Genomic DNA, 56,633 nt, shown 5'->3' on the forward strand with positions numbered 1-56,633 from the left:
GATTTTCGAGGTGTCGAGCAAATCTTCGAGCAACACGTTCATGCGGCTGGCAGCTTGCTGCATGGTGTCGATTGCCGTGGAAATACGACGCGAGGTGTGCGGGCCGTCGGAGCTGAACGACTTCTGCATCATGCCGCACAGCATCGAGATGACCGTCATCGGGTTGCGCAGGTCATGAGACACCACCGCCACCAGTTCGTCGCGAGCACGCACCGCCTGCTGCTCCTTGCTGACCTGCCGGGACAGGTCATTTTCCAGCGCGGAGCGGCGCAGGTCATTGGCAGCGAACACATCGCCGTGGCTCCACTTGGCGGCGATCCCGGTCATTTCGACCTTCCAGATCTCGAACGACGTGCGCGGTCGCAGGCGCACAATGCTGTCCGAGGCGTCCAGGTTCAGCGGTTTGTTCGGGTCGCCGCTCCACTGAACGCTTTGCTTGACCTCCGGACGAAACCAGATCACGCCGTTATCCACAGGCTTGGGCAGGGTCATGGCCAGTACACCGCTGGCCACAGCCTGATAAGCCTCGGCGGGCGGGTAGACACTGGAAAGATGATGACTGGCATACACCGGCTCACCGCCTGCCGTCATCCAGGTGTGCAGCGCGCGGATATCCGACGGCTCCGGGCAGTTGCCGTAGCAGTGTGTTTGCCGGTCTTCGATGATGGCGACGCCGGTGGCGCCGACCAGGTCCATCAACAACTGCGGCTGCTGCGCCAGGCCATCGAACACGTCCGTGTCGGAGGTTGCCATCATCTGATGCAACTGCTGCAGGGTCTGAATCTTGGTCTCGCGCTGGCGGCTGACTTCCAGCGCTTCCATAGCGCTGATCTGCAACGACAGCACTTGGCCAATTGCCTGGCACGCGCTGCGCAGCTCATGGGACACGTACAGCGGCGTGCGATGCCCGCAACTGATCAGGCCCCACAGCTTGCCGCCCTGAATCAGCGAAACACTCATGGATGACAGCACGCCCATGTTTTTCATGTATTGGCAGTGAATCGGCGACACACTGCGCAGTGTCGAAAAACTCAGGTCAAGCTGCTGCTGGGTGTCCGGGCGCAATTGCGGCACCAGGGGCACCGGCGTGTAGTTGGCATCGGGAATGATGCGCAGCCAGTTGCGGCGATACAGTTCGCGCGCCTGCTCGGGAATGTCCGACGCCGGGAAGAACAAGCCGTTGAACAGTTCCATGGCCGGTGCCGACGCTTCAGCGATAACCTGACCGTGACCCTCTTCTTCGAACCGGTAGATCAATACCCGGTCGTAACCGGTCATTTTCTGGATTTCGCGAACACTGACTTCGTAGAGTGTCTGCAGATCAGCGGCGGCATGCAGTTGGCGCAACATACGCCCCATGTTGCCGGTGCGTTCGGAATAACTGACCGCCTGCGCGGCCTTGTCCTGAATTTCAAGTTCCAGAACCAGCGCGTCCTGGCTGCGATGCAACATGGCCTCGAACTCGACGCCCTCGACCGACATCAATAAACGTGGCACATCAACGAGGGAATCGTTGGCACTGGTACTTCTGATCACTTCAGCCCAGCCTGCACCCAACACGCAATCCAGCGTCTGCCCGGCAAGTTGATCGGGCACCTTGCCCAGCACGCTCTGCACATTGGCGCTGACTTGCAGGATCGTCAGTTCAGGCTCTTTGAGCGTGAACAACAGACCATGAGGCTGAATGGCCCCGGGAAACTGAATGGGCTCATCCGCACAATTGGCCAGGAGGACTTCAAAAGCGTCCTTGTCGAGTTGGCTCATAGCAGTACCTCTTGACCGTCGAGCCAGTGCTCGAAACATGCAAATGTGGAATGGGCCGCATGGGCTGCAGCCTCGGTAAATTCAACGCCTTGGGGCACAGCGTCAAGGTGGTTCAGAAAAACCTTCCAGCGCGGTCCGGTTTCAGCACCGTACACGTCGAGAAAGGCCGCGCCACTGTGTTCATCCAGCCCCAGACGCTTGAGCACCTCGCGGCGCAACACTTGCCCGCCCAATGTCGCGCCTTCAAGCACATACATTACGCCCAGACAGGCGCCGGGAGAATCGGTTATCGGTAATTGCGTGCAGTGCGGAAGTTGCCTGATGTCATGTTCGGACATACCCAGCGCGCACAAGTCTTTCACCAGCACACACGTCTTGATCCGGTCATCTGGAGTGAGCGCACAGGGCATGAACGTGCTGTCACGCAATGCCGCCTCAAGCGGTGCATAGAAGCCGTAATAGGCCTGCAACAAGCGAAGGTACAGCGCGTGGTCCAGAACAGACGAGAAAAAAGGCATGCGTTTTTCAAGTTGAACGTGCAACTGATTCGTTTCAGCGCGAAGTGCACCAATCAACTTCGGCGGGGTGACAGGTGAAAAACTTGCCGGCATCCAGAAAGGCTCTTGAGAGTGCGATAGACGGAAAACGTATCCGTGCGAAAACAGGCCGCCAAAATACAGATTCAACGCAGAACCTGACAGGCTTTTCCGGAATTGGCGACGAAACACCGTAGTGCATAACGAAAAACCGCCAGCGCTGCACAGTGGCGGTTTTTCATCGCCGGATAAATCTGCTATCGACTCAATGACAATAGTCGAAAACCGGCCGATGTACGTGTTTCGTAAAGATGCGGATCACAGTGGAAAGCACTTTAACATCATCGCGTGCCGAGTCCAGCGCTGCGCAAGCACCCGGCCCCAACGGATAGCTTGCGCACTGCGCTTTGCCTAAAAACATGTCCGATTGGTCAGCGCACGTTCTGGTACAACATCATTCGCGACGTTTCATGCAGGCCACGGGTAAGGTCTCGCAGGCGCTCGAACTCTTGCGGGTTCTGTTCGGCAACGTTGTCCAGCGGCGTTGGCGAGGCCAGGTCGTGAAGCGTCGGCGAGCTACCATCGTGCTCCATCTGCAGCAGGTAATGACGCGTGACCCCGCCGATCAACGGGAACGTACCCTCACGCAACACCAATGGCACAACACGCTCGCCCTCCGGAGCAGGCTGCTGAATGTCGCGCCCCATCGTACCGCTGGTGAATTCCATTCCGACCATGCCTGCCAGCGTCGGCAGCAGATCGGTGAGGCCGACCGCTTCATCAATGACCCGTGTGCCCAATAAACCGGGCGCGTGAATCAGCATGGGCACATTGTTGCTTTCCAGCCCCAGTTGCTCGAACGCCGGTGCCATGTGCGGAATCTGGCTGATGCGTGTGTTGTGGTCGCCGAACAGCACAAAGATGGTGTTCTCGTAATAGCCGCCAGCCTTGGCCAGGTCCATCAACCGTCCGATATTGAAGTCCAGCAGGCGCACGGCGTTGTACTGCTCCACGCTACGTGAACCGGCAGCCTGAACTTGCTCCAGCGTCTTGTCGCTGACCTGAAAACCGTCGTTGTCCCTGGGAATGGTGAAAGGCCGGTGATTGCCTGCGGTCTGCACGTAGGCAAAGAACGGTTTGTCGGCGGGCAGCGCACGCAGAATCCGGTCGCTTTCCTTGAACAGGTCAAGGTCGGAAATCCCCCAGACATCGACCTGCGGTGACTTCCAGTCGCGCTCGTCGTACAGGCGCACGTCGTCAATGCTGCGGCGGATCAGCGCGTTCATGTTGGCCCAGCCGGAATTGCCGCCAATCATGTAGAGCTTCTCGTAGCCCTTGAAGTCATTGATGATGGTGTTCTGGCGGGTCAGCAAGGGGTGGCGCGTCGCGGTCTCCTGCCGGGTGACGTCGGGCACCCCGGTAATGCTCGCCCAGACGGTTTTCGCGGTGCCGGTCACCGGCACATAGAAGTGCTTGAAGAACCAGCTTTGCGTGGCCAGATGATCGATATTCGGGGTCGGATTGAGCGGGTTGCCGTAGGCACCCACCGCGCTGGTGCCCAGTGATTCGAGCATCACGAACATCACGTTCGGCGGCCGCTCACCGGGCAGTCGATAAGGCTGCTCAGGTTGCTGACGCTTGAAATTCAGCGCCTGTGCATCGGGCTGCTGAACGCCCAGATAACGCGCCACCACCTCGTAATGCTCGCGCACTTTCGCTTCGTCGAAGTGCGACTGGGAAACCTTGAGCGTGTCGTACAAAAACAGCGCTGGGTTGAGCCCCAGCGCAGCCACCTGACTGTTACCGGAGAAAAACGCATCGCTCCAGCGCAACGGCACGGGGTTCTCCAGGTTGAGATTCTCGACCCGGCCCAGCAAGCCGAGAAAGGTCGCGCAGACCATCAATGCCGAGCCCCAGACCACCGACCAGCGTTTGATCGGCCGCGCCTGGCGGTTCAGCGTCACGCGTTCAAGCCTGAGCAACGCCCAGCCCAGCGCGACGACCGTCAGCAGCCAGCCGGCCGTGATCCACACCACCGGGTAAGTTTGCCAGAGCATGTCGCGGGAGATCTGCGCGTCTTCCAGATAGCGCATCACGCTGGCGTTGAGCCGCACACCGAGGTAGGCGTAGTGGCCGAAGTCGACGACATGAATCATCGTCAGAATCGCCAGCGCAATAATCAGATAACCCCGTGCCACCCAGCGCAGGGCAGGCACATTGATCAGGTTCCAGCGTGGCAGCCAGAGCAGCAGCGCAACCGGCAGCACGATCAACAGTGCCAGACGCAGGTCGAAGCGCAAGCCGATGCCCAAGGTCTGCACAACTTCACTGTGGGTAAACAGCGTGCCCGGCTCGACGCCGGAAAACCCGTAGAAAAACACGCCTCTGAGTAACGCCGACAGCAGGAACACCAGCGTGACCGCGCCCAGCCAGTAGCGCAGGCGTCGCGATTGCAACCAACTCATTGTTCTTCCTCTACACGTTGCCGGCAGACAGCGCAGCCGAACGGCGCTGCCCCATTGCCCGGCGATAAACAAAACGGATGGCCAGGCCCAGCAGAGCCCCGCAGCAATACAGCGCAAGCAATGGGTCGATCAGGTAATCCCAATAGTTTTCCGACGGCTTGATTCTGAACGTGAACGCCAGCGTAGCAACGGTCAGCATCGCCACAGCCAGCACATTGCGCAGGCAGATCAGCCCCAGCGCGATGACCGCAACAATGATGATCATCGGCCTCGGGTTGTAACCCCAGCGGTAGGGGTCGAAATAGGTCAGGCCGAGCGTGGCCGGGTACAGCGTCAGCGCCAGCGCGGCAAACACCAGCAGCATCACCCATCGCAGGGATGGCGCTATGGGCTTGAGCACGCCGAGCCGCTGCAGGGTCAGCCAGCCCAGCACCACCAGGCTGCTGATCGCCAGGTCATCGGTCAGGCTGCGGGCGTAGGACGCCATCGACAGGCCGTCAACCGAGACCACACTCAACAGCGACGCCGCCGCCAGCACGCCGCAGCGCCACCATAACGATGCGGTCAGCGGGGCGAACACGATAAATAACGTCCAGGCAAATGCCAGATGAGCCAATCCCAAAGCGATCATAAAAGCTGCTCCGCCAGCCAGGCCTCGTTGAAGCTGACATGTTTGATAAAGGTGTTATTCCACGAATAGACCAGGTGATACAGACCGTCAGGGCTACGTATGAAGTACGGATACTCGTACTCGAAATCGCAGCCCTGGGGCGCACAGACACGTTGATCCAGGTTACTCAGAAACTCTGCTTCCATCGGCTGGCGAAGTGCGCCACTGGAAGCTCGAAAGCCCTGACCGATGACCTCTTTATAAGCTTCCAGAGAAAACGGGGTTCCCAGCGGATCAGGCGACTTGTCCAGATCAGGCAGCGGTCGCCAGACTTTCATCTGCTCGTCGGTGCTGTACAGGCTGAGTTTGAAGCGCCCTTCGCGCAGGTCATTGAGCGCCACCAGCAGGCCCTTGCCCGGCACACCCACCGCCGCCAGCGACGAGTTAGGGTTGCTCGGCGCCAAGGGATACGGCTCGCTCCAGGTCTGCCCGCCGTCCTCGGTGCGGCTCGCCAGCACGCGGTGGAAAGTTTCGCCTGCATAACGCAGCAAGGCGACCGCGCGCTGCCCGTCGAGTGGCACGACAGTCGGTTGCAGGGAGTTCTTGCCTCGGCTGATGCGAAACTTGTCGATCACCTCGCCGTCAGCACTCAGGTACAGGTATTCAGCAAACTTTCCGAGAAACTCGTGATACACAGGCAGGCCGATCGAGCCGTCGGCATGAAACACCGGCGCACCCCGAACCAGCGTGCTGATGTTCAGAAACGGTGAGGTCACCAGTTGGCGCGGCGCCGACCAACTGGCCCCCATGTCGCTGGAGACCATCGCATTGACCGAACTGCCGGCCCAGCCACCGACCGAAACCGACACATAGAACAGCCACAGGCGGTTGTCCGGGGCCAGCGCAATCACCGGGTTACCCAGCTTGCGGATGTACTTGCCGGTACCGGTCTGGGTGGATTCGCGGGTCGCCAGCACCTGCTCGCCGCCCCACTCCTCGGCCTGCGCGTCGAAGCGCGAGGTGCGGATTTCCACGTCTCCTGCGCCCTCGCGGGAACCGGCAAACCACACCGACATCAGATCGCCGCCGGGCAACGCCGTCACCGCTGAGGAGTGCACGAAATCGTTCAGGTCAGAGGATGCAAAGCGCGAACTATAGGAAGCCTTGGGTGGCAGGCTCTCGGTGCCAACCGGGGCCGGGGTGACCGCAAAGCCGGAAATACGGTGCAGCGGATGGCTGAGCCATGCGCCGAGAAAAATCGCTACAACAATCAGGCCTGCGCTCCATGCAGTCAGGTTTCGGGAAATAACACGCATCAGGAGGCATCACTGTAGTGAAGGACAAGGATGGGGGTTCAGCGATAGTCATCTTCAGGCAACGGACGTCGTTTTCCTGTCAGCATCGACAACGGCAGGTTGTCACGCACTTGAAAACTTTCGAAGATGGCTGCGGCCATGTGCAGCACCACCAGGGCACACAACGTATTGGCGAGGATTTCATGGGTCTGCAAAGGCCAGTCGGCCCCCCACAGGGCATCGACCTCCTCCATCAGGAAACCGGTCAGGCCCATGCCGAAAATCAGCGCCATCATGAGTACCATGACCAGCGCGCCGAGCGGAGAATGACCGAGCCGGTGGACCGGCTTGCGATCTATCAGCGAGCGAACATGCGCGCGCAAACGCGCAGGGCTCGGCCAGAAATCGCTCCAACGGGCGCTGGTCGGCCCGAGGAAACCCCACACCACTCGCACCGCCAGCCAGGCAACCGCGTAATAGCCCAGCCAGACGTGCCAGTCGTCGCCCGCTTCATTGAAGAAATAATTGGCAACGAAAACACCCGCGATCGAGACGTGAAACAGCCTGACCAGCGGGTCCCACAGGCGCAGGGAGACCCGGCTCATTACTTGATCTCGGTCTTGACCGCTTTACCGGTGACCGGATCGTGATAGATCTCGACCTTGCGCTTGTCCTTGTCGAAGCCGTAGATCTCGTAGCAGTTGCCGTCAGTCACCTTGAACTTGCTGATCTCGTAACCCTGGGCCTTGAGCTGCTCCTGGAACTTGGCCTGATCCTGCCATTGGGACTTTTCAGCGGTGGTGCATTGCGGGCCGGCGAGCGCCAACGGGCTGGCCAACAACAGGGAAATCAGCAGAATTTTACGCATGGCAAATGCTCTCGGGCAGTGAAGGAGCGCCTACTGTGCGAAACCAATCTTAGGAAAAGCTTAATACGTAACAGCTGGTAACATCTTCCCGGACACACGGCGCTTCGCGGCACTGCGCGCGGGCGGCATCATGGCGCCCTTCTCACCCTACTCATTGGTCAACCCCTATGCGCCTGCTTCTTGTCGAGGATGATCGTGCGATTGGCCAAGGTATCCGCGTGGCCCTCAATACCGAAGGCTATACGCTGGACTGGCTGGAAGACGGGCTGAGCGCGCTGCATGCCCTGCGCAGCGAACCCTTCGACCTGTTGCTGCTCGACCTCGGCCTGCCACGCATGGACGGCTTCGACCTGCTGCGCCAGTTGCGTGCCGAAGAACTTGCCCTGCCGGTGCTGATCCTGACTGCCCGCGACGGCACCGCCGACCGCATCGCCGGGCTGGACGCGGGGGCCGACGATTACCTGATCAAGCCGTTCGACGTCGATGAACTGAAGGCCCGCGTGCGTGCCCTGCTCAGGCGCAGCCAGGGGCGCGCGCAGCCGTTGCTGGAACACGCCGGCATCAGCCTCGACCCGGCGTCGCAGCAGGTCAGTTTTCAGGGCAGCGAAGTACTGATGACACCGATGGAATATCAACTGCTGCACCAACTGATGATCCGCCCCGGCAAGGTGGTGACCCGCGAGCGCCTGTCCAACACCCTGTACGGCTGGCAGGACAAGGTCGAAAGCAACACCCTAGAAGTGCTGATTCACAACCTGCGCAAAAAACTGTCCACCGAGCTGATCCGCACCGTGCGCGGCGTCGGTTACCTGCTGGAGCTCAAGGCATGACCTCGGTACGTGCGCGCATTCTGGTCCCGGTGCTGCTGCTGTTACTGCTCGGCAACCTGGCCATCAGCCTGCTCGCCCTGCGGGACAGCCATCACGAAATCGAAGAAGTCTACGACGCGCAGCTGGCCCAGAGCGCCCGCTTGCTGCAAGGCGTATTGAGCCAGCGGGCAGCCGGCGAACAGGACCTGGACAAGCTTTATCAGGCGTTCGATCAAGCCATGAGCCGGGTGGGCACCAGCGGCGTGGCCCACCCCTATGAAACCCGCCTGACGTTCCAGGTCTGGCGCACCTCGGGCGAGCTGTTGGTGCGCTCGGCCGAAGCGCCCCTGCTCAGTGCGCCACCCGCCGCAGAAGGCTCACATGACCTGATTGAAAACGGCCACGAGTGGTGCGGCTTTTTGCTGGCCGATCCACAGCAGGGTTTCCTGATCTGGGTCGGTGAGCGTGACGATGTCCGTCAGGACCTGATCCAGCGCATTGTCAGCCACACCGTGTGGCCGACGCTGATCGGCGTGCCGTTGCTGGTGGTGGCAATCTGGCTGGCCATCGGCTGGGGCCTGCGCCCGTTACAGTCGATGGCCGAGGTCATCCGCAAACGCGATGCTGAAAGCCTCGAGCCTCTTGATGTAGCCCCGCTGCCCAAGGAACTGGAGCCCATGCAGCACGCGCTCAATCGCCTGCTGACCCAGATCGAAAGCGTGCTGGAGCGCGAGCGACGGTTCATCGCCGACGCCGCCCATGAACTGCGCACACCGCTGACCATCCTGCGTATCCACGCCCAGAACGCCCGCCAGGCGGAGAGCCCGGAGCAACGTCTGGAAGCACTGGATTTTCTCGTGCATGGCGTCGACCGCGCTGCCCGTCTGGCCAGTCAGTTGCTGACCATGGCCCGGCTTGAACCGCGCCTTGAAATCAGTCAGTTGCAAACCTTCGAGCTGAACACGCTGGTACGCGAGGAAATGGCCGAGCTGACACCACTGGCGCTGGAAAAGCGTGTCGATCTGGTCTTTGAAGCAGGCGATGACTGCGTGATTCACAGCGACCCCTCAGCCATCACCATCGCGCTGCAGAACCTGCTGACCAACGCGCTCAACTTCGCTCCGCCTGCCAGCGAGATTCGCGTGATGCTCCACCGCCAGGAAGACGGCAGCGCGCACTTGTCCGTCGAAGACGCAGGGCCGGGTATCGATGAGAAACAGAAGGCACGTCTGTTTGAGCGCTTCTACAGCCAGGGCCACAGCAATGGGGCAGGACTGGGCCTGGCGATTGTCGACATGATCGTGCGCAAACTGGAAAGCAGCCTGCACCTGCGCAATTCGGCGCAGGGCGGGCTGTGTGCGGAGTTGAGGCTCAAGAGCCGAACAGCCTAACGCTTGATCGCCTCAGAGCACGACGCGCAGGCATTGCCCGGCGTGGTACAGAGTGAAACCGGCGTCGTAGGCCAGCGCACGCAGGCCATTGGCCGAGACCTTTTTGTTGTTGCTGGAAAAACTCACCGGCAGCGCCGCCGCGTCGCCACTTAGCAGGTAATCGGCAAAGCATTTGCCCACCAGCGTTCCGGTGGTCACGCCACGGCCATTGAAGCCGGTCGCGGCCAGCAAACCGGGCGCAGGTTCGAACAGACGCAGCAAGTGGTCTGGTGTAAAGCCGATACGGCCGGTCCAGGTGCTTTGCCACTCGACCCGGCCCAGTTGCGGAAAATAATGCTGCTGGACGCGGTCTGCCCACTGACGAATGAACCACAGCGGATAATTGCCAGCATTGCCGAGGCTACCCAACAGCAGCCGCCCATGGGCATCGCGGCGAATGTTGCTGAGCACCGTGCGCGTATCCCATGAACCTTGCCCGCCACGCAGAATGTCCGCCTGCGCCGCACCGCTGAGGGGCTGCGAGGCGACCTGATAGTAATAGCCTGCAAAGATATGATTCTTGATATCGGTCCACTCACCTTCGGTGTAAGCATTGGAAGCGATGATCACTTTCTCGGCGCGGACGCTGCCGGTTGCGGTGGAAACCTTCCAGCCGTCGGCGGTGCGTTGCAGCCCGTTGACGGGCGACTCGCCAAACAGCTGACCACCCCGCGCCACCACGTTGAGCGCCATGCCCGACACATACGCCATCGGGTTCACCGTACCGGCGCGATGATCCAGCAACGCGCCGCTGACCTTGTCGGTGCCGCAGGCGTCTTCGCAGGCTTTGCCGGTCAGTAATTCAACGTTGGCACCGCGCCGCTGCCACTGCTCGGCGCGGCTTTTCAAATCCGCAAACCCCTTGGCGTTGTGCGCCATGTGCAGGTTGCCGGTGCGAGTGTCCTGACAATCGATGCGGTACTTGTCGATGGTCGCAAACACCAGCGCCGGCGCTGCGCCCAACGCAGTATTGAGGCGGCTGGCCTCGACGCTGCCCAGGGTTTTCTCCAGTTCGTCGGGCGCGACCCAGGTCCCGGCGTTGACCAGACCGACGTTGCGCCCGGAGCCGCCGTGGCCGACCTGATGCGCCTCGACCACGCACACCGACTTGCCGCCCTCAAGCAACTGCAACGCAGCCGACAGGCCGGTGAACCCTGCGCCGATGATGCACACATCGGCGTTTCGCTCACCGGTCAGCTGCGGGCTCAGCGGACGTTGCGGAGTCAATTGTTCCCACAGACAGCCTTGAGCAAACTGCACCATCGAAAAACTCCAGCAATGTCAGTGAAAAACGCCCGGTTCGGATCAGTCGAAAACGATGCCCTGAGCCAGTGGCAGCTCGCGGGAATAGTTGACGGTGTTGGTTTGCCGACGCATGTAGGCGCGCCACGAATCGGAGCCTGATTCGCGACCGCCACCGGTTTCTTTCTCGCCACCGAACGCGCCGCCGATTTCTGCGCCGCTGGTGCCGATGTTGACGTTGGCGATGCCACAGTCGCTGCCCGCCGCACTCTGGAAAGCCTCGGCTTCGCGCAGGTCAGTGGTGAAAATGCACGACGACAGGCCTTGTGGCACTTCGTTGTTCAGGCGCAAGGCTTCTTCAAAGTCGTCATAAGCCAGTACGTAAAGAATCGGCGCGAAGGTTTCGTGACGGACGACCTCGGTCTGACCCGGCATTTCGGCGATGGCCGGCGTGACGTAATAGCCGTTCGGGTATTTATCCTGCAATTGACGCTCGCCGCCGAACACCTGACCGCCCTCGTCACGGGCCTTGGTCAGGGCGTTCTGCATGGCCGAGAACGCCTGTTGATCAATCAGCGGGCCGATCAGATTGCCTTCGCGCGGGTCACCGACACGCACCTTGGCGTAGGCCGCTTTGACGCGGGCGACCACTTCATCCTTGATCGAACGGTGCACAATCAGACGGCGCAGCGTGGTGCAGCGTTGACCGGCGGTGCCCACGGCGCTGAACAGAATGCCGCGCACGGCCAGGTCCAGATCGGCGCTGGGGGCCAGAATCATCGCGTTGTTGCCGCCCAGTTCCAGAATAGTGCGGCCGAAACGTGCGGCAACCCGCGGACCGACTTCGCGGCCCATGCGGGTGCTGCCGGTGGCGCTGATCAGGGGCACGCGCGGGTCATCGACCAGCGCTTCACCGGCGTCACGATCACCAATGACCAACTGCGCCAACGCGGCCGGTGCGTCACCGAAAATCGTCAGCGCCTTGTCGAACAGCGCCTGGCACGCCAGCGCGGTCAACGGCGTTTTTTCCGACGGTTTCCAGATCACCGGGTTGCCGCAGACCAGCGCCAGCGTGGTGTTCCATGCCCAGACCGCGACCGGAAAGTTGAAAGCGCTGATCACGCCGACCACGCCCAGCGGGTGCCAGGTTTCACGCATATGATGGCCAGGACGTTCGGAAGCGATGGTCAAGCCGTACAACTGACGCGACAGGCCGACGGCGAAGTCGCAGATGTCGATCATTTCCTGCACTTCACCCAGACCTTCCTGAGTGATCTTGCCCGCCTCGACCGACACCAGTTCGCCAAGGTCAGCCTTGTGCTCGCGCAGCACTTCACCAAAGATCCGTACCAGCTCGCCACGGCGCGGGGCCGGTACGGTGCGCCACTTCAGGAATGCGCTGTGGGCGCTGTCGATGCGCGCCACCACCTGCGCCTCGTTTTCCAGGGTGACCGAGGCAATCTGGCTGCCATCAATCGGGGTGTAAACCGGATAGTCCCCTTGTGTGTGGGCACTGTTCGCCACGCCCAGACGTGCTAATAACTCGGCAACCATGTTGATGCTCCTGTCATGGACTAAAAATCATTGATGACAGCAGTATCGACCCGGACGCGGCCCGCCCACAAACGACGTTTTTGAAAAACATGATTCCTTTTAGGAATGAACTATTGGCTTCCGAAGCCATTAACTGCCGCAACATCGGGAATTATTGGAATGATCCAGTGATTTTATTTCGTTTGCGGCCGAGGTCCGATGTTTGTTTGGATACGGCCAGCATGATCACCCCCAGTACGATCACCTGTAGCCAAGGCCAGACCGATGAGCGAACACATCAGCGAATCCATTTCCTTTGTCCACAGCATGACCTTGTCCCACGGCCGCAATGCTGAAGTCTGGGACACCACGGGCAAGCGCTACATCGACTTCGTCGGCGGCATCGGCGTGCTCAATCTGGGGCATTGCAACCCGCAGGTGGTCAAAGCCATTCAGGATCAGGCGGCCAGGCTTACCCATTACTGCTTCAATGCCACGCCTCACGATCCGTACATCCAGTTCATGCGGCAACTGACGCAATTTGTGCCGGTGAGCTATCCGCTGAGCGGCATGCTTACCAACAGCGGTGCGGAAGCGGCGGAAAATGCCCTGAAGATCGTGCGCGGCGCGACGGGTCGCAGCGCGGTGATTGCTTTCGACGGCGGCTTTCATGGCCGCACGCTGGCGACGCTGAACCTCAACGGCAAGGTGGCGCCCTATAAACAGAAAGTCGGCGTGCTGCCCGGCCCGGTGTTCCACATTCCGTTCCCCAGCAAGGACAACGGCGTGAGCACCGAACAGGCGCTCAAGGCGCTGGAGCGGCTGTTCAGTGTCGAAATCGATGTCAACGATGTGGCTTGCATCATCTTCGAGCCGGTGCAGGGCGAAGGTGGTTTTCTGGCCATGGAGGCAGATTTTGCTCAGGCGCTGCGAGCGTTCTGTGATGAACATGGCATCGTGTTGATCGCCGATGAAATCCAGTCCGGCTTCGGGCGTACCGGGCAGCGCTTTGCGTTCACCCGGCTGGGCATAGAACCGGACCTGATTCTGCTCGGCAAAAGCATTGCCGGGGGTATTCCGCTGGGTGCGGTGGTCGGTCGCAAGGCGCTGATCGACAGCCTGCCCAAGGGCGGACTGGGTGGCACCTATTCCGGCAACCCGATTGGCTGTGCGGCGGGCCTCGCCTCGCTGGCGCAGATGACCGATGAAAACCTGTCCACGTGGGGTGAACAGCAGGAGAGTGCCATTGTTTCGCGCTATAACGCCTGGCAGGCGAGCAACCTGTCACCCTACCTGGGCAGGCTGACCGGTGTGGGCTGTATGCGCGGCATCGAACTGATCACGCCGGATGGCAATCCCGGCACCCGACAGCTCGCCGAACTGCTGGGCGCGGCCCGTGACGCCGGGCTGTTGTTGATGCCCAGTGGCAAGTCGCGGCACATTATCCGGCTGCTGATTCCGCTGACCATAGAGCCCGACGTGCTGCACGAAGGGCTGGATATTTTCGAGCGTTGCCTGGCGGCGCTGGCTTGACCCGTACGGAGAAAACACCCTGATGAGCACTGCACGCTTTGCCGACCCGGACCAGATTCGCGCCGGGTTCTCACGCGCCATGTCGCAGATGTACCAGCACGAAGTGCCGCTGTACGGCACGCTGATGGAACTGGTGAGCGAGGTCAACGCGCAGGTCATGAGCCGCGACGGCGAGGTGCTGGACAGTTTGCGCCAGACGGGCGAAATCCAGCGTCTGGACATGGAGCGTCACGGCGCGATTCGCGTGGGTACGGCGCAGGAACTGGCCACCCTCGCCCGCCTGTTTGCGGTGATGGGCATGCAGCCGGTCGGTTACTACGACCTGACGGCAGCTGGCGTGCCGGTCCACTCGACTGCCTTTCGTGCTGTGCACGAGCAGGCATTGCAGGTCAGTCCGTTTCGGGTGTTCACCTCGTTGCTGCGTCTGGAGCTGATCGAAAGCGACAGCCTGCGCGAGTTCGCCAGTCGTGTGCTGGCCAAGCGCACGATCTTCACGCCTTGCGCCTTGGCGCTGATCGAAAAGCATGAAGCAGACGGCGGCTTGAGCGAGCCCGACGCCGTCGAGTTTATCCAGCAGGCGCTGGAAACCTTTCGCTGGCATAACACGGCGACGGTCTCGCTCGACGAGTACCGGCAATTGAATGCCCAGCATCGCCTGATCGCCGATGTGGTGGCGTTTCGTGGCCCGCACATCAACCACCTGACGCCGCGAACCCTGGATATCGACGCCGTGCAAAGCGGCATGCCCGGCAAGGGCATTACGCCCAAGGCCGTGGTTGAAGGACCGCCACCTCGTCAGTGTCCAATCCTGTTGCGCCAGACCAGCTTCAAGGCGCTGGAAGAACCGATCAGCTTCATCGGTCAGGGTGGCAGTGAGTCGGGCAGTCACTCGGCACGCTTCGGCGAGATCGAACAGCGCGGCGCCGCGCTGACGCCCAAAGGCCGCGAGCTGTATGACCGGCTGCTGAACGAGGCCCGCGATGCACTGGGCGAGTTCCCCAATGAGGCCAATGCCGTGCGCTATGCCGGGCTACTGGAAAAGGCCTTTCAGGCATTCCCGGACAGCCATGATGAAATGCGTGCGCAGGGTCTGGCGTATTTTCGCTATTTCCCGACTGACACGGGCGTTGCGGCCCGCGCATCCGGCAGTCTGGAGCAGCTTGTCGAGGCAGGCCATGTGTGCTTTGAGCCGCTGGTATACGAAGACTTTCTGCCGGTCAGCGCGGCAGGTATCTTCCAGTCCAACCTGGGTGACAACGCCCAGGCGCACTACGCAGCGAATTCGAACCGGCAGGATTTTGAGCGGGCGCTGGGGCGTGGGACGCTTGATGAACTGGCGCTGTACGCCGACACCCAGCGGCGGTCACTGGAAGACTGCGCCGAGGTGCTGGGGTTGAATGAGTCATAACGGGTGAGAGTGCGTGGGAATACAATTCGCGACGCTCTGCGTCGTAAAAAGAGGACGCGGAGCGTCCGGAACGGCATGCGACGCGGAGCGTCGCACGATAGTTGAGGTAGTTGAGGTTATCGTTCCCTACGCTCTGCGTGGGAATGCAGTTCGCGACGCTCTGCGTCGCAAAAAGAGGACGCAGAGCGTCCAGAACGGCATGCGACGCGGAGCGTCGCACGATAGTCACTTTCAAGGGCCGTGCGGCCCTTCCTGTGTTCTGTTTAAAGCAACGGTAAATAAAATTCGCAATATTGGTGTGCACCCCTGCGCTATGCATACTGCGATGGCGAGTGGACAGCAAGGTGCTGTATTCACAGGCTCATCCCTTCGAATAACGCACATGATGATCCGCTGGCATTGGCTCGAAGCAGCCTGGGTCTGAGTCACGTTCCAGACCTCATAAAAATACTCGGCCGGATAACGGTCTCCATGGCTCCATGGACTTCAAAGCTGCCCTGGCGTGTCACTGCGCCGACCTGAAAAACAGAATAACGATTGATAAGGCCTGTAAAAGGCCATTCAGCAGGCAAGGGGATCATCATGCAAAACTCACACGCTGCAGCGTCGGGCGACAATCAGGCCGTCTCATCGATGGTGAAACTGTATGTCTGGGCCGCCGTTATCCTCATCATTGCCGAAATGATCGGCGCTATCAGCATTCCGCTGGGCCCCGGCAAAGTGGTGTTGCTGCCCATGGTCTGGGCGCTGCTGATCGGTGCGATGGTCGGCATCGCCAGCCGCCGCCTGCCGGGCAGTATCGGTATCGATCACGGCATCCAGCTGCGTGCAGCCTCGATCCTGCAACCCGCCCTGCTGATTTTCATCGCCAAACTCGGCCTGGTGGTCGGTGGTTCGCTGCCCGTGGTGTTTGCTTCTGGATGGGCGCTGGTGTTTCAGGAATTTGGGCACTTTGTCGGCACCGTGGTCCTGGGCCTGCCGGTGGCACTGATGCTCGGTATCAAGCGCGAAGCGATTGGTGCGACATTCTCGGTCGGCCGCGAGCCAAGCCTGGCAATCATCGGCGAACGTTACGGCATGGACTCCCCGGAAGGTCGCGGGGTGCTCGCCGAGTACCTGACCGGCACGCTGTTTGGTGCGCTGTTTATTGCCATCGTCGCCGGTTACATAGCCAGCCTGGGGATTTTCCACCCCAACTCGCTGGCGATGGGTTCGGGCATCGGTTCGGGCAGCATGATGGCGGCCGCAGCAGGTGCAATCGCCGCGCAACAAACGCCGGAAGTCGCCAAGGAAGTCATGACCCTGGCCGCTGCGTCCAACCTGATCACCACCACCATCGGCACCTACTTCACCCTGTTTATCTCCCTGCCGCTGGCGGTGTGGGGCTATCGCGTGCTCGAGCCGCTGATCGGCCGCACTACCAAAGCGTCCATGAGCGAGGAAGGCATACGCCACAGCGACGTGTCGCTGGACGTGCCGGAGCTGGGCTGGTCGGGCAAGATCAGTGCGTGGCTGGCAGCCGGCGCGCTGGCGTTGATTGCCAACTATGTCGGCTACAAGACCTTGTCGGCGGATGCGTTTACCGGCATGGGCATCATGATTTTCTGTGCCTTTGTCGGCGAGGCGCTGTGCAGCCTGATCGGCCGCAAGATCCCGGCAGTGTGCACGGTTTCGCTGGTGGCGATGTTCCTCACCTCCCCCGCTTGCCCGTGGGCCGCCGAGATTGCGCGGCTGACCAGTTCGATCAATATGCTGGCGGTCATCACGCCGATGCTGACCTTCGCCGGCCTGTCGATTGCCAAGGACCTGCCAGCCTTCCGCCGCCTGGGCTGGCGCATCGTGCTGGTGTCGTTCCTGGCCAACTTCGGCACCTTCATCGGCGCGGTGTTGATTGCCGAGATGTTTCACTGATTCTGTGCGCGGCTAATGTGCTGCCTCGCCCACCAGCCAGTCATGCACCGCGCGGCGTGCCGGGGTGTTGAGCGCACCTTCGCGATAGGCCAGGACGTATTTTTTTCTGGCCTTGATCGGATGCCCGAACGGCACGATCAGCAAGCCTTGTTCCAGCTCGTCGGTAATCAGTGCCTTGCGGGCAATGGCCACGCCCATGCCCATGCGCGCGGCGTCGATGGTCAGGTGATTGCGGTTGAAGGTGTGGCCGCGACGCACGTCGATGCCATCTGCACCGATGGCGGTCAGGTAAAACTCCCATTCTGCGTATTCGTAGCTGCCGCGCCAGGCGGTAATGTCGTGCAACAACGGAAAATGCACCAACTGGCTGGGCGTATCCAGCGGCGGCTTGCCCACCAGCAGGCTTGGCGAACAGACCGGGAACAGCTCTTCTTCCAGCAACGGCGTGGTCGATAACCCCGGATAGCTGCCGTCATTAAGGTCAATGGCCAGATCGAAATCGTCATCGCGCAACGACCCGCTGCTGTCTTCGGCGATGATCCGCAACTGGATGTCCGGAAACGCGTCCTGCAAGCGCGGCAGGCGTGGCATCAGCCATTTGCTGAGGAATGACGGAATGCAACGCAGCTTGAATACCCCGCCGATGCGCCCCGAATACAGCAGGCGCAGCTCTTCGCTGATGCGGCTCTGCACCTCGTTGGCGACCACCGCCAGGCGCTGACCTTCGGCGGTCAGCTCCAGCCCGCGCCCGACCCGATGAAACAGTGCAAAACCCAGACGCTCCTCAAGCTGGCGCATCTGCTGGCTGATCGCGCCGGGGGTGACGTGCAGTTCCTCCGCGCAACGGGTGAAAGAGAGGTGTCGGGCCGCACAAGCAAAGACCTGTAACCAGGCGTGCATCTGCGCGTTGAAGATTCTGCTCATTGAAGAGTTCCGCTAAAGCGTTGCATAGCAACAATCGTTTGTCGTTTTGCCAGTCCAAGCCAAAGATGAAGACCAGAAAGAAGGAGTCTGCAACTCCTCTGCATCATCTCATTTGAAGGACCTCCGTGATGGCCATCAGCGTCTTCGACATGTTCAAAATCGGCATCGGGCCGTCCAGTTCCCATACTGTCGGGCCGATGCGCGCCGGGGCACTGTTCGTGACCGAGCTGCGCAACCAGAACCGGTTGCATAGCGTAGAACGTATCGAGGTGCGATTGTACGGTTCTCTGTCGGCCACGGGCATCGGTCATGGCAGCGACCGGGCGACCGTCATGGGTTTGATGGGCGAATGGCCAGACCAGATCGACCCCAGCCAGGTCAACCAACGCATCGACGCCTTGCGCGCCGACAACCAGCTGATGCTGGCGGGTGAACAGGCCATCACCTTTGTCTGGGAGCGGGACATGTGCCTGCTCGACGAAAGCCTGCCCTACCACCCCAACGGCATGACCCTGTGCGCCTACGGCAAGACCGGTGAAGTGCACGAGCAGACCTACTATTCGGTAGGCGGCGGCTTTGTGATCGACGCCGAACAGGCCGCCAGCGGCGTGCTGGACAATGACACCACCGTGCTGCCCTACGATTTTTTCAGCGGCGCGCAGTTGCTGAAACTGTGCAAGACCCACGGCATGAGCATTTCCGAACTGATGATGGCCAACGAGAAGGTCTGGCGCAGCGAGGCAGAAATTCGCGAGAAGATCATGGTCATCTGGACGGCAATGCGCGCCTGTGTGGACAAGGGCCTGCTGGAAACCGGCATTCTGCCGGGCGGTTTGAACGTGCGTCGTCGCGCTTATCGCCTGCACCAGAGCCTGCAAAACCTCGACAACCCGAACGTGATCGGCTCGACCCTGAGTGCCATGGAATGGGTCAACCTGTTCGCCCTGGCGGTCAACGAAGAAAACGCCGCAGGCGGGCGCATGGTCACCGCGCCCACCAACGGCGCGGCCGGTATCGTGCCTGCGGTGCTGCATTACTTCATGAAGTTCAAGCCCACGGCCAATGACGACGATGTGGTGCGCTTCTTCCTGAGCGCCGCAGCGGTCGGCATTCTGTGCAAGAAAAATGCGTCGATCTCGGGTGCCGAAGTGGGTTGTCAGGGTGAAGTCGGCTCGGCCTGCGCCATGGCCGCCGCCGGGCTGGCGGAAATTCTCGGTGCGACCCCCGAGCAAGTCGAAAACGCCGCCGAAATTGGCCTGGAACATAACCTGGGGCTGACCTGCGACCCGGTCGGCGGGCTGGTGCAAATCCCCTGCATCGAACGTAACGCGATTGCTGCCGTGAAGGCCATCAATGCCGCACAAATGGCCCTGCGCGGCGACGGCGAGCACCACATCTCGCTGGACCACGCCATCCGCACCATGCGCGACACCGGTGCGGATATGCACGACAAATACAAGGAAACCTCACGCGGCGGGCTGGCGGTGAACCTGATCGAGTGCTGATCGGCCCAGGCGTTTACTGATTCAACAGCGTCGAACCCGAATAGAAAATCCCGCCCAGCGCGATCAGCAGCAAGGTCACGCTGGAAACGATTTCGATCTTGCGCTTGTACTTCAAGGCCAGTTTCTGACGCATGAGGAAGATGTAGGCGAACAGGATCGACAGGTCAATGATGATCCACAGAACCGACAACAAGGCGATGCTGCCCTTGAACGACTCGGTGACGTGGATGAACTGCGGGAAAAACGAGACGAAGAAGATAATGTCCTTAGGGTTGGAAATCCCTACCAGAAAGCCGGTCACCAGCCCGCTGTGCCGGCTGCGCGCAGGCAACGGCGCTGGCGCGGCTTCGGGCTGCGACGGGGCGTAACGCAACGCCTGCTCCAGCGCCTGCACCGACAGGTAAGCGATAAAGAAACAGCCGACCAGACTGATCCAGTTGAGCATGCTGACGCTCACCGACAACGTGCCCGTCAGGATCAATGCCGCGACCATCACCAGCACCAGCGACGCCCAGTTGGTGCCCAGCGCCGTCAACATCGCGCGTTTGGGCCCGCACGCCAGGCTGGTGTTGACGATCAGCGCCACCACCGGGCCCGGGGTGATGATCAGCATGAACACGCTGAACATGTAAATCAGCAGCAACGATATATCCATGGGTACTCAACGCTCGTTCAAATGGTCAGTCTTGTCGACTTTGATGTGCAGAGGGCAACGGGACAACGCCAGCCCGCCCTCTTCATATAACTGATACTGCTTCCATTCCAGGCTGCTGCGATCACCAAAAAAGCCCAGTGTGTCGGGCACTACCCCGTTGTTGTAATCGGCGATGCGCTGACGAATCTTTTCCCTGACCTTGCGACCGCTTTCCGTCTCGGCGCTCGCTACTTCGTCAAAGTTCTCCCGAGGGTTGACCACAAACACGATGTGCCCACCCAGCGAGCGGCTTTTCATGGCGCTGTGACGGGGAAAGCTCATGTTGATGAACATCGGCAGCCCGGCGAAGTGATAAGTCCATTCGAACACCTCAGGGTCTGTGCAGGCCTTGGCGGGCCAGGGCGATCGGTCGCCGTCATGCAAATGTTGCAACGTGGCCCACGCATAGGCCTGTTCTTCGGCCAGGCTGTTGAAATCGTTTTTCTCGAAAATGACAATTAGCGGGTTGAACAGTCGGTCTTCAAGGGGCGTGTCGTTGACGAACTTCACGTACTCTTCCATGCCGTCACGAAGCGCTTGTTGCTCATGTTCACAGGGGATGAACAGCAGCAGACAACTTCCGGACTTGTTGGCACGGCGTCCAAACAGGCAAGGGAACCCCTTGTCACTCAGCACCTGTTCAAATTGCCTGTAAGCCTGAACTCTCCAGCCCATTTCCAGGGCGGTGTCACTTTCCAGCAAGTGCCTTACAACGGATTGACGCAACAGCATTTCGGACTTGGGCAGCATATTCCCTCACGCACGCAGCAGATAAGAACACCGCCTTATTGTTTATTTTTTACGACAGTGACGAGCCGGCGATTCTGACCGCAGGCGCGTGCGCGGAAAAATGGAAAAAGGTGTAACCTACTATGATAAATAATCATGGTTAGTTATCACATGACTGAACGTATCCCGCCGCTTTACGCGCTGAGAGCCTTTGAAGTAGCGGCTCGATCATGTTCATTTACACGTGCTGCGCAGGAATTGTCGCTGACCCAGAGCGCCATCAGCCGCCATATCCGTACGCTGGAAGAAACCCTCGGCTGCCGATTGTTCGAGCGCAATGGCCCACGGCTTTCGTTGAGTGACGAGGGGCGGCGGTTGTCGAGTCAGCTCAAGATCGGCTTCCGGATCATCGAAGACGCTTGCCAGCCGTTCCGGGGTCAGGGCGCGAATTTGCGCCTCAAGTCACCGTCTACCCTGACCATGAGATGGTTGCTGCACGCACTGGAATCCTTTAAACGACCCGCGCCCGCCCTGCCGGTCCAGCTTTCCAGTGTGTGGATGGACTTTGACAGCGTGGACTTTTACTCGGAGCCGTTCGACTGCGCGATTCTGCTGGGCAATGGCAGCTTTGGTGCCGAGGTGGAAACCTGCAAGCTGTTCGATGAATGGCTGATTCCGATCTGCTCGGCAGACACTTTGGGCGATCAGCCGTGGGGGACGGAGCGTTTGCAGGCGGCTGAACTCATTCATCCGTCCAGTGACCGTCGCGACTGGCGGCGCTGGTTGAACCGGATGGATCTGGCCGGTCAGGTGACATTGAGCAAAGGCAAGGTGTTCGACACGCTCGATCAGGGCATTACGGCTGCGGTCAGGGGGCATGGGGTGTCGATTGGCGATCTGTTTCTGGTCGCTGATGATCTGAACGAGGGGCAGGTGTTTTTGCCGTTCAATGCGGCGGTTGGCACCGGGGACGCCTATTACCTGGTCTGGCTGCAGGACAGTTTCAAACGCCAGCGGGTACTGGAACTGCGTGACCACCTGCTGACCTGCCTGCCGGACATCTCCAGTATTGAAGTGCAATTGCTCACTGCGCCTTGATTTGCCGCCTACCGCCAGCGTTATAGATAAGTCTGAAGACCCCGACAATGCGAGCTTCTGCGGGAGGGTGTGCGACCGGGGCGGCGGTCCGCATTGTTCGCAAATACGGTAGTTCAAACGATACACTTTCGCTGAATGCACTGGCGCTTTCGTGAACAAGTTCACTCCCACGGCCTTCGGCCAGAAGCAGAAGCAGATTTTGCTCACCTGGCATTGATTCGCCGCGGCTCGCTAGCGTCATGCACACATCTAACTGACTATCGTGCCGATGCTCCGCGTCGGCATGCAGTTCTGGACGCTCTGCGTCCTCTTTGTGGCGCTCCGCGTCACATAGCGGTTTTGCGAGGTCAGTTGCAGGCATGACGTTGTGCTGCAACATAGATTTGACGCGCTACGCGCTCAAGATCAAGCGCGCAGGCAAGCCATTTAACTCAACTCACCGGCAAACACTGCTCCACCAGCGAAGTCCAGACCGCGACACCCGGCTCAATCACCTGGTCGTTGAAGTCGTAGTAGGGGTTGTGCAGCGCCGCTGACGGTTTTTCGCCATCGACGCCCATCCAGATGTAGGCACCCGGACAGGCGTGCAGCATGAAAGCGAAGTCTTCGGAGGCCATGGAGGGGTTGCAGCCCCACTGCACGTTGGCTTCGCCCACGGCCGCAATCGCTGCACGGCGAATCGTGGCGGCGGCTTCGACGTGGTTTTCGGTCACCGGGTAACCGACGTTGTAGACCAGTTCGCCACGTACGCCAAAAGCCGTCGGCAGACGCTCGACGAATTCGCCGATCAGTTGCTGGACTTTTTCGCGCACCGGCGTTTGCAGACAGCGCACGGTGCCGCGCAACACCGCGGTTTCCGGTATTACGTTGATGGCCTCGCCGGCATTGAACTGGGTGATGCTGACCACCGCAGAATCCAGTGGCGACAGGCGCCGGGAGACAATGGTTTGCAGCCCCAGTACCAGCTCGGCGGCGGCCACGATCGGGTCATTGCCCTTGTCCGGCATGGCCGCATGGCTACCTTTGCCGGTCAGGGTGATTTCAAAGGTGTCCAGCGACGCCATCATCGGCCCGGGATTGATCACCACCTTGCCCGCTGGCACGCCTGGCCAGTTGTGCAAGCCGTAGATGGCTTCCATCGGGAAGCGCTCAAACAGACCGTCTTCGATCATGCGTTGCGCGCCGCCAAGGTTTTCCTCGGCAGGCTGAAAGACGAAGTGCACGGTGCCGGCGAACCGGCGGGTTTCCGACAGGTGCCGGGCGGTGGCGAGCAGAATCGCCGTGTGGCCGTCATGCCCGCAGGCATGCATGCAGCCCTTGTGGGCAGACTTGTGCAGGCTGTCGCCCAGCTCCTGAATCGGCAAGGCGTCCATGTCGGCACGAATACCGATAGTCGGGCCTTCGCCGTTGCGCAGGGTGCCGACCACGCCAGTGCCGCCCAGCCCACGATGCACCTCAAGGCCAAAACCGGTCAGCAGCTCAGCCACTTTGTCGGAGGTTTTCAGCTCTTGAAAACCAAGCTCCGGCGCAGCGTGGATCGTGCGGCGCCAGACGGTTGCTTCGTCAATCAGTGTCTTTGAAATAGGCATTTACTTACTCCAGGCTCGCGCCGTAGCCAAAACTGGCGGCCGGCTTGGCGGCGGTTTCGACCCAGACGCTTTTCACTTCGCTGTACTCGCGCAAGGCATCCAGACCGGAAGAGCGGCCATAACCGCTTTCACCATAGCCGCCGAAAGGCGAACTGACGTGAATAGTCTTGTAACCATTGACCCAGAACGTCCCGGCCCGCACCTGTTTGGCGACTCGGTGAGCTCGGCCGACGTCGCGGGTCCAGACGCCACCGGCCAGGCCGAAGCGGCTGTCGTTGGCAATGCGGATCGCGTCTTCTTCGTCCTTGAACGCAATAGCCACCACCACCGGGCCGAAGATTTCTTCCTGCGCGCAATGCAGCTCGTTGGTGCCTGCCAGCACGGTCGGGTTGATGTAGTAACCAGGTCTGTCCGGAATCGGATCAGCCTGCTCGCCAACCAGTTTTGCACCGTCTTTCAGCGCGCGTTCGACCATGCTTTTCACATGGTTGTACTGCTTGGCGTTGTTGATCGGGCCGATCTGGGTTTCCGGGTCGCCGGGGTCGCCGACCTTGAATTGCGTGGCGGCTACGGCCAGTGCGTTGGTGAATTTCTCGAAGATCGATTCCTGCACCAGCAAACGCGACCCCGAGACACAGCTTTGCCCGGCACCGGAGAAAATCGCCGCCTGAGCGCCGCGCAAGGCGACCTCCAGATCAGCGTCGTCGAACACGATATTGGCTGATTTGCCGCCCAGTTCCAGCACCGCCGGAATACAGCGCTGCGCCGCTGCCACGGCAATGTGCCGACCGGTCGCTGGCGAACCGACGAACACCACTTTGCGGATATCGGCCCTGGCAATGAACGCCTGACCGATGGAATGGCCGAAACCGGCAATCACGTTGACCAGCCCTTTGGGCACGCCCGCGCGCTCGATCAGCACGCCGACTACCAGCGAGCTGAGCGGCGTCAGTTCCGACGGTTTGAGGATGACTGCGTTACCCGCCGCAATGGCTGGGGCAATCTGCCACCCGCAGGTGAAAATCGGCGCGTTCCACGGAGTGATCTGCAACACCGTGCCCAGCGGTTCGTAGGTGACGTAATTGAGGTGCGTGGTCGGCACCGGGATGATTTCGCCGTGCAGTTTGTCCGCCCAGCCGGCGTAGTACTCGAACATCTCGGCAACTTTGAGCACTTCGACGCGAGCATCACGGATCGGTTTGTTGGCGGTCAGGGATTCGAGCTGCGCGAGGTTTTCCTGCTCTTCACGAATCAGATTGCCCACTTGATACATGGCACGGCCCCGCGCCTGGGCAGTCAGTGCCCACCACTGTTGCTGCGCCGCTTTAGCAGCCTTGTCGGCCACTTCGACCAGCGACTCATCGGCATCCGGAAAGCTCAACAGCAGGCTGTCATTGTGGGCATTGCGCACTTCAACCGGCGCGCCGTGGCCTTCGATGAAAGCACCGCCGACGTAGCTGGCGATGACACTGCGATCGCCCCAGTAAGGGCGCATCAGTTCGAGGATAGTTGCAGTGCTCATCGGTTATTCTCCATGACCGTAAAGGGTGGCATCGGTGCGTTGCACGATGGCGCAGAAGTCTTCGTTGTCCGCCAGGGTCTCGCTGCTGGCTTGCCACAACTGCGCGACCACGCGCGACAGCGGCAGGTCCATGTCGAGGCTGTCCGCCAGGTCGCTGGCAAGGCCCACGTCCTTGCGCATCAGGCCCATGGTGAAGCCCGAGTCATAGGCTTTGTTGAGCACCCAGGTGGGGAACATCACTTGCGTGGCACCGCTACGGCCGGAGCCGGCGTTGAGGCCTTGCAGGAGTTTTTCCGGGTCGACGCCCGCGCGCGCTGCCATCGCTACGGCCTCGGCGGTGCTGATCAGGTGGCAGGCGGCAAGCATGTTGTTGGCGATCTTGGCCACGTTGCCCGCGCCGCATTGCCCGACATGCACCCGCGTGCCGCTCATGCCTTCCAGCACCGGCATGGCGCGGGCAAGGTCGGCATCTTCAGCACCGATGACCATCGACATGGTGCCGGTGGCAGCACCTTTCGGGCCGCCCGAGACCGGCGCGTCAATAAACGCGATGCCGGTTTTCGCCAGTTCGGCAGCCACCTTGCGGCTCATTTCCGGCGTCGAGGTGGTGGTATCGACCACGATCAGCCCCTCGTGACCCCATTCGCTGATGCCGCCTGCACCCAGACACACCGACTCCACATGCTCGGCCTTGGGCAGCGACAGGATCAGGATGTCCACGCTCTGAATCAGTTGCTTGCGCTCGACAACCGGCTTGACGCCTTTGCTCTCGGCCTGGGCCAGCGCAGCCGACGACAGGTCGAAGCCGCTGACATCAAAGCCCTTGCTCGCAAGCGTCGCGGCCATGCCACCGCCCATGTTGCCCAACCCGATCACACCTGTTTTCAACGTCATGTCTGCATCTCGATTAGTTTTATAGGCGCTCAAGAAGGATGCCGGCAGCCCTGTGAAGGCTGCGATTTGCTGATGAACCGAGTATGGACAGCGCTCTCCCCTCTCAGCAATAATCCAAAAATCGAATTTATGTTGCCTTTAGCGCAACACAGGAAACCCCATGAGCCTCGTTCAGGATCGACGTATTCTGTATTTCTTCGAAGCGGTGCGCCTGGGCAGCGTCCGGGCAGCGGCTGACTATCTAAACGTCGCGCCGTCTGCGGTCAGCCGGCAGATCGCCCAGCTCGAACAGGAACTCGGCTCGCCGCTGCTGGAGCGCCATCGCCGCGGGGTCAAGCCCACGGAAGCAGGTGACAAGGTGCTGGCCTATTACCGCCAGCGGTTGACTCAGCAGGAAGTGTTGCTGGATTCGATTCAGGCGCTCAAAGGCCTGCACAGCGGCTCGGTGACGCTGGTGTCCGGGGAAGGCTTTCTTGAAAGTCTGGCGCAACCGCTGGCCAGGTTTTCCGAGCTGTACCCGCGAATCGAGCTGATCGTGAACGTCTGCGGCAGCAACGAGGTGATCCGTCAGGTGGTGGAGGATGAGGCGCACATCGGCCTGGTCTTCAACCCTGCCGCCGACCCGAAAATCCGCTCTCACGCGCATCAGCGCAAGCCGGTGTGCGTCATCACTGCGCCCGATCATCCGCTGGCTCAGGAGCAGAACCCCATAGCGCTGCAGGCGCTTGAGCACTACCGTGTCGCGCTGCCTGCCGTGTCTTACGGCATTCGCCAGATTCTTCTGCAAGCCGAGCATCAATTGGGCATCACGGTGCAGCCGACGCTGACCTGCAGCACGTTCGCCATGCTCAAGCATTTCGCCGTGCAGGGCGGCGTCACGCTGCTGCCGACCTTCGTTGTGGAGGAAGAAATAAAGGCCGGTAAATTGCGCGCGCTGCCGCTGCAGGATGAAGTCTTCAGCAGCCCACAGACCCACCTGATCAGCCGCCTGGGCCGTCAGCTCAGCGTCGGTGCCAATCGCCTGATGGGCATGCTGTTGCAGGACATGACGGCGTTTCGTAGCTGACGACGCCGTTAGTCTCGCTTCAGCCAATCGCGCTGAACCATCAAAAATCCTGTGGTTCCTCTTTAGTAACGGATCAGAACGTCTGGTGCGATTGAGGATTAATCATGAGAGCTCTGACTTACCACGGCGCCAACAGTGTCAAGGTCGACAGCGTCCCAGACCCGGAACTACAAGAAGCCGACGATATCATCCTGAGAGTCACCGCCACAGCAATCTGCGGCTCAGACCTGCACCTTTACCGTGGCAAGATTCCGACGGTCGAGCATGGCGATATTTTCGGCCATGAGTTCATGGGTATTGTTGAAGAAACCGGGTCGGCAGTGACCGCAGTGCAAAAAGGTGATCGCGTGGTGATCCCTTTCGTCATCGCCTGCGGCAGCTGTTTTTTCTGCAACATCGACTTGTTCGCCGCCTGTGAGACCACCAACACCGGGCGTGGCGCAATCATGAACAAAAAGTCGATTCCGCCAGGCGCGGCGTTGTTCGGCTTCAGCCACCTGTATGGCGGCATTCCTGGCGGCCAGGCTGAATACGTGCGCGTGCCCAAGGCCAACGTCGGCCCGTTCAAGGTGCCCGGCACCCTGGCTGACGAGAAAGTGCTGTTTCTCTCCGACATTCTGCCCACTGCGTGGCAAGCGGTGACCAACGCCGGGATTGGTCCGGGATCGAGCGTTGCTATCTATGGCGCTGGCCCGGTGGGACTGATGAGCGCGGCATGCGCAAAAATGCTCGGTGCCGAACGTATTTTCATGGTCGATCACCACCCGTATCGCCTGGCCTATGCGCAGAAAACCTACGGTGTGATCCCGATCAACTTCGATGACGACGATGACCCGGCCGACACCATCATCCGCCAGACGCCCGGCATGCGCGGCGTCGATGGCGTGGTGGACGCAGTGGGCTTCGAGGCCAAAGGCAGTACAACGGAAACCATTCTGGCGACACTGAAACTGGAAGGCAGCAGCGGCAAGGCTTTGCGCCAGTGCATCGCAGCAGTCAGGCGCGGCGGCGTGGTCAGTGTGCCGGGGGTTTATGCGGGGTTCATTCACGGCTTCATGTTCGGCGATGCCTTCGACAAGGGCCTGACCTTCAAAATGGGCCAGACGCATGTGCACCGCTTCATGCCTGAATTGCTCGAGCATATTGAAGCGGGCCGACTCGCACCTGAAGCCATCATCAGCCACCGCATGTCACTGGAAGATGCAGCGAAGGGTTACAAGCTGTTCGACAAGAAGGAAGAGGACTGCCGCAAGGTCATTCTGACGCCGGGTGACAACACCATTGTCGTGCCTGACACGCAGACCGAAGCGCTGGTTGGGGGTGTCGTGCCAGCGATGTGAGGCGCATGCACGGCGCTGCGTCGCCCTCTTAAGATCGGACGCAGAGCGTCCAGAAGTGCGCTACCACGCAGAGCGTGGGAGCGATAGCCCCTTGGATATCGTTCCCTACGCTCCAGCGCGGGTATGCAGTTCTGGACGCCCATCACCGGCTCAGGTAGGCAAATCGCCCTTTGAACGGTTTGCCTACAGGATCTGCCAGGTCGCCATGCTTGCTGGTACTCAGCCCCAGTTCTACCAGTGATTCGGCCAGTTTCACCGCCGCCGCCACACCATCAATCACCGGCAAACCAATCGCTTCGCTCAGTTGCCTGGCAAGATCCGCCATGCCGCCACAACCAAGCACGATTGCTCCAGCCCCCTCTTGATCGCGGGCGATGCGTGCCTGTTCGGCCATCGTTTCGATCAGTTCCGGCCCGCTTTCTTCCAGTGCCAGCACCGGCAGGTCGATACAACGCACCGACGTGCACAGCTCGCTGAAGCCGTAACGCTGCAACAAGTGCTCGGCAATGATCCGTGTCCGGGTCAGCGTTGTGACGACCGCAAAACGGGTGGAAATCAGACTGGCCATGTGAAAGGCCGCTTCGGCGATGCCGATGACCGGCGCGCGGGCGTATTCACGCGCAGCCAGCAGGCCGGGGTCGCCAAAACAGGCGATGATGTGCGCATCGACCTGCTGCTCGCGGCCCTTGCGCACTTCTTCCAGCACACCAAGGGTGGCGATGGCCTCGTCAAAGTGCCCTTCGATGGACACCGGACCATCGGCCGGGCTGCAGGCGATGATCTGTGTGCCTGGACGCGCCACGGCTTGCGCCGCCAGGCCAATCTTGCGGGTCATGGCTTCGCTGGTATTGGGGTTGATCACTTGAATACGCACCGGAACTCCTTCAGCGCTGCTTGAAAATGCTATGAAAATCCACTGCTTCGCTGACCGGTTCATCCACGTTCAGGCTGGCACGAATACGCCGCAAGTGCTCGGCCATCCATTCGCGCGCCGGCTCGCCCTGCCCGGCTTCGAGCAGCGCCAACAAGTCCACATGGTCGCCGCAATCACAGCCCACGCTGCGCCGCGAGCCATACACCGCGACGACCAACGAAGAGCGCGTGGTGAGCTGCGCGACCTGTTCGGTCAACACCTGATTGCCCGCCAGCGCGCACAGTTGCACATGAAAACGCGCCGACAACTGAATGGCTTCGCTGTGCCGGCCAGCATGTTGCGCCTCGTGCTCCTGATCGCAAAGCGCACGCAGTGTCTCAAGACGCTGGCCACTGACCCGTGCCGCGATATCCGCCATCAGCGCCGGTTCGATCAGTTGCCGGGCGCCCAATACATCCTGCGCTTCCTGCGCCGAGGGCTGCGCCACTTCAGCGCCGCGCTTGGGACGCAAGGTCACCAGCCGCTCCAGCGCCAGCCGTTGCAAGACCTTGCGAATGCCGGTCCGGCTGATCTCGAAGACCTCGGCCAGCGCGTCTTCCGGCAACCGCGTGCCCGGTGCCAGCCGGTGCTCGACGATGGCTTCCAGTACATGTTGATAAATCTGTTCGTCCCGGCCTTTTTCATCGGCAGCGGGCGTGAGAAACAAAGGAGCGCTGGAAGGTCGGGTCATGGCGTCACATCGTATTGGCGGTACAGATCGTATACAAGAATAGTGCCCGATGCCGCGCCTGATGAGTAGCGCTTTTTCAATGCAGCAATAAACGTCTCACAGTCTAGAATCCACAAAATCGCACCGCTAACGAGCAAAAGCGCCCTGTTTACGTGCACTTCACTGGCAAGGCCAACCTGCCTGATACAACAGCACTTGCTCCGAAGATGGCCAGCCCGCAACGTCTGCGTTCATTTCAAAACCGGTAAAAATTGTCTGGCACAGCTTTTGCGTACACGATCGTATACAAGAATACCGTCGATCGTACCCCGATCCCGTCATGACTCAGCGAGGGAGTAATGCAATGACAGACCAACGCCCGGCCGGATACAGCCCGCGCCTGCACAACGACGACCTGGGGCCGGTGCCGCAGAAATGGACCTGGTACAACATTCTGGCGTTCTGGATGAGCGACGTGCACAGCGTCGGCGGTTACGTGTTCGCCGCCAGCCTCTTCGCGCTTGGCCTGGCCAGTTGGCAGGTGCTGATCGCCCTATTAGTCGGTATCTGCATTATTCAGGTGATTGCCAACCTGGTCGCCAAACCCAGCCAGCAAGCCGCCGTGCCCTACCCGGTGATTTGCCGTCTGGCCTTCGGCGTCTTCGGCGCCAACATCCCGGCCATCATTCGCGGGCTGATCGCTGTGGCCTGGTATGGCATTCAGACCTACCTGGCGTCCAGCGCGCTGGTGATTGTGGTGCTGCGCTTCTTCCCGGACCTGGCCGCTTACCAGAGCGTGACCTTTCTTGGCCTGTCGTGGCTTGGCTGGTTCGGTTTTCTCGCGCTGTGGGTGGTGCAGGCCGCGGTATTCTGGACCGGCATGGAGTCGATCAGACGCTTCATCGACTGGGCCGGCCCTGCCGTTTACGCCGTGATGTTCGCGCTGGCTGGCTGGATCGTCTGGCGTGCCGGCTGGGACAACATCAGTTTTACCCTGGCGGAAAAAGAGCTGTCTGGCTGGGCTGCGTTCGGCCAGGTGGTCATGGCCATCGCGCTGGTGGTTTCGTATTTATCCGGGCCAACCCTGAACTTCGGTGATTTCAGCCGCTATTGCCGCAGCATGGCGGACGTGCGCCGGGGCAACTTCTGGGGCCTGCCGGTGAATTTTCTGGCGTTCTCGCTGGTGACGGTGGTGATTGTCTCGGGCACCCTGCCGATCTTCGGCGAAATGATTCACGACCCTATCGCCACCGTCGCACGCATCGACAACACCACGGCAGTGCTGCTTGGCGCGTTCACCTTTGTGACCGCCACCGTCGGCATCAACATCGTCGCCAACTTCGTCTCCCCGGCCTTCGATTTCGCCAACGTGGCCCCCAGCCGCATCAGCTGGCGCGTGGGTGGCATGATTGCCGCCGTGGCGTCGATTTTCATCACGCCCTGGAACCTGTTCAACAACCCTGAGGTAATCCATTACACACTGGACGTGCTGGCAGCCTGCATCGGCCCGCTGTTCGGCATCCTGCTGGTGGATTACTACCTGATCAAGAAACAGCAGATTGATGTCGACGCGCTGTTCAACGACACGCCGAGCGGCCGCTACTGGTACACCAACGGCATCAACTGGATTGCCGTCAAAGCCTTGCTGCTGACGGCGCTGGTCGGCCTGTGCTTCACCTTCATCGAGTGGTTCAAGCCGATTGCCAATTTCGCCTGGTTCACCGGCTGCATCCTCGGCGGTGCGCTGTTTTATGCAATGACCCGCTGGTCGCCCGTGCAGGCGGCGAACATGCCGACACCCGTCGCCCAGAGCTAGACGCAGCAGCAGGCGCCAGCCGCTTGAATCGCGCTGGCGCCCGAACGCTGTCCCCCTGCCCGTCAACAACCGGACCGAGGGCGGATACACCGCCGCCCGGATCACCCGCAAATGCAACGCCCGCTACGACGCAAACCCCCGCCTGTCTTGAAGATCACACAACGGCACAGCTGAAATGATATTAATTTAATATCACCCATCACCCGACCCCCCAGAATGATTGTGTGTCCTCGAACGGCAGCACAGACGTTCGTGAAAAATAGAATAAATTTTGTACAACTTTCAGGCCGCAGCGCTGCCCTAACACTGATGCTTTGCGAACCAAGCGTTCAAGTGGGTTGATAGTAATGAGCAAAGATGTTTCCGGCGGCAGATCGTTTGCCCCTCAAGTACCCCGTCCCTCGGCGCATGAAGCTGCTGAAAGGCTGCAACTCGCCCTGGATTCAGGCGCGGTTGCCGGCACGTGGGTGTGGGACATCATTGCTGATCAACTGACCGGTGACGAGTGGTTTGCCCGCACATTCGGCTTGTGCCCCAAGCTGTGCGCCAAAGGGTTGCCGCTGGCGTTGGTGACCGCGTCCATTCACCCGGACGACGCGCTCAGGGTCGACAAGGATATCGAGGAGGCGCTGTCCAACGGCGATACCTATCGATGCGAGTATCGGGTGCTTCATCAGGACGGTGTCTATCGCTGGGTTGAAGCCAGTGGCCGGATCGAGCGTGATGTTCAGGGCAAGCCGATTCGCAGCCCTGGTGTGCTGCTCGACATTGACAGCCGACGCACTGCCGAGGCAGAGCGAGACCGTCTCAACGAACTGCTGCAGATATTCACCGCTGCCGTCCCAGGTGTCGTGTATGCCAAGGATCTGGAAGGCAGAATGCTCGTCGCCAACCGTGGCACCGCCGAACTGGTCGGCAAGCCGCCGGAATTCTTCATCGGCAAGACCGATCTGGAGTTTCTGGATGATGAGCAACAGGCGCGCGTCCTCATGGAAACTGATCAGCGGATCATGCAGAGCAACGTCAGCGAACAGATAGAAGAGAAGGTCAATCTGGCGGATGGCTCCGCTGCAATATGGTTGTCCACCAAGGCCCCGCTGCTCGATCGCAACGGCGACGTTATCGGCCTGATCGGCTCTTCCATCGACGTAACGGCACGAAAGAAAGCCGAAGAAGCGGTCAGGGAACTCAATCAGACACTGGAACAACGCATCGAGCAGGCCGTTTTCGAGCGTGAGCAGATCGAGGATGCCCTGCGCCATTCGCAGAAGATGGACGCCGTCGGGCAATTGACGGGTGGCATCGCACATGACTTCAACAACCTGTTGGCCGGTATCTCGGGCAGCCTGGAACTGATTACCAAACGATTGGCTCAGGGACGCGTCAGTGACGTGGACCGTTATGTGTCAGTCGCCCAGGGCGCGGTGCGTCGCGCAGCGTCACTGACTCACCGCCTGCTGGCCTTTTCCAGGCGCCAGACCCTGTCGCCGAGAGTGACCGACGTAAACGTGCTTATTCATGACATGGAAGAAATGATCGCGCGCACGGTCGGCCCGGAAATAGACATCAAAGTGGTCGCCCAGAATGATCTGTGGCCAGCCTTGATCGACCATGCCCAACTGGAAAGCTCGCTGCTGAACCTGTGCCTGAATGCCCGTGATGCGATGCCCAATGGCGGGCACATCGTCATTGAAACCGCAAACGCTTCGCTCGCCGAGTGTAACGACCCGGACCACGGCATTCCTGCCGGTGAACACCTGAGCATCCGTATTACCGACACCGGCAGCGGCATGAGCCCGGCGATAGTCGCCAAGGCCTTCGAGCCATTTTTCACCACCAAACCCATTGGTGCAGGTACCGGCCTGGGGCTGTCGATGGTGTATGGTTTTGTACGCCAGTCCGGCGGGCAGATCCGGGTTGAATCGGTCGAAGGCCAGGGCACCAGCGTGGTGATGCACCTGCCGCGCCATACGTCCGAAAGCACTCCGCGCGCGGCCGAACCCGAAGTCTTCGAAGAGCCGGCGCATCACAACGGTGAAACCGTACTCATCGTCGATGACGAATCCTCCGTGCGGATGCTCGTTGCCGAAGTGATTACCGGGCTGGGCTTCAACTGCCTGGAAGCAGCCGATGCTCAGGCCGGGCTGCAGATTCTGCAATCCGACGCCCGCATCGACCTGCTGATCAGCGACATAGGGCTGCCGGGTGGTATGAATGGCCGCGAAATGGCCGATGCCGCAGGCGATTGCCGACCCGGTCTGCCGACATTGTTCATCACCGGCTACGCGAAAAGCTCCGTGCTGGACGACTGCCACCTGCGGCCCTGCACGCAAGTATTGACCAAGCCATTCGGGCTGGACGCGCTCGCCGGACGAGTCACCGGGCTGATTGGCGCTGACGCCGTGGCACGAGGTTATCAGTAGGGTGAATCCGACCACGCAGACGGTCGCTATTTTGTAGTCAAGGAACAGCTCTGGCGCTGCTCCAATCCTTCTTTGAGCGAAGACGTTCGTCAACGGCTGGTGGACGAACTGATGGCTGCGCGGCGCGCGGTCAAGAATGCCAAGGCTGGGGCAGATGATGCGGCATTGAAGACAGCTCGCGCCGGGGTCAACAAGGCCAAGGTCGCACTGGGGGAGCGCGGCGACGTCTGGTGGACCGACGGTGCCGAGGATTTCAATCGGCGCCAGGTCAAGAACACGCCGTATGCGCAGTGGTATGAAAGCCTGAATAATCCTCAAGCCTGAACCCGCCGGGCGATATTTCTATTCAGCCACTCATCATGCATTCATATGTCCTATCAGCATTGGTACTGAATGCCGAAAGGCTGTAGATATCAATCATCACGCTAACGTTTTAACGCCTGGTATGCAGCGTGTAACTTTGCATCATGCTCTACACGTTGCAGGACGATAACTCATGGACGATAACGTTATTACCGGTAACACCACGGATAGGTTTCTGCATTGCGCGCGCCTAACGGCAGACATAAAAACCTGTAAAGCTGGCTAATCACTTATTGCTTTTACGCGACAGCGCCTGTCCATGAGCGCATCGGTATTCATGTGCCTGTTTAGCCTGTTGAGTACAATCAGCGGGAGACCCCTGAAATGAACCACAAAGCATTGTTCTCTGGAAAACTGGTATTTATCGGCTTTGGTTCCATCACTAGAGCCACCCTCGGATTACTTGGCAACGTCCAGAGATTCGACGTGTCCAGGATTGTCGTCATCGCACCGGGCATCAAGGGCTCTGAACCGTTCGTCAAGTCAGGGGTAACCTTTATCGATCAGGCACTGACGTCAGACACAATGGAAAGCGTGTTGGGCAGCATTGTGGGGCAAGGTGACTTTATCGTTAATCTTTCGGTTAATGTCTGCAGTGCCGACGTCATCCGATTTGCCTACGCCCACGATGCGCTGTACCTCGATACGTGCATCGAGCCTTGGGGAAACACGTACAACTCACCCAGCCTGACAGCGTCGCAACGTTCTAACTATGCGCTGCGTGATCAGTTGCTTACGCTGGGTGCAGAACTTGGCCCAGGGCCCACTGCGGTGGTGGCCCACGGTGCAAATCCGGGCTTGATATCACACTTTCTCAAGTGCGCATTGTCAGCGCTTGCTGAACAACTTTCGGTGGCTGTACCGCGACATCAAGGCGGCATTGATTGGGGCAATCTGTCGATGAAGCTGGGCGTCAAGGTCATCCACATTGCCGAGCGTGACACTCAACGTTCAACGCGTATCAAGTCCGATGGCGAATTCGTCAACACCTGGTCTGTCGATGGATTTGTCAGCGAGGCGGGACAACCCGCCGAACTGGGCTGGGGCTCCCACGAAAAAAACTGGCCACCCTTCGCCCGTCATCATCAGTTTGGCTCTGACAACGCTATCTACCTTGATCGGCCCGGAGCTTGCGTGTCAGTCAAAACCTGGACGCCCAACGGCGGGCCTTGCAACGCAATGTTGATCACGCACAACGAAGCGATCTCCATTCCTGAATTGCTGACCGTCAGAAACGAAGGAGCGCTTAGTTACCGCCCGACCGTGCACTATGCCTACCACCCGTGTGACGATGCGTTGCTTTCAATCAATGAATACACCGGGCGAGGATGGCACGCGCAGGACCGTCAACGAATCATGCTGGATGAAATTACCCCAGGCGGTATCGATGCACTGGGTGTATTGATCATGGGGCATAAACTTAATGCCTATTGGTACGGTTCGATCCTGAACATTGATGAGGCTCGACGCCTCGCGCCCTTTAATAATGCCACCAGCCTGCAAGTTGCAGCAGGCGTTTATTCGGGCATTATCTGGGCCATCGAAAACCCTGACCGGGGAATCGTCGAACCCGAACAGATGGATCACCAGCGAGTCATGGAGATCGCCCTGCCCTTTCTGGGTAAGTTCGGAGGCGTGTTGACTGACTGGACACCGTTGAAGACTGGCAATGCGCTGTTCCGTAAACCCGACGCCGATGCCTGCCCCTGGCAGTTCGAGCATTTCACGGCAGCGTGACCGTATCGGGTTCACCCATGATCACCTACAACTTAATGCTCAGGCACATCCGGCGTTGCGCAGTGGTTACCCAACGTCAAAAACTTCATTACTTCGTCAATAACCGACGGGTGATCGATCAGCCGATTGTGCCCGAGCCCTTCGGTAGTAAACAGACGTGCTCCAGGCCATAACTTTGCAAACCGGGCACCCTTTTCCCATGGGGTTTCACGATCTCGGCGGTCATGAATAATCAGCGCCGGACGATCAAGCAAGTGCAGTCGAACAGACGCGTCATAATCCGCGAAACGGCGGCCGCTCAGCGCATGCAGGTATCCTTCAAAATGGGGGAAGACCTTATGTGCGACACCAAAAGCATCAAACTGATGAAACGCATTGTCAGCAGGGGCCAGGAACGGCGCGATCAACACAAACCGTTCAGGACGCCAATGCTCTTCCTGAGCGAATACGATTGATGAAGCGCCCAACGAATGAGCAATTACGGCTGCTGGCTTTCCGAAATGACGTCCTACCTGCTGCAGTATCTCTACAAACTGCGGCATGTGGCTGGTCGTGCCGCCGCTCAGGCCATGGGCAGGCTGATCAAAACCGACCACCGCGTAGCCCATCGATCGCAGTGAAGGCACCCAATCGGCAAAACGCATCGCGTAACTTGACCAGCCATGCGCGAGCAATACATAGGGTTGCTGCGCCGGGTCGCCCCACACATAAGTGGATATCTTGATGCCGTCCAGTTCCAGCGTGCCTGTTTGCACATCCTGCGAGGTGCGCAGAACGGCGGCCGCCCTGGCTCGTCCGGCAGCCTGAGGTGTCACGAAACGTCGGCCAAGGTATCTTCCGGTAAGGCCCGGTAGAATGCGGCTGGCAAGCATGAGTGTGCCGCGCATTGTCATTAGTCGAAGCGTGTTGGTGAATTTACTCATCGGTATTTTCCGCGTCAGCCACAAGACTTGACGGCATTAAAACAGCCAATCTTGTCAGTGACAAGTTTGCAAGCGCAAGATAGCGCAGTCCGATGGGTTTCTAACGTTTATTTCATGATAGGGAGCGTCATATGTCGACATCAGACACCCCGCGAACCTACCACCACGGCAATCTGCCTGCCGTGCTGCGCCAGGCGGCTTGGGACATTGTGGGGGAGGCTGGCGTGCGTAGCGTCTCGCTAAGGGAATGCGCCAGGCGTGCGAATGTTTCCCACGCCGCGCCGGCTCATCACTTCGGCTCTCTGGAAAATCTTCTGGCGGAGGTTGTGGCAGATGGTTATGAGCGCATGGTCGACGCTGTTCAAGCTGCGCAACGCGAACTGGACGACCCTGTTCTCGGCTGCGGAATGGGTTACGTAAACTTCGCCAGACAGTACCCGCAGCACTTTCGCCTGATGTTTGGCATGACAGGTGTCAACCGCGCGTTACCCAGACTCGTAAACTCAGGCGAAGCCACGCTGCAATTGCTTCGTCAGTCGCTGCGCACGGCCTGGATAGCTAAAAACGGCGTAGAGCCTGAGCCGGCGTTGCTTGAGCAACGCACCTTGCTTGCCTGGAGCACTGCCCACGGCTATGCGTCACTGGCGATCGATAGAACAACCGTAGAACCGTTTGTGGTTTCAGCCGAGTCAATACTCCAGCCGATGGCTGTGTTTCTGCTGACGCCGTAACCCGCCAAACGCCAGAAATACGGTTTGATCCATGGGGCACTCCGCCCCTCTTCTCCTCTTCTGAACCCCCTCCTCAACCGTGCGCTTGCCTGAGCGCAGGCAATTTGCAACGCCCGCAATTTGCCCTTTCCCAGCCTGATCGCTCCGAAAAACCCGTGCTTGCGGTATTCCCCGCTTTGATTTCGATCAACATCAATGCGTTGACATTTTAGATTTTGATCGTAATCATAAGCGCCATCCCCTACGTCGGAAACTGAATGACATGTCCGAGAAAACGCTTTTCCAACCTTATGCCCTGGGCAACCTGACCCTAACCAGTCGCATCGTCATGGCGCCGCTGACGCGCAACCGTGCAGGCGCCGGTCTGGCCCCTACCGACCTGGCTGCCACCTACTACGCCCAACGGGCGTCGGCCGGCTTGATCATTACCGAAGCCACGCAAATCTCCCCTCAGGCTCAGGGCTACCAAGACACGCCGGGGCTGTATACGCCGGAGCAGATCGCCGCCTGGCGCGTCGTCACCGATGCCGTGCATGCCGAGGGCGGGCGCATTTTTGTGCAGCTTTGGCACGTTGGCCGGGTTTCTCACGTCGACCTGCAACCGGGCGGCGCAGCACCGGTCGCGCCATCCGCTATCCGGGCGCAGACCAAAACCTTCGTCAATAACGCATTCACCGACGTCTCAGAACCACGCGCGCTGGAACTGAGCGAATTGCCAGGCATCGTCAACGACTTCCGCCAGGCCGCTGCAAATGCCATTGAAGCGGGCTTCGACGGTGTGGAAATCCACGGCGCCAACGGTTATCTGCTCGATCAGTTCATCAAGGACAGCGCCAACGTGCGCACCGATGCCTATGGTGGCTCAGTGGAAAATCGCGCGCGCCTGCTGCTGGAAGTCGTCACCGCCGTGGTCAAGGAAATCGGCGCGCACCGCACCGGCGTGCGGATCTCGCCGGTTTCCCCTGCCAATGGCGTTGCCAGCAGCGACCCGCAACCGCAATACGAGTACATCGCCGAGCAACTGAGTGAACAGGGCATTGCCTTCCTGCACGTCGTGGAAGGCGCCACGGGCGGCCCGCGTGATGTTGCGCCGTTCGACTACGACGCGCTGCGCCAGCGCTTCAAGCACACCTATCTGGCCAATAACGGTTACGACCTTGACCTTGCAACGGCACGTGTCAATGCGAACAAGGCTGATCTGGTCGCCTTCGGTCGCCCGTTCATCAGCAACCCCGACTTGATCGAGCGTTTGAAAACCGGCGCACCGCTGGCAGAACTGAACCCGGCCACGCTCTATGGCGGCGGCGCTGAAGGCTACACCGACTACCCGACTATCGCAGGCTGAAACCCCACCACTGCCCCCGCGAATTTTCCAAGGACATTCTCAATGACTACGTTCCCTACTGTTCTCATCACTGGCGCGTCCAGCGGTATTGGTGCTGTCTATGCCGAGCGTTTTGCCCGTCGAGGCCACAACCTGGTACTCGCCGCACGTGACAAGCCACGCCTCGATGCGCTGGCAGCGCGGCTGATCAAAGAGCATGACATTGCCGTCGAAGTGCTGCAGGCCGACCTGACTAACGCTGCCGACCTCACCGCACTCGAAACGCGGCTGCGTGATGATGCGCAGATCGGCATTCTGATCAACAACGCTGGCATGGCTCAATCAGGAGGTTTCCTTGAGCAGAGCACCGAGGCCATCGAAAGGCTCATCGCACTCAACGTGGTTGCCCTGACGCGGCTCGCCGCAGCAGTAGCGCCGCGTTTTGCAGAGTCTGGAACGGGTTCAATCGTCAACCTGGGGTCGGTGGTGGGCTTTGCGCCGGAGTTCGGCATGACTGTTTACGGTGCCACCAAGGCATTCGTGCTGTACCTGTCTCAAGGCATGCACCTGGAACTGGCGCCAAAAGGCGTCTACATCCAGGCGGTACTGCCAGCGGCAACCCGCACCGAAATATGGGAGCGCGCGGGGATCGACCTCAACACTCTCTCCGAGGTGATGGACGTCGAAGAACTGGTCGATGCAGCGCTGGTGGGCTTCGATCGTCGCGAGCTGGTCACCATCCCGCCGCTGCACGTCGCGTCTCGCTGGGACTCACTAGATGGCGCCCGGCAAGGATTGCTGTCGGACATTCGACAAGCCAAGGCCGCAGAGCGCTATCAGCCGCAAGCCTGAAACCAGGGTATCCATCATGAGCCGCTCAAACCTGGAAACTCAACTGGCGCAGTCGTATATCCAGGCGCCCAATAAAATCGCGACAGTCGGCGACATTACCTTCGCCTATCGCGAATCAGGTGTGCGCAGCGGCGTGCCAGTCGTTCTGCTCAACTATTGGGGCGCGGTACTGGACGATTTCGACCCGCGCATCGTCGACGGCCTTGCCAGTCAACACCACATTATCGCTATCGACTATCGAGGCGCCGGCTTATCCGGCGGTGCCTCGCCGGTGACGATAGACGCGATGGCTCGGGATACCGTCGAGCTGATCCGGGCACTGGGCTACAAGCAGGTTGATCTGGTCGGCTTTTCAATGGGCGGTTTCGTGGCCCAGGAGGTGGCATCAAAAGTACCCGGCCTGGTGCGCAGGCTCATTCTGGCGGGCACTGGCCCGGCAGGCGGCAAGGGCATCGACCGCATAGGTGCGTTGTCCTGGCCGCTTATCCTCAAAAGTCTGCTGACGCTGCGCGATCCCAAGGTGACTATGTTTTTCACCCCGACACTCAACGGCCGACACGCCGCCAGAGACTATTTGAGCAGGGTAAAGGAGCGCACGGTTGCCCGCGACAAGGGGCCGACGCCTCGTTTGCTTTTTCGCCAACTCAAAGCAATCAAGGCATGGGGCAAACAGCCACCGCAGGATCTCGCACGCTTGCGCATACCCGTCCTTATCGCCACAGGGGACAGCGACATCATGGTCGCGAGCGAGCTGAGCCGCGATATGGCCCGACGTATCCCGCTGGCGCAACTTGTGGTCTATCCGGACGCCGGGCACGGCGGCGTATTTCAGTATCACGCGGACTTCGTCTCGAAGGCTCTGGAGTTCCTGAAATAACGCCTTTCACGTTCAACTGCGCGCCGTTTTTTGTACAGCAACCCCATCATAGTGACGACGACCCTGGAAACCGAGCGACATGAAAGCACTGACATTTGAAAGCTATGGCAAGTCGCCTGAAATCGCGATTGCGCATGTTCCTCGGCCGACCATCAAGTCTGACGAACTGCTGGTGGAAGTTCACGCTGCCGGTTTGAACCCGATCGACAACATGATCACCACGGGGACGTTCAAACCGGTCTTGAAGTACGAACTGCCGGCCATTATGGGCAGCGATCTGGCCGGCGTAGTCCTGGAAGTAGGCAGCGCTGTGACGCGCTTCAAGGCCGGTGACGCCATTTTCGCCAGCCTGTTTGATCTTGGCAGAGGCTCCATCGCCGAACTCGTCGCCGTCCCGGAGCGCACCGCCGCACTGAAACCGACCAACCTGGACTTTGTACAAGCGGCCTCTATTCCGATGGTCGGGCTTACGTCGTGGCAGGCCTTGAAAGAGCGCGCCAATCTTCAGCCTGGCCAGAAGGTATTCATACCTGCCGGTTCTGGTGGCATCGGCACCTTCGCCATTCAATTGGCAAAACACCTGGGTGGCAAAGTGGCCACGACCACCAGCAGCGGCAATGCAAAGCTGGTTCGCAGCCTGGGCGCAGATGAAGTCGTGGATTACAAAGAGCAGGCGTTCGAGCAAGTACTGCGAGGCTATGACGTGGTACTTGGCACCACCCGAGGCGACACGATTAAAAAAGCCGTCGGTATCCTCAAAACCGGGGGCAAGATCGTGTCCCTGGTCGGTCCGCTGGATAAAGCATTTGCTCAGGCCCGCGGGATGAATGTCTTCTTCGCCTTCCTCTTCGGGCTGATGAGCCGCTCGATCATCCGGCGTGCGAAGAAAAGCAATGTGACGTACTCGTTTCTGTTCGTGCGCCCGGACGGGGCTCAACTGGGGAAAATTGCCGAACTGCTTGAAAGCGGACAAATCAAGCCGGTGATTGACAGGGTCTTTGCGTTTGAACAGGCCAGAGAAGGGCTTGAATACCTGGGCCGGGGTCGCGCCAAAGGCAAGGTGGTCGTGAAGATCAAGTGAGTGTTGAAGCCCCACACCTGTTCGACGACTCGCATCCCCCCTTGTTGGCATCCAGCCTTTTGAGCATTGGAGTATCACATGAGCACATCTTCCAAAAAAACCGCCATCGTCACTGGCGCATCCTCCGGTATCGGTCGCGCGACGGCCGAAGCGCTGGTGCGGGCGGGCTATACCGTATTTGGCACAACCCGCAAGGTCAGCGACAGCTCGACGCAAGTGTCGATGCTCACGTGCGACGTGACCAACGATGAGTCTGTCGGCACGCTCGTTTCCACCGTACTTGCGCGGACCGGGCGCATCGACCTGCTGGTCAACAATGCCGGCATTGGCCTGGTGGGCGGTGCTGAAGAGTTCTCGATCCCACAGGTGCAGGCACTGTTCGATGTCAACCTGTTCGGCGTCATCCGCATGACCAACGCAGTACTACCATCGATGCGCCAACGTGGCGAAGGACGCATCATCAATATCGGCTCGATCCTGGGCTTGATCCCCGCGCCCTACTCTTCTCATTATTCGGCGGTCAAGCACGCGGTGGAGGGCTATTCGGAGTCACTTGATCACGAAGTTCGCGCCTTCAATATCCGGGTCTCGGTCGTCGAGCCGGGATTTGTGCGAACCGTCTTCGATCAAAACGGCATTGAGCCGGATTCGCCCCTGAAGGAATACGATCAGGCCCGCGCCGGGTTCAAGGCATTGCTGGCCGATGTCATGCCAAAAGCCGACCTGCCGGAAGTGGTGGCGGCGGTCGTGCTGAAGGCGGCGAACGACACCCGCCCAAAGCATCGCTACACGGCCGGCAAGAGCGCTCGACAAATCAGCCTGCTGCGCCGGTTTGTGCCGACGGCGGCGTTTGACAAAAGTTTGCGCAAGCAACTTCGTTTGCCGGTTTAAGGCGCTGTGCGTAGGTTTCTCGTTCAGCAGCCAGCCTCGGCGACCATTGTCAGCGTGTGTTTTTAAGAATACCTTGTAGAAAACCTATACAAGGTATCAAGCCGTGTACAAGAAAGCCCGATGGCCATTGACACTTTACTTTGACGGCGAATGCCCACTCTGCGCTCGAGAAATCAAGGTCCTGCGGGCGCGGGCTGCAGCGGATCGTCTTTTGTTTGTTGATATCAGTGACGACGCGTTCGACGCCAGTTTGCTGGGGCTGACACTGCCCCAAATGGAGTCGTCACTGCATGCCCGGTTTGACGATGGGACCTGGGTAACCGGGCTGGATGCCACGCTCTGGAGCTGGCGGGCAGCGGGCCTCGGCAAGTGGGTCGCACCGCTATCCTGGCCGATTCTCAGGCCGCTATTTACCGTCTTGTATCGTCTTTTTTGCCGCTTTCGCCCTCACCTGGCCTGGCTGCCTCATCCTGATGGCGGCCGTCGCTGTAGCAAGAGCAGTTGCACGGTTGCGGAATCGGTGGTGGCGAAAAGTGGAACGTCGGCCGAGAAAAAGACTTCATAGATTCCAGCACGGCAGCTGCCGTTCGAGTTTTGGGTATAAGAATCGATTGGCAGCTCCCCATCCGCATGGGCTCCGAAAATCTCAGCGTTGGGCGTTCAAGCCGAGAGGTAATCGTCGACCGATTTGACGGTGGCGTAGCCGAACTCAAAGGCTGCCATCATCGCCGCATGCGTTTGAGCGGCAGGCACGGTGACTCCGCCAAAGGTGAGATCCAGCGTAGCGCACGCATCATGCAGCACAGTCACCGGATAACCCATGTCCGCTGCTGCACGCACGACAGCGTCGATGCACATGTGGCTCATGGCACCAATGACGACAATATCCTCGATATCGAACGTATCCAGCTGCGTCTTGAGGTCCGTGTCTCTGAAGGCATTGATGTGCTTTTTAGTAATCACGGGTTCTTGACCAACCGGCGCTACAGCGTGCTGTATCTGCGTTCCGTCGGATCCTTTGGTGAATATCGCGGCACCCTCGTTATCGGATTCATGGCGTATGTGGAAAACCGGAATACCGGTATCACGCGCGTGGCTGATCACTCGGCTGGCATTCGCCACAGCGGCTTCGATCCCGGACAACGGCAACTTGCCGGTCGGCAGGTATTCGTTTTGCAGATCAACAACTACGAGGCCTCGGTTCATAACGCTCTCCAATTATCAGGTCATTCATTTGATTTTCCGCAGAGGCTGATCCGCCTCTCACAGGCTGTTTAAAAGCGGGTCAGTGCTGTTAAGGACATCATTCTTGCCCAATGCCTGGAGGCCTGACAGTGGCCTGAATGACATATTTCGATATAATCAGGCCAATAAGCGATACATCTTTCCATGCCCGAAAATACATTTACATGAACGGTCGCTTTTGGTTTCGGCGCGCGTTCCATAGTAGGTACACAGCACATCCGAGGCTGTCTGATGCAATCCATACGTGTTGCTGTTCTGGCTTTCAACGGCGTCAGCCTGTTCCATCTTTCCGTGCCGGGAGTGGTGCTGGGGACGGCCCAGTCTGCACCTGGCGAGCCTCGATACGAGGTCAGTTACTGCGCAGAGTCGCCGGGAATGATAAGCAGCGATCAGGGCATCGGACTGCAAGTCACTCATGGCCTGGAACTGATGGCCGCGTGCGACGTAATTGTCATTCCGGCGTGGGGTGATCAATCGGTTGCTGCATCTGCACCGCTTGTCAAAGCCCTTCAGCTTGCCAACGCCCAAGGCAAGCTCATGGTCGGGTTGTGCCTGGGGGCATTCGTGCTCGCAGATGCCGGCCTGCTTGATGGCAAAGAAGCAACCACTCACTGGGCAGCGCGAGAAGAGTTTGCTCGACGCTTCCCTTACGTGCGTTTCAGGCCAGAAGTGCTCTATGTCAGTGATGGCAACATCATGACCTCTGCAGGAACCGTGGCGGCCATCGATTGTTGCCTGCATTTGATACGCCAGCGGCTCGGTGCCGATGTGGCAAATCACACCGCGAAGATGCTGGTGACGCCGCCGCACAGGCAAGGCGGTCAGGCTCAATATGTCGAGCGTCCTGTGCCGCAACTGTCCAGCGAGACGCATTTGTCTGATGTGCTGGCGTGGGCCAGGATGAACCTGTCCAGTGACCTCTCACTCGACGCCTTGGCCGAGAGGGCAAAAATGAGCAGGCGCACGTTTACTCGGCGCTTTCGGGAGGCCACCGGCATTACCGTTTCCAGATGGCTGAACGCCGAGCGAGTCGTCAGGGCGCAAGCGCTGCTGGAGACGACTGATTTATCTATTGAGTGCGTGGCTGATGAGGCAGGTTTTGGAACGCCTTTATCCTTGAGGCAGCAGTTTGCCGTTCATCTTGGCACTTCGCCTTCGGAGTATCGGCGGATGTTTTTTCGTCAAATAAAGCCTGAAGAAAAAGCATAGGACGCTGTGGGTTTTCCAAGGTTTTGCGCCAGTCAAGTGAATTGCCGAAACCGAAAAGGCCTCGGCATTCTTCCCTATCAGAAGTCCACAGTCACTCCGGTGTAAAGTGCGCGACCATCACCTGGGGAATGCAGCGATCCCTGGGCACCGTCCGGGTCGTACCAGACGTATTCATAATATCGGTTGGTGAGGTTTTTCAACTGCAGGTCAACGCTTACTGACTGCGTCACCTTATAGGTTGCACCGAGGTTCATCAGCACGTAACCGCCGTAAGTCCCCTTGGTATTTTCCCGCTCCAGATAATAGTTCGTCTGGCCATTCATCCAGGCAGTCAACTGTAATGCGGGTGTCGCGTCATAGCTGATGCCAGCGTTGTAAAGGTGATGCGGGATATGGTCGATTTCCCGACCTTTGCTGCCCGGCAACGTGGCACTCGGCTGGAGTATTTTCGAATACTGCCAGGAATAGGCCAGCCATATCTCAGTGCGCTCGTCAGGGTGCAGATTCATTTGCACGTCATAGCCCCACCGTCGGGTTTCTCCCACGTTATCGGACTCACCACTCGGGTCGTTCAGCCTGCGACTGACTTCCCCGGAAGCCTCTTGCTGCCAATAGGCGACTCGACCATCCACCCAGTCCGCCGGCGTGAACTTGATTCCGGTTTCCCAACCCTCGTTGATAGAAGGTGCAAGGTCCGTATCCCTCGGCGGAATCTTGTAGGCAGCAGCCCCCGTCCCTACTTGAAAGGTACGCCCCCAGTTCGCATAGAAACTGGCGACATCCCACGGGGAATAGACAATGCTGATTTTCGGCTGCTTGATCAGCCCGTAATCGTTGATGTCGTAATCCGTGCCAGTCATTTCGTTAGTGAAGTCGCCCTGAATCTTGTCGACCCGGTAAGCCGGTACGATCTTCAGCGATTCGAACGGTTTGATTTCGGCCTGGACATAAGCGCCATAGGTGTCGAACTCAAACTGCTGGTCGCGAGTGGTCGCCAGGCGTGCACGGTCTCTGGTGCGATAACGCTCACTCTGGTTTTGCTGTTGCTGTACGTCCGTACCGCCCTCAAGGGCGAAATCGTATAGCCAAATGACTTCCGGGCGCCAGGTCAGTGAAGTAAGGGCGCCGTATTGAGTCTCGTAAGTGTCGCGCTCTTGTTGTGAGCTCGTGCGCCAGTACTGCGTCCAGCGCCTGTCATCGAGGGTGTTTACATAGGTCTTCGCTGACCAGGCGAGCGTATTGGTCAGGTCGGTATCGAAATGCAGACTGACCTGGTTCATACGCCGGGTGCCTTTATCCGTCGCGTTGAAACTGTTGGTCATTTCGGGGTGATGACGTGCATCGTCCTCGGTCAGATATCCCGGCTCCTGCGCCTCGGTTTCATAGTGGCGAGCGATCAGGCCTATACGGTAACTGTCATCGTCCGGCGTAAAAAACCATTTGCCTGACATTGAAAACTTGTCTGCGTCGGCGTGATCCCGGTAACCGTCTGACTTTTGATAGGCGAAGAAGTAATTCTGCGTCCAGTGGCTGCTCTCAATACCTTTGGCGAGCTGGGTTTCCTGAGTATTGAAGCTGCCATAACGAAAACGCGCCTTGTTGTAGTCGCCACCCGTGCGGGTCAGCATATTGACGTTGCCAGCGATGTTATTAAGGCCATAGCGCGCATCACTGGTGCCACGCACAACCTCGATGCTGTCCAGCTCCATCGGGAATATCATGTCCATGTACGGCATGTTGCCGTCGTTGCTGTTGCTTGGTATTCCGTCAATCAACAATTTGACGGCATTCACCTCCCCTTCGCCATTGAAGCCCCGGAAGGAAATTTTGCCGGATGTGGTGCCTTGATTGAACCCGGTCAACATCACACCCGGCGCGCGCCTGAACAGTTCCCAGCTGTAATTGACTGGCATCTTTTCAAGGATGTCGCCCCCCAGAATATCCACCGAGCTGAGTACGCTGCTGGTGCTCAACGGGCCACTGGTCGCACCCTGAACATTTACCGTACCGAGCGTCAACGTCGAGTCTTCGGCTTTAACGCTGTCGGCCAATGCAGAGCACAAAGGGCTCATTGTGAATAAACCGGCCGACATCAAGGGCCATATGGAACGGGACACAAACAAACGCCTTGCGTGACGCAAAGTAAAGGGAGCAGGCATAGCACGCACTTCCTGATGATCAAGAAACTTCAAGGGCGCTCAGCGTCCATCGCAGGCCGCTAAACAGTTTCAAAGAGAACAGCACCGCACGATTTCAGCGGTGTTGTGATCAGGCGACAGGAGAGGCGCGCGGGCTTAGGCTGGGCCAACGAATCCTTGGATGCAGCGTCAGCAGTTCAGGATTTTCGAGGGTGGTATTGGATGTGTATTGCGGCAGGAAATGCCGATAGTAACGGGAGGGTAATGCTGCCAACCCGGCATGACCACAGCAGCAGTCGCCATGTTGCATGACGGGTTTGGACTGGGGTATCTGCAAGGCATCGAGCATCTTGCTGAGTTCTTGAGGCAGCGCGCTAGAGCCGCCAGCCGAACAGAACCCACCCAAAAGCATCAGGCGCATGTCCGGCGTCTGCATCGCACGGCTCAGCGGCATGGCGAACATGTTCAGCAAGACCGCCAGACAGGCAATCCAGGGGCTGATGCGTTTCAACGAACTCATAAATGAAATCGCCGCGAAGGGGGCGCCATTTAGCCCGTTTTATCGGGGGGTGTAAATTTTAAAGGGGTGCGCCATTTCGCCACAGAATGCTGCGCAAGCAAGGAAGTGTGAGGAGTGAATGCTCGGTTTTGATCGGTTCAGCAGGCATGCGCAAACCGCTGTGCCAGAATAAGTCGCAGGATCATGGCAACCCCATCAAAACATCGACGATGCCTGTCGATCATGAGCGGAGCAATAACCATGCGCTACGACGATAAATAGATACGAAGCGTGACGTAATACCAGGTTTATGCCACCGGCCAGTTCTGCGAAACAGCGGCTGTCGTTTACACTCTCAACCCCAGCCAGCGCCGGTGATGGAAATGATGAGAAGCTTCATAAGTCTATCGCCCGCTTCTATGGAAAAAAGACGGGGTCCAACTCTGTCCGCTGTGTTCACGTGACTCATGAGTACAACTCAAAGAAAGACACGACAGCGAATGCCGAGACTAACGCCTGAAATACCCAGCCCTCGCCAGGCGGCTTAACCAAAGAAGGGAAGAAAATGCAGCACGCTTCGCTGAACCGTTTTCATACTGGGCTGCTCGCCTTGCTTTTGCTGTGCGTGACTTTGCCAGCCCTGGCCCAGAATAACCTGGCACCTCAAACCGATAGCGCCAGCAGCGCATCCCCTGCAGTGGATGCACCGAGCCTGGACGACTTGAGTGAACAACTGGATCAGATCCGTCAAAAAGTAACGGTCGGCGCCAACGATGACCTGCTTTCAAGCCTGCGGCAGGCCGCTTTGCAGGTCCAGAAACAAGCCGACAATCTGATTGCCAGGCAAGCTGTCGACATCGAACACCTGAATGATCAGCTCAACATTCTCGGGCCGGCGCAACCGGACGAGGCGCAAAGTCTGACCAGCCAGCGCAAGACATTGACCACTCAGAAAAACGCGCTGGTCAATGATGAACGTCAGACCAATACTCTGAGCCAGTCGGCCCGGGATCTGGCTACACAGATTTTCAACCTGCGTCGCAGCCTGTTCGATTCACAGATCAGCACCCGGACCGCAAGCCCCCTCAGCTCGGCATTCTGGTCCACCCTGATTCGCCCTACCGATGACGACCTGGGACGCCTGAACAGACTGCTGGTGGATGTCCGTCAGGTACTCAACAGCGCGCTGGCACCGGGCAACCGTGCACAGTTCATCAGCGTGGTGTTTGGCGCGTTGTTGATATGGTTCGTTGTTCGGCGCTTGCTGGAGCGCCTGCTGATCTGGTCGATGATTCGTTGGCTGCCTGAAGGCCGCCTGCGCCGCAGCGCCCTGGCATTGGCCGTCGGACTGTCGACGATCCTTACCATTACCGTTGCCACTTCCTTGCTGCGCTGGGGAATCGTGAGCAATGCTGTGCTCAGCAACGACGTGGTCAACCTGCTTGATCAGGTGCAGACGCTGATCACCTTTTGCGCCTTCATTCTCGGCCTGGGCCGCGCCCTGCTGATGCTGCCGCACGCCTCATGGCGCCTGCCGCAAATTCCTGACGAGATCGCAACAGCCATGGGCCGCATCCCGGCCGTGCTGGCGCTGGCACTCATGGTGATCGGCACGCAGGAGCGAATCAACAGCGTGATAGCCAGCAGCCTGGCGCTGACTGTGGCAGTCAATGGCCTGACGGCATTGGCGGTGTCGCTGGTATTCCTTTACGCCCTGGTGCGCTACCGCCGAACCCGCCGAAGGTTTGGGCTGGAGCGCCTGGGCGGCTTCGCCGGGCTGATCCCGTTCATCGTTACAGTGTGGGTCGGGTTGAGCTTGCTGGCGTTGGTGAGCGGCTACCTGACGCTGGCTTACTTCCTGGCGGTGAAACTGCTGTGGGTGAGCGTGGTAGCGTCCACTGCGTATCTGTTGATCGCTTGCTTCGGTGACATCTGCGAAACCCTGCTGTCACCCAAACAACCTGGCGGCATGGCGCTGGGTTCCGCACTGGGCTTGTCCGCCCGCCATCAGGCTCAGGCAAGCACCGTACTGGCGGGCATAGGCCGTACCTTGCTGCTGCTGACCGCTGTGTTGCTGGCTTTCCTGCCCTCGGGTTCCAGCCCGGGCGATTTGCTCGCAAGTTTTGCTCAATTGGATGTCACCTCCAAATCTCTGGGCAACCTGAGCATCGTCCCCAGCGATATTCTGATGGCATTGGTTTGCCTGGTCGTGGGTCTGCTAGGTGTGCGTGTGCTCAAGGAATGGTTTGGAGAGCGCCTCCTGCCGGAAACCAACATGGATGCAGGGATGCAGGCCTCACTGGTGACCCTGATCGGTTACATCGGCTTTGTGTTGGTGGTGGCCGTGGTGATGTCCACGCTCAAGATCAGCCTGACCAATTTGACCTGGGTGGTCAGTGCGCTTTCGGTGGGGATCGGTTTCGGCCTGCAAGCCATCGTGCAGAACTTCATCTCCGGCTTGATTCTGCTGACCGAACGTCCGGTTAAAGTCGGGGATTGGGTGAGCCTGGCTGGGGTCGAAGGCGATATTCGCCGGATCAACGTACGTGCCACCGAAATCCAGATGGGCGACCGCTCGACGGTGATCGTGCCGAACTCGCAGTTCATCACGCAAAACGTGCGCAACGTCACCATGGGCAATGCGTTGGGGGTGGTCGGAATCACGCTGACCCTGCCTTTGGAAACAGATGTCCTGCAAATACGCGAGTTGCTGTTGCAAGCCTTCACCGAGCACGAAGCGATACTCGACGCGCCAGCGCCTTCTGTCACGTTCAAAGACCTGACCAACACAGGTTTGATTATCAGTGCCAGCGGTTACGTGAACAGCCCACGTTCGGTAGGTGGCGCGCGGAGCGATCTGTTGTTTACGGTGTTGGGGCGTCTGAGGGAGCTGGGTGTAGCGCTGTCTGCGCCGCAGAGCATGGTGTTGATCAATGAGGGGGCTGGGAAGGAGGCTACGGAAGAGTCGGTGGCGCCTTAGGGTAGGGATGAAATGCGTGAGCAGGTGGTTATGCCGCCTGCTCCGGTTTTTTAACCGAGTCGGGAACCTGAGGCAGCATTCGATTGATGAAAGAGAAGCGGCTGAGGCGCTTCAATGTGTCTTGAAGGAGTTCCACTGATGGGTATCCAGCGCCAGCGCGCAATAGGGCTCAAAAATATAGAGCTCCAACGGATTCTCAATCTCGACCACCGCAACGTGCAAGGACCGCAGGTACGCCTGAGCCTCAGCGAATGAAGTGCCGAATAGCGGATCATCCATCGCTTTAGCACGAGTCAACTTCTCGACCGTTCGGTCCGGATGCCGCTGCATGGCGATGCGAAAAGCAAGACTCGCATCAAAATGCGTCTTGCCGAACACGTGCTGGCGCAGCCGTGCGAAGACACTTCGGGAGATCCCTACATAAATAGGGACACCGTTGTCTATAAGCACATAACAACCCGAAAAGTCCTCCGAAAACTCGAGCTTGCGCAGCAACGACTTTACGCCCACCCCCTTGGCTGAAGCCCATGGCGTCTCCAGTGCGGCTCTGACGCGGCTCATATGTTCAGGCAAGACGGTTTGAGCAAGTTCTTCGAAGGTGTGCTTGCATTCGTGCAACGACATGGGGTGTGAGTCCTAGTCTCGTCTTGTGATCGCTAGGCCGCTGTTGCCGCAGCGGCCTGGCACCTTTCGCATAACGCCCATCTCTCCTGCAGAGGCGGAACATTAGCCGATCTGCATCTGAATTACCTGATAGCTAACGCTTAATTTTCTCGCTTATCCAGCCCGCGGCCCAGCTTAAGGGGTCTTTCGACTCCAACGGTTCTAGGGGCTTGCCCTCTCGCGCTGCTTGCTTGCCTTCCTCCTCTGTTTCCGTGTGAACCCACAGAGCAGTGAGCTTGTAGCCTGCTGCCCGCTGACGCTCTTTGTAATCACGCTGCCTGGCTGCCGCAGTGCGTGGTGCTTTAGCTTCTTCTATCATGCACACCTCTGTTACTAGTCACGGCAAGGCAAAGATATCCGCTCGTTACTAGTCACGCAAGAAGATTTGCGAAATATTTTGCACCTCTCATCAAGGTTCGATTGGCAACTCCCTCAGGGGCCGGTATAAAACACCATGAGTGGCGCGTTGCCATGATCGAACGGAATTTTCTCAACTTAGGGAATTGGCATGAGCAAGCAAGAGTTTGTGGTAGGAAGCATTGTGAAACTGAGGTCTGGCGGCCCTGACATGACTGTTCAGAGCTGGGACGCTCGCGTCGATTACTATGCTTGTCAGTGGTTTGCAGGTAAAAAGCTTGAAAGTGGACGCTTCAGAGGCGCGTCATTGGAGCCCAAAACACCTGAGGAAACGTGATGGACACCACTTCAATTATTCATTGGATGCTTTCGGCGCTAGAGCGTGAAAGCTGTGTTTATCAAGACGACGTAGTTGACCATCTGATCAAGACGAGACGTGAAGATTTGCTCATTGAAAATGCGGAGGGCAACCAAGTTCTCGGTAAAAAGGTGCTGGCCGGCTTCCGAAAACTGACTGCTGCTAATGTGGTATGGGTAAAGCCAGGCAGGTACTGGCGTTTTAGGGTTGCTGAAGACGAGCCAGGACGAGATGCACGCGGGTAAACTTTGCATTGAGAGTTCCAAACGATTCTTTCCACCCTGTACACACGAAATAGCGGCCCCATCAACGGCAAGCAAACTCGTACAGACGAGCTTACAGAGATATTCCGGGGTGATGAAGATAGCGCTCACCAGGGTGTCAAAGATGTGCTCAAAGCTGAGCGCGTCGTTTAAACACTTTTTTTAAGATTTGGTGAAGCTACATTATCCAGATTATCTTCGCGAAGATTCATATAAAGATCTTCCGCCACCTTATACCTGATATACAGTGTGTGCGGCAAAACACTAACCTCGGAGCACTTGAGCTCCAACACGGCACCCAGCAGGGCCTCGTGAAATTTATCGAGATGCTACATGGAACGTAAAATCACCTTTTGCTATCAAGCAATAACGGATATTCAAACGACGATCCGAGCCATAGATACCAAAATAGGGTTTCTTATGGTCGCCATATTTATCCCGACTGCTGGCGTCAAGGAAATATCGTCGGTCTATAGAGCCACTGCCGCCCACTCAGACTGCCTAGCCATACTGATGTGGATTACGGCAGCGGCTTGGGCCGTCACCCTAATAGTCCTATTTAGAGCTCTATGGTCGGTCAAAAACCCCGCAGCAAATGTCACTGGTAGTGATGCCCATGGAGTATTTTTCCATAGTGCAAACTACAAAATGGGACCGGCTGCCTGCTTTTTTAATTACCCAGTAAAATCAAAGATAAGCCTTCAAGAAGCTATTACAAGAATCCCTAGCGATGAACAAGGCTTAATAAAAGAGCTGGTTTTCGAAAAGATGAAGCTAGAGTATATACGCGACATAAAGATGAGAAGGTGCTCAATGAGCTCAGTGTTAACTCTATTTTGGATGGCGACTGGCGTAGGCATTTATGCATATTCACTTATGAGCAAATATTAATGCTAGACAATGAAGAAGTAGTGGCCATTATTACCTGCATAAAAGACGCACTAGACAGAGCAGAGAAGCACTGGGAAAATGGAGGGCATACTCTGGTAAAAAGTACAAAGGCAATGGATTCGGCATTTGTAGTGAATGAATCAGTCCCGTCTCATATCCCTGGGCATAGCGAAGTTCAAGACGAGAAAACAGTTATCGATGAGTTTGTGGCGTTAGTGGCTGATATGCGTGACTCAAGCAAGCATCTAAACTCGGCAATAAGCAGCAAAACCGCCAAGGTTAGCCAGTTGCAACGGGTTTACTATGAAACTTCCGCTTTGCTTCCTGCGCTGGCAATGACTATAAAATTTGAGCACGGAAATGTCACAGAGTATCTGGGGGACGGTGTATTAGCTTTATTCAGAGTTGATCCCCAGAACAGGCCAAAGGCCATATATGCCGGTTATGAGGCGGCAGCCAACTCTATAGGGCAGACTCGCACTTTAGTGAATGCTGTCTTGGCTGCAAGATATTCACTACCGCCTTTGGATCTTGGTGTAGGGCTTGCAATGAGCAAGACAATAGTTACGCTTATTGGTTTGCCAGGTGAAAAGCATCCTAAAGCTTTTGGCGAGTGTGTATTCCGAGCCACCAAACTATCGGGCGGAAAAAACGAGATTTTTGTCGATGCTTTTGTAAAAGGCGCTTGGCCTACTACAGAGGGCGGTAAGCTTCGGTTTATTGAAAAGTCAAAGGGGGACGTTACCGGATACCTCATTGGCTCTACCTCATGAACGCGAGGAGGCCCTAAAATCTCTGGTCTGTTGTTATCAACTCCTTGCTGTTAAAGCGAAAAGCTTTACTCTTGACAGAACCTAGACAGAATTGACCTCATGGCCGCGCTCAATCCCGAAATCAAAACCTTCATCGTCCAAGCACTGGCCTGCTTCGACTCACCGTCGCAGGTAGCTGAGGCTGTGAGGGCGAATTTCGGGCTGACTGTCTCCAGGCAGCAAGTCCAGATACACGATCCGACCAAGCGCTGTAGTAAGGGGCTGGCCAAGCGCTGGGTAACGCTGTTTGAAGACACCCGGGCGAGCTTTCGCGAAACGATGGTAGAGGTGCCAGTGGCAAACCGCGCATATCGCCTCCGAGCACTCGGCAGGATGTTCGAAGAAGCTGAGGCGCGCGGCAATATTGCCCAGGGCTTAAAGCTGCTGGAGCAGGCTGCCAAGGAGTGTGGCGACCTCTACACCAATTGCCGCGTTAAAACCGATAACCTAGTAAATGGTGACGCCGCACCGGTGCGCGTCGAGTTCGTGCTAGCTCGAGTCGGCGCTCCCTGAAGGCAGATCGGAACAGGTGTATTACAGAGGATTGCCAGGACATTGAAATGCCAACAAGGGTTGCTATCCTAACCGCTCGTCAATAGAAGTAGAAGGAGCAAAAGGATGGCACGTCCAAATTTCAATTGGGACACATATGCGGCTAAGGCCAAATTTGATGACGTTCGCAACCTGAGTGCAAGTCATGGCCGTCTTCCAACGATGTATAGCCCTGACAGAACGTTGGTTTACCTGTCATCGCAAGACTTGGCTGTCGCTGTCGACGACCTGAAAGGGCTGCAATCACTTTTATCTGAGGTAAAAAGCAGTTTTCTCCTCACGCTCGATAGTCAAGATCACAGCTATAAAAAGCTTTATGAACTGGAAACGGATTACGATTTGATTGCCAATCTACTGAGCAATTTGGACAGCGCGCCAGATAATTACGGTATTCGCTTACCGAATCAACTTGGGGATAAGTGACAGCAGGCCGCGCCATGATTTCATACTTCGCCATTTCATGATTTCATGGCGCGGAACAACTGCCCCATCGGGAGAAGCTGCCGCCCGCCCATAATCTGAGCCTGGCTCACTGAGCCGATATCCCGGCCCTGTAGCACTTAGCATCCTTTCTACTTACTGCAACAAACTCTCCATCTCAGAATTGACCGTTCGTCTGCATTTCCAGGGTCTTTTCGTCCCGTTCTGTCTCATTCTGTGTATCACTCCAAGTGCACCCTAACTGATACGGAACGCCCATTATGTTCATTCGTGCATATCTTCGCGCCTCCACAGACGAGCAGGACGCCGGCCGGGCTCGCGCCTCGCTCGAGCAGTTCGCCAGCAACCACAATAAGGTGTTTGCCAGCGAGTATCTGGAGAATGCCAGCGGCGCCACGGCAGATCGCCCGGAGCTGATGCGCTTACTCAAGGATTCACGCAAGGGTGACGCGCTGCTGGTTGAATCGATAGACCGCCTCTCACGCCTGCCGGTGGATGACTGGCAGAAGCTCAAAGCTGCGATTGATTCAAAGGGGCTGCGCATCGTTGCGCTCGATCTGCCGACCAGTCACCAGGGGATGCAGGACACGAAAGGCGATGAGTTCACCGGCCGTATGCTGGGCGCGATCAGCTCGATGCTGGTGGAAATGATGGCCGCGATCGCGCGTAAGGATTACGAGCAGCGGCGCGACCGCCAGGCCCAAGGCATCGAAAAGGCCAAAGCCACCGGCAAATATCAGGGGCGGCCGGTGGATGCTGATTTGCACAAGCGCGTAAAGGAGCTACTGAAGGCTGGGCTTGGAATCCGTGCTGCGGCTCGGCACGCAAACTGTTCGACTACCACGGTGCTTAAAATTAA

Annotated in this window: 51 protein-coding genes and 1 pseudogene (2 of these 52 only partly in view); 29 read left to right on the forward strand and 23 right to left on the reverse strand. The window is 58.6% G+C overall.

Annotated features, from left to right (window positions below; genetic code table 11):
- The 7 genes from QRN38_RS24055 to QRN38_RS24085 form a co-directional block, all read right to left on the reverse strand.
- Positions 1-1,764, reverse strand: partial view of an ATP-binding protein gene (locus QRN38_RS24055; protein ID WP_057418854.1) — the 5' portion only. Its footprint begins 474 nt before the window's first position; the window shows 1,764 of its 2,238 coding nt (coding positions 1-1,764); the start codon lies at positions 1,762-1,764; the stop codon falls past the left edge of the window.
- Complete coding sequence (locus tag QRN38_RS24060) at positions 1,761-2,375, reverse strand: biliverdin-producing heme oxygenase (protein WP_057418853.1); 615 nt, start codon at positions 2,373-2,375, stop codon at positions 1,761-1,763. The genes QRN38_RS24055 and QRN38_RS24060 overlap by 4 nt, the downstream gene beginning before the upstream one ends.
- 356 nt (positions 2,376-2,731) lie before the next feature.
- Positions 2,732-4,765: an LTA synthase family protein gene (locus QRN38_RS24065; RefSeq protein ID WP_057418852.1), complete on the reverse strand. Its 2,034-nt coding sequence runs from the start codon at positions 4,763-4,765 to the stop codon at positions 2,732-2,734.
- A 10-nt stretch (positions 4,766-4,775) separates the two neighbouring features.
- A complete protein-coding gene (locus QRN38_RS24070; RefSeq protein ID WP_057418851.1) occupies positions 4,776-5,396 on the reverse strand; it encodes a hypothetical protein in 621 nt (206 codons plus the stop codon).
- On the reverse strand, positions 5,393-6,691 hold the full coding sequence (locus QRN38_RS24075; RefSeq protein ID WP_007245029.1) for a sialidase family protein: 1,299 nt from the start codon (positions 6,689-6,691) through the stop codon (positions 5,393-5,395). Before QRN38_RS24075 ends, QRN38_RS24070 begins: the two co-directional genes overlap by 4 nt.
- A gap of 38 nt (positions 6,692-6,729) precedes the next feature.
- Positions 6,730-7,275: a cytochrome b/b6 domain-containing protein gene (locus QRN38_RS24080; RefSeq protein WP_024666380.1), complete on the reverse strand. Its 546-nt coding sequence runs from the start codon at positions 7,273-7,275 to the stop codon at positions 6,730-6,732.
- The gene (locus QRN38_RS24085) at positions 7,275-7,538 is read right to left on the reverse strand and encodes a PepSY domain-containing protein (RefSeq protein ID WP_005767847.1); all 264 of its coding nucleotides are present in this window, start codon (positions 7,536-7,538) and stop codon (positions 7,275-7,277) included. Before QRN38_RS24085 ends, QRN38_RS24080 begins: the two co-directional genes overlap by 1 nt.
- A gap of 167 nt (positions 7,539-7,705) precedes the next feature.
- Here QRN38_RS24085 and QRN38_RS24090 point away from each other — a divergent pair, with 167 nt between their 5' ends.
- Positions 7,706-8,368 (forward strand): response regulator, encoded by a 663-nt coding sequence (locus QRN38_RS24090; protein ID WP_005616701.1) that lies wholly within the window; start codon positions 7,706-7,708, stop codon positions 8,366-8,368.
- On the forward strand, positions 8,365-9,738 hold the full coding sequence (locus tag QRN38_RS24095) for a sensor histidine kinase (RefSeq protein ID WP_057418850.1): 1,374 nt from the start codon (positions 8,365-8,367) through the stop codon (positions 9,736-9,738). The genes QRN38_RS24090 and QRN38_RS24095 overlap by 4 nt, the downstream gene beginning before the upstream one ends.
- A 12-nt stretch (positions 9,739-9,750) precedes the next feature.
- Here the strand turns inward: QRN38_RS24095 and amaA are convergent, their stop codons facing one another.
- Both amaA and amaB read right to left on the reverse strand, forming a co-directional pair.
- A complete protein-coding gene (gene amaA / locus QRN38_RS24100; RefSeq protein WP_057418849.1) occupies positions 9,751-11,040 on the reverse strand; it encodes an L-pipecolate oxidase in 1,290 nt (429 codons plus the stop codon).
- 42 nt (positions 11,041-11,082) lie between these two features.
- Positions 11,083-12,573 carry an L-piperidine-6-carboxylate dehydrogenase gene (gene amaB / locus QRN38_RS24105; protein ID WP_007245033.1) on the reverse strand — a complete coding sequence of 497 codons (1,491 nt, stop codon included), beginning with the start codon at positions 12,571-12,573 and terminating at the stop codon, positions 11,083-11,085.
- A 264-nt stretch (positions 12,574-12,837) separates the two neighbouring features.
- Between amaB and QRN38_RS24110 the strand changes: the two genes are divergently transcribed.
- The 3 genes from QRN38_RS24110 to QRN38_RS24120 all read left to right on the forward strand — a co-directional run bounded on the left by QRN38_RS24110 (position 12,838) and on the right by QRN38_RS24120 (position 17,404).
- On the forward strand, positions 12,838-14,085 hold the full coding sequence (locus QRN38_RS24110; protein WP_024666383.1) for a 2-aminoadipate transaminase: 1,248 nt from the start codon (positions 12,838-12,840) through the stop codon (positions 14,083-14,085).
- A gap of 22 nt (positions 14,086-14,107) precedes the next feature.
- Entirely contained in the window at positions 14,108-15,493 is a 1,386-nt protein-coding gene (hglS, locus tag QRN38_RS24115) for a 2-oxoadipate dioxygenase/decarboxylase HglS (RefSeq protein ID WP_057429135.1), read from the forward strand.
- Between the two features lie 582 nt (positions 15,494-16,075).
- Positions 16,076-17,404, forward strand: a complete 1,329-nt coding sequence (locus QRN38_RS24120) for a DUF3100 domain-containing protein (protein WP_057418607.1) — start codon at positions 16,076-16,078, stop codon at positions 17,402-17,404.
- A 12-nt stretch (positions 17,405-17,416) separates the two neighbouring features.
- Here the strand turns inward: QRN38_RS24120 and QRN38_RS24125 are convergent, their stop codons facing one another.
- Positions 17,417-18,328 (reverse strand): LysR substrate-binding domain-containing protein, encoded by a 912-nt coding sequence (locus tag QRN38_RS24125; protein WP_007245038.1) that lies wholly within the window; start codon positions 18,326-18,328, stop codon positions 17,417-17,419.
- A 128-nt stretch (positions 18,329-18,456) separates the two neighbouring features.
- Here QRN38_RS24125 and QRN38_RS24130 point away from each other — a divergent pair, with 128 nt between their 5' ends.
- The gene (locus QRN38_RS24130) at positions 18,457-19,833 is read left to right on the forward strand and encodes an L-serine ammonia-lyase (protein ID WP_011103750.1); all 1,377 of its coding nucleotides are present in this window, start codon (positions 18,457-18,459) and stop codon (positions 19,831-19,833) included.
- A gap of 13 nt (positions 19,834-19,846) precedes the next feature.
- On the opposite strand, the gene QRN38_RS24135 is transcribed toward QRN38_RS24130, so the two are convergent.
- Positions 19,847-20,488, reverse strand: a complete 642-nt coding sequence (locus QRN38_RS24135) for a LysE family translocator (RefSeq protein WP_005616684.1) — start codon at positions 20,486-20,488, stop codon at positions 19,847-19,849.
- A 6-nt stretch (positions 20,489-20,494) separates the two neighbouring features.
- Complete coding sequence (locus QRN38_RS24140) at positions 20,495-21,277, reverse strand: YqcI/YcgG family protein (protein ID WP_054089707.1); 783 nt, start codon at positions 21,275-21,277, stop codon at positions 20,495-20,497.
- Positions 21,278-21,427: 150 nt separating this feature from the next.
- On the opposite strand from QRN38_RS24140, the gene QRN38_RS24145 reads away from it, so the two are divergent.
- Complete coding sequence (locus QRN38_RS24145; RefSeq protein ID WP_005767830.1) at positions 21,428-22,354, forward strand: LysR family transcriptional regulator; 927 nt, start codon at positions 21,428-21,430, stop codon at positions 22,352-22,354.
- 431 nt (positions 22,355-22,785) lie between these two features.
- On the opposite strand, the gene QRN38_RS24150 is transcribed toward QRN38_RS24145, so the two are convergent.
- From QRN38_RS24150 to QRN38_RS24160, 3 genes are read right to left on the reverse strand one after another with little or no spacing between them, the layout of a single operon-like run.
- Positions 22,786-23,943 carry a M20 aminoacylase family protein gene (locus QRN38_RS24150; protein WP_057418608.1) on the reverse strand — a complete coding sequence of 386 codons (1,158 nt, stop codon included), beginning with the start codon at positions 23,941-23,943 and terminating at the stop codon, positions 22,786-22,788.
- A 4-nt stretch (positions 23,944-23,947) separates the two neighbouring features.
- Positions 23,948-25,465 (reverse strand): aldehyde dehydrogenase family protein, encoded by a 1,518-nt coding sequence (locus QRN38_RS24155; RefSeq protein ID WP_057418609.1) that lies wholly within the window; start codon positions 25,463-25,465, stop codon positions 23,948-23,950.
- 3 nt (positions 25,466-25,468) lie between these two features.
- A complete protein-coding gene (locus QRN38_RS24160) occupies positions 25,469-26,359 on the reverse strand; it encodes an NAD(P)-dependent oxidoreductase (protein ID WP_057418610.1) in 891 nt (296 codons plus the stop codon).
- Between the two features lie 160 nt (positions 26,360-26,519).
- Between QRN38_RS24160 and QRN38_RS24165 the strand changes: the two genes are divergently transcribed.
- Together QRN38_RS24165 and QRN38_RS24170 are read left to right on the forward strand one after the other, a co-directional pair.
- Positions 26,520-27,425 carry a LysR family transcriptional regulator gene (locus tag QRN38_RS24165; protein WP_005767818.1) on the forward strand — a complete coding sequence of 302 codons (906 nt, stop codon included), beginning with the start codon at positions 26,520-26,522 and terminating at the stop codon, positions 27,423-27,425.
- 104 nt (positions 27,426-27,529) lie between these two features.
- Positions 27,530-28,765 (forward strand): zinc-dependent alcohol dehydrogenase, encoded by a 1,236-nt coding sequence (locus QRN38_RS24170; RefSeq protein ID WP_005767816.1) that lies wholly within the window; start codon positions 27,530-27,532, stop codon positions 28,763-28,765.
- Positions 28,766-28,907: 142 nt separating this feature from the next.
- On the opposite strand, the gene QRN38_RS24175 is transcribed toward QRN38_RS24170, so the two are convergent.
- Both QRN38_RS24175 and QRN38_RS24180 read right to left on the reverse strand, forming a co-directional pair.
- Positions 28,908-29,639 (reverse strand): aspartate/glutamate racemase family protein, encoded by a 732-nt coding sequence (locus tag QRN38_RS24175; protein ID WP_005767814.1) that lies wholly within the window; start codon positions 29,637-29,639, stop codon positions 28,908-28,910.
- Positions 29,640-29,649: 10 nt separating this feature from the next.
- Complete coding sequence (locus QRN38_RS24180) at positions 29,650-30,369, reverse strand: GntR family transcriptional regulator (RefSeq protein ID WP_057418611.1); 720 nt, start codon at positions 30,367-30,369, stop codon at positions 29,650-29,652.
- Positions 30,370-30,712: 343 nt separating this feature from the next.
- On the opposite strand from QRN38_RS24180, the gene QRN38_RS24185 reads away from it, so the two are divergent.
- The 4 genes and pseudogenes from QRN38_RS24185 to QRN38_RS24200 all read left to right on the forward strand — a co-directional run bounded on the left by QRN38_RS24185 (position 30,713) and on the right by QRN38_RS24200 (position 36,687).
- Positions 30,713-32,164, forward strand: a complete 1,452-nt coding sequence (locus tag QRN38_RS24185) for an NCS1 family nucleobase:cation symporter-1 (protein ID WP_057418612.1) — start codon at positions 30,713-30,715, stop codon at positions 32,162-32,164.
- A gap of 347 nt (positions 32,165-32,511) precedes the next feature.
- Positions 32,512-34,587 carry a hybrid sensor histidine kinase/response regulator gene (locus tag QRN38_RS24190; protein WP_057418613.1) on the forward strand — a complete coding sequence of 692 codons (2,076 nt, stop codon included), beginning with the start codon at positions 32,512-32,514 and terminating at the stop codon, positions 34,585-34,587.
- A gap of 1 nt (position 34,588) precedes the next feature.
- Positions 34,589-34,911 (forward strand): annotated as a pseudogene (locus QRN38_RS24195) (hypothetical protein).
- A gap of 363 nt (positions 34,912-35,274) precedes the next feature.
- Positions 35,275-36,687, forward strand: coding sequence for a saccharopine dehydrogenase C-terminal domain-containing protein (locus QRN38_RS24200; RefSeq protein WP_024667393.1), 1,413 nt, complete (start codon positions 35,275-35,277; stop codon positions 36,685-36,687).
- A 32-nt stretch (positions 36,688-36,719) separates the two neighbouring features.
- Here the strand turns inward: QRN38_RS24200 and QRN38_RS24205 are convergent, their stop codons facing one another.
- Positions 36,720-37,610: an alpha/beta hydrolase gene (locus tag QRN38_RS24205; protein ID WP_024667394.1), complete on the reverse strand. Its 891-nt coding sequence runs from the start codon at positions 37,608-37,610 to the stop codon at positions 36,720-36,722.
- Positions 37,611-37,741: 131 nt separating this feature from the next.
- Here QRN38_RS24205 and QRN38_RS24210 point away from each other — a divergent pair, with 131 nt between their 5' ends.
- From QRN38_RS24210 to QRN38_RS24240, 7 genes are all read left to right on the forward strand, one after another.
- Positions 37,742-38,341, forward strand: a complete 600-nt coding sequence (locus QRN38_RS24210) for a TetR/AcrR family transcriptional regulator (RefSeq protein WP_005767798.1) — start codon at positions 37,742-37,744, stop codon at positions 38,339-38,341.
- Between the two features lie 262 nt (positions 38,342-38,603).
- Positions 38,604-39,686, forward strand: a complete 1,083-nt coding sequence (locus QRN38_RS24215; protein ID WP_005767796.1) for an alkene reductase — start codon at positions 38,604-38,606, stop codon at positions 39,684-39,686.
- Positions 39,687-39,728: 42 nt separating this feature from the next.
- A complete protein-coding gene (locus QRN38_RS24220) occupies positions 39,729-40,517 on the forward strand; it encodes an SDR family NAD(P)-dependent oxidoreductase (protein ID WP_007245057.1) in 789 nt (262 codons plus the stop codon).
- Positions 40,518-40,533: 16 nt separating this feature from the next.
- Positions 40,534-41,394: an alpha/beta fold hydrolase gene (locus tag QRN38_RS24225; RefSeq protein ID WP_005767794.1), complete on the forward strand. Its 861-nt coding sequence runs from the start codon at positions 40,534-40,536 to the stop codon at positions 41,392-41,394.
- A gap of 79 nt (positions 41,395-41,473) precedes the next feature.
- The gene (locus QRN38_RS24230) at positions 41,474-42,475 is read left to right on the forward strand and encodes an NADP-dependent oxidoreductase (RefSeq protein WP_057418614.1); all 1,002 of its coding nucleotides are present in this window, start codon (positions 41,474-41,476) and stop codon (positions 42,473-42,475) included.
- A gap of 78 nt (positions 42,476-42,553) precedes the next feature.
- Positions 42,554-43,366 carry an oxidoreductase gene (locus tag QRN38_RS24235; RefSeq protein WP_054069900.1) on the forward strand — a complete coding sequence of 271 codons (813 nt, stop codon included), beginning with the start codon at positions 42,554-42,556 and terminating at the stop codon, positions 43,364-43,366.
- Between the two features lie 103 nt (positions 43,367-43,469).
- Positions 43,470-43,931: a thiol-disulfide oxidoreductase DCC family protein gene (locus QRN38_RS24240; protein WP_024667396.1), complete on the forward strand. Its 462-nt coding sequence runs from the start codon at positions 43,470-43,472 to the stop codon at positions 43,929-43,931.
- A 95-nt stretch (positions 43,932-44,026) separates the two neighbouring features.
- Here QRN38_RS24240 and QRN38_RS24245 read toward each other — a convergent pair whose 3' ends face one another.
- Positions 44,027-44,572 carry a cysteine hydrolase family protein gene (locus QRN38_RS24245; protein WP_057418615.1) on the reverse strand — a complete coding sequence of 182 codons (546 nt, stop codon included), beginning with the start codon at positions 44,570-44,572 and terminating at the stop codon, positions 44,027-44,029.
- Positions 44,573-44,842: 270 nt separating this feature from the next.
- Between QRN38_RS24245 and QRN38_RS24250 the strand changes: the two genes are divergently transcribed.
- A complete protein-coding gene (locus tag QRN38_RS24250) occupies positions 44,843-45,820 on the forward strand; it encodes a GlxA family transcriptional regulator (protein ID WP_057418616.1) in 978 nt (325 codons plus the stop codon).
- Positions 45,821-45,897: 77 nt separating this feature from the next.
- On the opposite strand, the gene QRN38_RS24255 is transcribed toward QRN38_RS24250, so the two are convergent.
- On the reverse strand, positions 45,898-47,892 hold the full coding sequence (locus tag QRN38_RS24255) for a TonB-dependent receptor (protein ID WP_235814748.1): 1,995 nt from the start codon (positions 47,890-47,892) through the stop codon (positions 45,898-45,900).
- A 196-nt stretch (positions 47,893-48,088) separates the two neighbouring features.
- Positions 48,089-48,478 (reverse strand): DUF2946 domain-containing protein, encoded by a 390-nt coding sequence (locus tag QRN38_RS24260; RefSeq protein ID WP_057418618.1) that lies wholly within the window; start codon positions 48,476-48,478, stop codon positions 48,089-48,091.
- A 544-nt stretch (positions 48,479-49,022) separates the two neighbouring features.
- On the opposite strand from QRN38_RS24260, the gene QRN38_RS24265 reads away from it, so the two are divergent.
- Positions 49,023-51,437, forward strand: a complete 2,415-nt coding sequence (locus tag QRN38_RS24265) for a DUF3772 domain-containing protein (protein WP_007245065.1) — start codon at positions 49,023-49,025, stop codon at positions 51,435-51,437.
- A 111-nt stretch (positions 51,438-51,548) separates the two neighbouring features.
- Here the strand turns inward: QRN38_RS24265 and QRN38_RS24270 are convergent, their stop codons facing one another.
- Both QRN38_RS24270 and QRN38_RS24275 read right to left on the reverse strand, forming a co-directional pair.
- Positions 51,549-52,061, reverse strand: coding sequence for a GIY-YIG nuclease family protein (locus QRN38_RS24270; protein ID WP_057418619.1), 513 nt, complete (start codon positions 52,059-52,061; stop codon positions 51,549-51,551).
- Positions 52,062-52,194: 133 nt separating this feature from the next.
- Positions 52,195-52,419 (reverse strand): hypothetical protein, encoded by a 225-nt coding sequence (locus tag QRN38_RS24275; RefSeq protein ID WP_057418620.1) that lies wholly within the window; start codon positions 52,417-52,419, stop codon positions 52,195-52,197.
- A 189-nt stretch (positions 52,420-52,608) separates the two neighbouring features.
- Between QRN38_RS24275 and QRN38_RS24280 the strand changes: the two genes are divergently transcribed.
- The 7 genes from QRN38_RS24280 to QRN38_RS24310 all read left to right on the forward strand — a co-directional run.
- The gene (locus QRN38_RS24280; RefSeq protein WP_057418621.1) at positions 52,609-52,794 is read left to right on the forward strand and encodes a YodC family protein; all 186 of its coding nucleotides are present in this window, start codon (positions 52,609-52,611) and stop codon (positions 52,792-52,794) included.
- Positions 52,794-53,060, forward strand: coding sequence for a DUF6953 family protein (locus QRN38_RS24285; protein ID WP_057418622.1), 267 nt, complete (start codon positions 52,794-52,796; stop codon positions 53,058-53,060). The genes QRN38_RS24280 and QRN38_RS24285 overlap by 1 nt, the downstream gene beginning before the upstream one ends.
- Before the next feature lie 351 nt (positions 53,061-53,411).
- Positions 53,412-53,969 carry a hypothetical protein gene (locus QRN38_RS24290; RefSeq protein ID WP_057418623.1) on the forward strand — a complete coding sequence of 186 codons (558 nt, stop codon included), beginning with the start codon at positions 53,412-53,414 and terminating at the stop codon, positions 53,967-53,969.
- A complete protein-coding gene (locus QRN38_RS24295; RefSeq protein WP_057418624.1) occupies positions 53,969-54,742 on the forward strand; it encodes a hypothetical protein in 774 nt (257 codons plus the stop codon). Before QRN38_RS24290 ends, QRN38_RS24295 begins: the two co-directional genes overlap by 1 nt.
- Positions 54,743-54,841: 99 nt before the next feature.
- On the forward strand, positions 54,842-55,294 hold the full coding sequence (locus QRN38_RS24300) for a DUF2280 domain-containing protein (protein ID WP_057418625.1): 453 nt from the start codon (positions 54,842-54,844) through the stop codon (positions 55,292-55,294).
- Between the two features lie 105 nt (positions 55,295-55,399).
- Positions 55,400-55,756, forward strand: coding sequence for a hypothetical protein (locus QRN38_RS24305; protein ID WP_057418626.1), 357 nt, complete (start codon positions 55,400-55,402; stop codon positions 55,754-55,756).
- 278 nt (positions 55,757-56,034) lie between these two features.
- Positions 56,035-56,633, forward strand: partial view of a recombinase family protein gene (locus QRN38_RS24310; RefSeq protein ID WP_057418627.1) — the 5' portion only. 28 nt of this gene lie beyond the right edge of the window; only the first 599 of its 627 coding nucleotides appear in the window; its start codon is at positions 56,035-56,037; the stop codon falls past the right edge of the window.

The organism is Pseudomonas sp. CFBP2511 (genome assembly GCF_030209255.1).
In the GTDB taxonomy this organism is placed as follows: domain Bacteria; phylum Pseudomonadota; class Gammaproteobacteria; order Pseudomonadales; family Pseudomonadaceae; genus Aquipseudomonas; species Aquipseudomonas avellanae.

What these genes read in the sequence shown, in the direction of transcription:
- QRN38_RS24060 (WP_057418853.1), bottom strand. Translation starts at nt 2,375, where the DNA reads ATGCCGGCAAGTTTTTCACCTGTCACCCCGCCGAAGTTGATTGGTGCA.
- QRN38_RS24065 (WP_057418852.1), bottom strand. Translation starts at nt 4,765, where the DNA reads ATGAGTTGGTTGCAATCGCGACGCCTGCGCTACTGGCTGGGCGCGGTC.
- QRN38_RS24070 (WP_057418851.1), bottom strand. Translation starts at nt 5,396, where the DNA reads ATGATCGCTTTGGGATTGGCTCATCTGGCATTTGCCTGGACGTTATTT.
- QRN38_RS24075 (WP_007245029.1), bottom strand. Translation starts at nt 6,691, where the DNA reads ATGCGTGTTATTTCCCGAAACCTGACTGCATGGAGCGCAGGCCTGATT.
- QRN38_RS24080 (WP_024666380.1), bottom strand. Translation starts at nt 7,275, where the DNA reads ATGAGCCGGGTCTCCCTGCGCCTGTGGGACCCGCTGGTCAGGCTGTTT.
- QRN38_RS24085 (WP_005767847.1), bottom strand. Translation starts at nt 7,538, where the DNA reads ATGCGTAAAATTCTGCTGATTTCCCTGTTGTTGGCCAGCCCGTTGGCG.
- QRN38_RS24090 (WP_005616701.1), top strand. Translation starts at nt 7,706, where the DNA reads ATGCGCCTGCTTCTTGTCGAGGATGATCGTGCGATTGGCCAAGGTATC.
- QRN38_RS24095 (WP_057418850.1), top strand. Translation starts at nt 8,365, where the DNA reads ATGACCTCGGTACGTGCGCGCATTCTGGTCCCGGTGCTGCTGCTGTTA.
- amaA (WP_057418849.1), bottom strand. Translation starts at nt 11,040, where the DNA reads ATGGTGCAGTTTGCTCAAGGCTGTCTGTGGGAACAATTGACTCCGCAA.
- amaB (WP_007245033.1), bottom strand. Translation starts at nt 12,573, where the DNA reads ATGGTTGCCGAGTTATTAGCACGTCTGGGCGTGGCGAACAGTGCCCAC.
- QRN38_RS24110 (WP_024666383.1), top strand. Translation starts at nt 12,838, where the DNA reads ATGAGCGAACACATCAGCGAATCCATTTCCTTTGTCCACAGCATGACC.
- hglS (WP_057429135.1), top strand. Translation starts at nt 14,108, where the DNA reads ATGAGCACTGCACGCTTTGCCGACCCGGACCAGATTCGCGCCGGGTTC.
- QRN38_RS24120 (WP_057418607.1), top strand. Translation starts at nt 16,076, where the DNA reads ATGCAAAACTCACACGCTGCAGCGTCGGGCGACAATCAGGCCGTCTCA.
- QRN38_RS24125 (WP_007245038.1), bottom strand. Translation starts at nt 18,328, where the DNA reads ATGAGCAGAATCTTCAACGCGCAGATGCACGCCTGGTTACAGGTCTTT.
- QRN38_RS24130 (WP_011103750.1), top strand. Translation starts at nt 18,457, where the DNA reads ATGGCCATCAGCGTCTTCGACATGTTCAAAATCGGCATCGGGCCGTCC.
- QRN38_RS24135 (WP_005616684.1), bottom strand. Translation starts at nt 20,488, where the DNA reads ATGGATATATCGTTGCTGCTGATTTACATGTTCAGCGTGTTCATGCTG.
- QRN38_RS24140 (WP_054089707.1), bottom strand. Translation starts at nt 21,277, where the DNA reads ATGCTGCCCAAGTCCGAAATGCTGTTGCGTCAATCCGTTGTAAGGCAC.
- QRN38_RS24145 (WP_005767830.1), top strand. Translation starts at nt 21,428, where the DNA reads ATGACTGAACGTATCCCGCCGCTTTACGCGCTGAGAGCCTTTGAAGTA.
- QRN38_RS24150 (WP_057418608.1), bottom strand. Translation starts at nt 23,943, where the DNA reads ATGCCTATTTCAAAGACACTGATTGACGAAGCAACCGTCTGGCGCCGC.
- QRN38_RS24155 (WP_057418609.1), bottom strand. Translation starts at nt 25,465, where the DNA reads ATGAGCACTGCAACTATCCTCGAACTGATGCGCCCTTACTGGGGCGAT.
- QRN38_RS24160 (WP_057418610.1), bottom strand. Translation starts at nt 26,359, where the DNA reads ATGACGTTGAAAACAGGTGTGATCGGGTTGGGCAACATGGGCGGTGGC.
- QRN38_RS24165 (WP_005767818.1), top strand. Translation starts at nt 26,520, where the DNA reads ATGAGCCTCGTTCAGGATCGACGTATTCTGTATTTCTTCGAAGCGGTG.
- QRN38_RS24170 (WP_005767816.1), top strand. Translation starts at nt 27,530, where the DNA reads ATGAGAGCTCTGACTTACCACGGCGCCAACAGTGTCAAGGTCGACAGC.
- QRN38_RS24180 (WP_057418611.1), bottom strand. Translation starts at nt 30,369, where the DNA reads ATGACCCGACCTTCCAGCGCTCCTTTGTTTCTCACGCCCGCTGCCGAT.
- QRN38_RS24185 (WP_057418612.1), top strand. Translation starts at nt 30,713, where the DNA reads ATGACAGACCAACGCCCGGCCGGATACAGCCCGCGCCTGCACAACGAC.
- QRN38_RS24190 (WP_057418613.1), top strand. Translation starts at nt 32,512, where the DNA reads ATGAGCAAAGATGTTTCCGGCGGCAGATCGTTTGCCCCTCAAGTACCC.
- QRN38_RS24200 (WP_024667393.1), top strand. Translation starts at nt 35,275, where the DNA reads ATGAACCACAAAGCATTGTTCTCTGGAAAACTGGTATTTATCGGCTTT.
- QRN38_RS24205 (WP_024667394.1), bottom strand. Translation starts at nt 37,610, where the DNA reads ATGAGTAAATTCACCAACACGCTTCGACTAATGACAATGCGCGGCACA.
- QRN38_RS24210 (WP_005767798.1), top strand. Translation starts at nt 37,742, where the DNA reads ATGTCGACATCAGACACCCCGCGAACCTACCACCACGGCAATCTGCCT.
- QRN38_RS24215 (WP_005767796.1), top strand. Translation starts at nt 38,604, where the DNA reads ATGTCCGAGAAAACGCTTTTCCAACCTTATGCCCTGGGCAACCTGACC.
- QRN38_RS24220 (WP_007245057.1), top strand. Translation starts at nt 39,729, where the DNA reads ATGACTACGTTCCCTACTGTTCTCATCACTGGCGCGTCCAGCGGTATT.
- QRN38_RS24225 (WP_005767794.1), top strand. Translation starts at nt 40,534, where the DNA reads ATGAGCCGCTCAAACCTGGAAACTCAACTGGCGCAGTCGTATATCCAG.
- QRN38_RS24230 (WP_057418614.1), top strand. Translation starts at nt 41,474, where the DNA reads ATGAAAGCACTGACATTTGAAAGCTATGGCAAGTCGCCTGAAATCGCG.
- QRN38_RS24235 (WP_054069900.1), top strand. Translation starts at nt 42,554, where the DNA reads ATGAGCACATCTTCCAAAAAAACCGCCATCGTCACTGGCGCATCCTCC.
- QRN38_RS24245 (WP_057418615.1), bottom strand. Translation starts at nt 44,572, where the DNA reads ATGAACCGAGGCCTCGTAGTTGTTGATCTGCAAAACGAATACCTGCCG.
- QRN38_RS24250 (WP_057418616.1), top strand. Translation starts at nt 44,843, where the DNA reads ATGCAATCCATACGTGTTGCTGTTCTGGCTTTCAACGGCGTCAGCCTG.
- QRN38_RS24255 (WP_235814748.1), bottom strand. Translation starts at nt 47,892, where the DNA reads ATGAGCCCTTTGTGCTCTGCATTGGCCGACAGCGTTAAAGCCGAAGAC.
- QRN38_RS24260 (WP_057418618.1), bottom strand. Translation starts at nt 48,478, where the DNA reads ATGAGTTCGTTGAAACGCATCAGCCCCTGGATTGCCTGTCTGGCGGTC.
- QRN38_RS24265 (WP_007245065.1), top strand. Translation starts at nt 49,023, where the DNA reads ATGCAGCACGCTTCGCTGAACCGTTTTCATACTGGGCTGCTCGCCTTG.
- QRN38_RS24270 (WP_057418619.1), bottom strand. Translation starts at nt 52,061, where the DNA reads ATGTCGTTGCACGAATGCAAGCACACCTTCGAAGAACTTGCTCAAACC.
- QRN38_RS24275 (WP_057418620.1), bottom strand. Translation starts at nt 52,419, where the DNA reads ATGATAGAAGAAGCTAAAGCACCACGCACTGCGGCAGCCAGGCAGCGT.
- QRN38_RS24280 (WP_057418621.1), top strand. Translation starts at nt 52,609, where the DNA reads ATGAGCAAGCAAGAGTTTGTGGTAGGAAGCATTGTGAAACTGAGGTCT.
- QRN38_RS24285 (WP_057418622.1), top strand. Translation starts at nt 52,794, where the DNA reads ATGGACACCACTTCAATTATTCATTGGATGCTTTCGGCGCTAGAGCGT.
- QRN38_RS24290 (WP_057418623.1), top strand. Translation starts at nt 53,412, where the DNA reads ATGGAACGTAAAATCACCTTTTGCTATCAAGCAATAACGGATATTCAA.
- QRN38_RS24295 (WP_057418624.1), top strand. Translation starts at nt 53,969, where the DNA reads ATGCTAGACAATGAAGAAGTAGTGGCCATTATTACCTGCATAAAAGAC.
- QRN38_RS24300 (WP_057418625.1), top strand. Translation starts at nt 54,842, where the DNA reads ATGGCCGCGCTCAATCCCGAAATCAAAACCTTCATCGTCCAAGCACTG.
- QRN38_RS24305 (WP_057418626.1), top strand. Translation starts at nt 55,400, where the DNA reads ATGGCACGTCCAAATTTCAATTGGGACACATATGCGGCTAAGGCCAAA.